51 protein-coding genes (1 of these 51 running past the window's edge) are annotated in these 57671 nt (G+C 33.0%); 34 read left to right on the plus strand and 17 right to left on the minus strand.

What is annotated here, in order from left to right; translation table 11 throughout:
- Positions 1 to 231: 231 nt before the first annotated feature.
- Entirely contained in the window at positions 232 to 564 is a 333-nt protein-coding gene (locus tag C6368_RS04695; protein ID WP_107038034.1) for a tRNA-binding protein, read from the plus strand.
- Positions 565 to 739: 175 nt separating this feature from the next.
- Positions 740 to 1849: a hypothetical protein gene (locus tag C6368_RS04700; protein WP_107038035.1), complete on the plus strand. Its 1110-nt coding sequence runs from the start codon at positions 740 to 742 to the stop codon at positions 1847 to 1849.
- A gap of 61 nt (positions 1850 to 1910) precedes the next feature.
- Here C6368_RS04700 and C6368_RS04705 read toward each other — a convergent pair whose 3' ends face one another.
- From C6368_RS04705 to C6368_RS04770, 14 genes are all read right to left on the minus strand, one after another.
- Positions 1911 to 3125 (minus strand): DUF1972 domain-containing protein, encoded by a 1215-nt coding sequence (locus C6368_RS04705; RefSeq protein WP_107038036.1) that lies wholly within the window; start codon positions 3123 to 3125, stop codon positions 1911 to 1913.
- A 207-nt stretch (positions 3126 to 3332) separates the two neighbouring features.
- Positions 3333 to 4418: a glycosyltransferase family 4 protein gene (locus tag C6368_RS04710; RefSeq protein ID WP_107038037.1), complete on the minus strand. Its 1086-nt coding sequence runs from the start codon at positions 4416 to 4418 to the stop codon at positions 3333 to 3335.
- Entirely contained in the window at positions 4415 to 5635 is a 1221-nt protein-coding gene (locus C6368_RS04715) for a glycosyltransferase (protein WP_159038436.1), read from the minus strand. The genes C6368_RS04710 and C6368_RS04715 overlap by 4 nt, the downstream gene beginning before the upstream one ends.
- Entirely contained in the window at positions 5632 to 6321 is a 690-nt protein-coding gene (locus tag C6368_RS04720) for an acyltransferase (RefSeq protein ID WP_107038039.1), read from the minus strand. Before C6368_RS04720 ends, C6368_RS04715 begins: the two co-directional genes overlap by 4 nt.
- A 2-nt stretch (positions 6322 to 6323) precedes the next feature.
- Positions 6324 to 8654: a hypothetical protein gene (locus C6368_RS04725; protein ID WP_107038040.1), complete on the minus strand. Its 2331-nt coding sequence runs from the start codon at positions 8652 to 8654 to the stop codon at positions 6324 to 6326.
- Positions 8655 to 8896: 242 nt separating this feature from the next.
- Positions 8897 to 10192: an O-antigen ligase family protein gene (locus tag C6368_RS04730; protein WP_234369086.1), complete on the minus strand. Its 1296-nt coding sequence runs from the start codon at positions 10190 to 10192 to the stop codon at positions 8897 to 8899.
- A gap of 6 nt (positions 10193 to 10198) precedes the next feature.
- Positions 10199 to 11296 (minus strand): glycosyltransferase family 4 protein, encoded by a 1098-nt coding sequence (locus C6368_RS04735; protein ID WP_107038042.1) that lies wholly within the window; start codon positions 11294 to 11296, stop codon positions 10199 to 10201.
- Entirely contained in the window at positions 11272 to 12543 is a 1272-nt protein-coding gene (locus C6368_RS04740) for a lipopolysaccharide biosynthesis protein (protein WP_107038043.1), read from the minus strand. Before C6368_RS04740 ends, C6368_RS04735 begins: the two co-directional genes overlap by 25 nt.
- Positions 12501 to 14690 (minus strand): GumC family protein, encoded by a 2190-nt coding sequence (locus C6368_RS04745; protein ID WP_107038044.1) that lies wholly within the window; start codon positions 14688 to 14690, stop codon positions 12501 to 12503. Before C6368_RS04745 ends, C6368_RS04740 begins: the two co-directional genes overlap by 43 nt.
- A 10-nt stretch (positions 14691 to 14700) precedes the next feature.
- The gene (locus C6368_RS04750) at positions 14701 to 15444 is read right to left on the minus strand and encodes a polysaccharide biosynthesis/export family protein (RefSeq protein WP_107038045.1); all 744 of its coding nucleotides are present in this window, start codon (positions 15442 to 15444) and stop codon (positions 14701 to 14703) included.
- 2 nt (positions 15445 to 15446) lie between these two features.
- Complete coding sequence (locus C6368_RS04755; RefSeq protein ID WP_234369087.1) at positions 15447 to 15878, minus strand: response regulator; 432 nt, start codon at positions 15876 to 15878, stop codon at positions 15447 to 15449.
- A 197-nt stretch (positions 15879 to 16075) separates the two neighbouring features.
- Positions 16076 to 19696: a PAS domain S-box protein gene (locus C6368_RS04760; protein ID WP_107038047.1), complete on the minus strand. Its 3621-nt coding sequence runs from the start codon at positions 19694 to 19696 to the stop codon at positions 16076 to 16078.
- A 102-nt stretch (positions 19697 to 19798) separates the two neighbouring features.
- On the minus strand, positions 19799 to 21154 hold the full coding sequence (locus tag C6368_RS04765) for a sigma-54-dependent transcriptional regulator (RefSeq protein ID WP_107038048.1): 1356 nt from the start codon (positions 21152 to 21154) through the stop codon (positions 19799 to 19801).
- 440 nt (positions 21155 to 21594) lie between these two features.
- Complete coding sequence (locus C6368_RS04770; RefSeq protein ID WP_107038049.1) at positions 21595 to 23184, minus strand: peptide chain release factor 3; 1590 nt, start codon at positions 23182 to 23184, stop codon at positions 21595 to 21597.
- Between the two features lie 212 nt (positions 23185 to 23396).
- On the opposite strand from C6368_RS04770, the gene C6368_RS04775 reads away from it, so the two are divergent.
- The 4 genes from C6368_RS04775 (at position 23397) to C6368_RS04790 (ending at position 26247) form a co-directional block, all read left to right on the plus strand.
- Complete coding sequence (locus C6368_RS04775; RefSeq protein WP_159038437.1) at positions 23397 to 24059, plus strand: murein L,D-transpeptidase catalytic domain family protein; 663 nt, start codon at positions 23397 to 23399, stop codon at positions 24057 to 24059.
- 296 nt (positions 24060 to 24355) lie between these two features.
- The gene (locus tag C6368_RS04780) at positions 24356 to 24547 is read left to right on the plus strand and encodes a cold-shock protein (RefSeq protein WP_107038051.1); all 192 of its coding nucleotides are present in this window, start codon (positions 24356 to 24358) and stop codon (positions 24545 to 24547) included.
- A 282-nt stretch (positions 24548 to 24829) separates the two neighbouring features.
- Entirely contained in the window at positions 24830 to 25504 is a 675-nt protein-coding gene (locus C6368_RS04785; protein ID WP_107038052.1) for a response regulator transcription factor, read from the plus strand.
- Positions 25505 to 25713: 209 nt separating this feature from the next.
- Positions 25714 to 26247 (plus strand): hypothetical protein, encoded by a 534-nt coding sequence (locus C6368_RS04790; RefSeq protein ID WP_107038053.1) that lies wholly within the window; start codon positions 25714 to 25716, stop codon positions 26245 to 26247.
- A gap of 486 nt (positions 26248 to 26733) precedes the next feature.
- Here the strand turns inward: C6368_RS04790 and C6368_RS04795 are convergent, their stop codons facing one another.
- A complete protein-coding gene (locus C6368_RS04795) occupies positions 26734 to 28071 on the minus strand; it encodes a UDP-N-acetylmuramate--L-alanine ligase (protein WP_107038054.1) in 1338 nt (445 codons plus the stop codon).
- 301 nt (positions 28072 to 28372) lie between these two features.
- Between C6368_RS04795 and C6368_RS04800 the strand changes: the two genes are divergently transcribed.
- From C6368_RS04800 to C6368_RS04815, 4 genes are all read left to right on the plus strand, one after another.
- Positions 28373 to 28915 (plus strand): hypothetical protein, encoded by a 543-nt coding sequence (locus C6368_RS04800; RefSeq protein ID WP_107038055.1) that lies wholly within the window; start codon positions 28373 to 28375, stop codon positions 28913 to 28915.
- Between the two features lie 112 nt (positions 28916 to 29027).
- Positions 29028 to 29771 (plus strand): tRNA pseudouridine(38-40) synthase TruA, encoded by a 744-nt coding sequence (gene truA, locus C6368_RS04805; protein WP_107038056.1) that lies wholly within the window; start codon positions 29028 to 29030, stop codon positions 29769 to 29771.
- A 240-nt stretch (positions 29772 to 30011) separates the two neighbouring features.
- Positions 30012 to 30836 (plus strand): PorV/PorQ family protein, encoded by an 825-nt coding sequence (locus tag C6368_RS04810; RefSeq protein WP_107038057.1) that lies wholly within the window; start codon positions 30012 to 30014, stop codon positions 30834 to 30836.
- Entirely contained in the window at positions 30836 to 32911 is a 2076-nt protein-coding gene (locus C6368_RS04815) for a hypothetical protein (RefSeq protein WP_107038058.1), read from the plus strand. The genes C6368_RS04810 and C6368_RS04815 overlap by 1 nt, the downstream gene beginning before the upstream one ends.
- 244 nt (positions 32912 to 33155) lie before the next feature.
- Here the strand turns inward: C6368_RS04815 and C6368_RS04820 are convergent, their stop codons facing one another.
- Positions 33156 to 33632, minus strand: coding sequence for a DUF2452 domain-containing protein (locus C6368_RS04820; RefSeq protein ID WP_107038059.1), 477 nt, complete (start codon positions 33630 to 33632; stop codon positions 33156 to 33158).
- Between the two features lie 146 nt (positions 33633 to 33778).
- Between C6368_RS04820 and C6368_RS04825 the strand changes: the two genes are divergently transcribed.
- The 3 genes from C6368_RS04825 to C6368_RS04835 all read left to right on the plus strand — a co-directional run bounded on the left by C6368_RS04825 (position 33779) and on the right by C6368_RS04835 (position 35918).
- Complete coding sequence (locus tag C6368_RS04825) at positions 33779 to 34594, plus strand: enoyl-ACP reductase FabI (protein WP_107038060.1); 816 nt, start codon at positions 33779 to 33781, stop codon at positions 34592 to 34594.
- A gap of 321 nt (positions 34595 to 34915) precedes the next feature.
- Complete coding sequence (locus C6368_RS04830; protein WP_107038061.1) at positions 34916 to 35407, plus strand: hypothetical protein; 492 nt, start codon at positions 34916 to 34918, stop codon at positions 35405 to 35407.
- 28 nt (positions 35408 to 35435) lie between these two features.
- The gene (locus C6368_RS04835; RefSeq protein WP_107038062.1) at positions 35436 to 35918 is read left to right on the plus strand and encodes a hypothetical protein; all 483 of its coding nucleotides are present in this window, start codon (positions 35436 to 35438) and stop codon (positions 35916 to 35918) included.
- Positions 35919 to 36006: 88 nt separating this feature from the next.
- On the opposite strand, the gene dnaA is transcribed toward C6368_RS04835, so the two are convergent.
- Positions 36007 to 37437: a chromosomal replication initiator protein DnaA gene (gene dnaA, locus C6368_RS04840; protein ID WP_107038063.1), complete on the minus strand. Its 1431-nt coding sequence runs from the start codon at positions 37435 to 37437 to the stop codon at positions 36007 to 36009.
- A 311-nt stretch (positions 37438 to 37748) separates the two neighbouring features.
- Here dnaA and C6368_RS04845 point away from each other — a divergent pair, with 311 nt between their 5' ends.
- The 21 genes from C6368_RS04845 to C6368_RS04945 form a co-directional block, all read left to right on the plus strand.
- Positions 37749 to 38192, plus strand: coding sequence for an acyl-CoA thioesterase (locus tag C6368_RS04845; protein ID WP_234369088.1), 444 nt, complete (start codon positions 37749 to 37751; stop codon positions 38190 to 38192).
- A complete protein-coding gene (locus tag C6368_RS04850; RefSeq protein WP_107038064.1) occupies positions 38182 to 39144 on the plus strand; it encodes a formimidoylglutamase in 963 nt (320 codons plus the stop codon). Before C6368_RS04845 ends, C6368_RS04850 begins: the two co-directional genes overlap by 11 nt.
- Before the next feature lie 38 nt (positions 39145 to 39182).
- Positions 39183 to 41468: a patatin-like phospholipase family protein gene (locus C6368_RS04855; protein ID WP_107038065.1), complete on the plus strand. Its 2286-nt coding sequence runs from the start codon at positions 39183 to 39185 to the stop codon at positions 41466 to 41468.
- 1 nt (position 41469) lies between these two features.
- A complete protein-coding gene (locus tag C6368_RS04860) occupies positions 41470 to 41814 on the plus strand; it encodes a translation initiation factor (protein ID WP_107038066.1) in 345 nt (114 codons plus the stop codon).
- A gap of 156 nt (positions 41815 to 41970) precedes the next feature.
- Positions 41971 to 42927 (plus strand): hypothetical protein, encoded by a 957-nt coding sequence (locus C6368_RS04865; protein WP_159038438.1) that lies wholly within the window; start codon positions 41971 to 41973, stop codon positions 42925 to 42927.
- Between the two features lie 159 nt (positions 42928 to 43086).
- Positions 43087 to 43836 carry an SDR family NAD(P)-dependent oxidoreductase gene (locus C6368_RS04870; RefSeq protein ID WP_107038068.1) on the plus strand — a complete coding sequence of 250 codons (750 nt, stop codon included), beginning with the start codon at positions 43087 to 43089 and terminating at the stop codon, positions 43834 to 43836.
- 88 nt (positions 43837 to 43924) lie between these two features.
- Positions 43925 to 44839, plus strand: a complete 915-nt coding sequence (locus tag C6368_RS04875) for a glutaminase (protein ID WP_107038069.1) — start codon at positions 43925 to 43927, stop codon at positions 44837 to 44839.
- 395 nt (positions 44840 to 45234) lie between these two features.
- Complete coding sequence (locus C6368_RS04880) at positions 45235 to 45756, plus strand: hypothetical protein (RefSeq protein ID WP_107038070.1); 522 nt, start codon at positions 45235 to 45237, stop codon at positions 45754 to 45756.
- Positions 45757 to 45826: 70 nt separating this feature from the next.
- A complete protein-coding gene (locus C6368_RS04885; RefSeq protein WP_107038071.1) occupies positions 45827 to 46354 on the plus strand; it encodes a hypothetical protein in 528 nt (175 codons plus the stop codon).
- 22 nt (positions 46355 to 46376) lie between these two features.
- On the plus strand, positions 46377 to 47288 hold the full coding sequence (locus tag C6368_RS04890; RefSeq protein WP_107038272.1) for a DUF5655 domain-containing protein: 912 nt from the start codon (positions 46377 to 46379) through the stop codon (positions 47286 to 47288).
- A gap of 473 nt (positions 47289 to 47761) precedes the next feature.
- A complete protein-coding gene (locus C6368_RS04895; protein WP_107038072.1) occupies positions 47762 to 49165 on the plus strand; it encodes an AAA family ATPase in 1404 nt (467 codons plus the stop codon).
- 2 nt (positions 49166 to 49167) lie between these two features.
- Entirely contained in the window at positions 49168 to 49674 is a 507-nt protein-coding gene (locus C6368_RS04900; protein WP_107038073.1) for a hypothetical protein, read from the plus strand.
- Between the two features lie 563 nt (positions 49675 to 50237).
- A complete protein-coding gene (locus tag C6368_RS04905) occupies positions 50238 to 52055 on the plus strand; it encodes a S41 family peptidase (protein WP_107038074.1) in 1818 nt (605 codons plus the stop codon).
- Positions 52056 to 52207: 152 nt separating this feature from the next.
- Complete coding sequence (locus C6368_RS04910) at positions 52208 to 52672, plus strand: hypothetical protein (protein ID WP_107038075.1); 465 nt, start codon at positions 52208 to 52210, stop codon at positions 52670 to 52672.
- On the plus strand, positions 52669 to 52974 hold the full coding sequence (locus C6368_RS04915) for a hypothetical protein (RefSeq protein WP_107038076.1): 306 nt from the start codon (positions 52669 to 52671) through the stop codon (positions 52972 to 52974). The genes C6368_RS04910 and C6368_RS04915 overlap by 4 nt, the downstream gene beginning before the upstream one ends.
- 395 nt (positions 52975 to 53369) lie before the next feature.
- Positions 53370 to 54296: a hypothetical protein gene (locus tag C6368_RS04920; protein WP_107038077.1), complete on the plus strand. Its 927-nt coding sequence runs from the start codon at positions 53370 to 53372 to the stop codon at positions 54294 to 54296.
- Between the two features lie 139 nt (positions 54297 to 54435).
- Positions 54436 to 54642 carry a hypothetical protein gene (locus C6368_RS04925; RefSeq protein ID WP_159038439.1) on the plus strand — a complete coding sequence of 69 codons (207 nt, stop codon included), beginning with the start codon at positions 54436 to 54438 and terminating at the stop codon, positions 54640 to 54642.
- Positions 54639 to 54914 (plus strand): hypothetical protein, encoded by a 276-nt coding sequence (locus tag C6368_RS04930; RefSeq protein WP_107038079.1) that lies wholly within the window; start codon positions 54639 to 54641, stop codon positions 54912 to 54914. The genes C6368_RS04925 and C6368_RS04930 overlap by 4 nt, the downstream gene beginning before the upstream one ends.
- Positions 54915 to 55147: 233 nt before the next feature.
- Positions 55148 to 55870, plus strand: coding sequence for a hypothetical protein (locus C6368_RS04935; RefSeq protein ID WP_107038080.1), 723 nt, complete (start codon positions 55148 to 55150; stop codon positions 55868 to 55870).
- Positions 55871 to 55910: 40 nt separating this feature from the next.
- The gene (locus C6368_RS04940; protein WP_107038081.1) at positions 55911 to 56135 is read left to right on the plus strand and encodes a hypothetical protein; all 225 of its coding nucleotides are present in this window, start codon (positions 55911 to 55913) and stop codon (positions 56133 to 56135) included.
- Between the two features lie 67 nt (positions 56136 to 56202).
- Positions 56203 to 57671 carry the 5' portion of a helix-turn-helix domain-containing protein gene (locus C6368_RS04945; RefSeq protein ID WP_234369089.1) on the plus strand. 310 nt of this gene lie beyond the right edge of the window, so only the first 1469 of its 1779 coding nucleotides appear in the window; it begins with the start codon at positions 56203 to 56205; the stop codon falls past the right edge of the window.

Genomic DNA, 57671 nt, shown 5'->3' on the forward strand with positions numbered 1-57671 from the left:
ATTGGCACGCGGATGACGCAGATCTACGACCGCAAATTTTTACGGATTTTTAACTGCCTATAATACATTGATATTGATACTTGTGGAACATCTCTGAAATGACTCATTAGTGATAGAAATTCTTCAAATGTGTCATTCTTGTGCCAATATCATTCACTCCAACTATATTTTGCTCTTCATTTTTCAATACTTATTATTAGATTAGCAATGTAGGAACATAAAGAATAGGAAATGGAGATTAATTGGGAGGACTTTACAAAGGTGGAAATGAGAATAGGGACGATTCTAACAGCTGAGATATTTGAAGAAGTTAGAAATCCTGCTTATAAGATGACCATCGATTTTGGTGTTTATGGAGTTCGTAAAACTTCGGCCCAAATCACAAAATTGTATCAATCCGAAGAACTTGTTGGAAAACAAATCGTTGCAGTTTTGAATTTTCCACCAAAGCAAATCGCAAATATGATGAGTGAATGTCTTGTACTAGGTGGTGTAGAAGGCGAAGGGAAGGTTATTCTAATAGAACCAGAAAGAGGAGTGAAAAACGGTACAAAAATTAGTTAAGAATACTGTATTCAATTTCTATTTTGAACAGTGGTTTTCAACGAACTAGAAATAGTTAATGGATTGGAGTATTCAATAAAAGTTGGGTAAAGTCTACTGTTTGATTATTTTTGAGAGTTATTGAAAAAATCAAACTTCTAAAGGAGGTTTTTAGCATGAACCATAATTGATTAGCATGAAAAATAAAGCAATACTATTTATAATTATTGGAGGATTTATAGGGTTTTCATCTTGTAAGAAAGGTCAACTAAAAAATATTGGTTCAGATGTTCCTGATCTACCAGTTGATGTCAATTATGAAAATGTGATTGGAAACTCCTGGGTTAAAATTCAAGAATCTTATTTCTTCGATAAACAAATCAAAGGAATTGGAACAGTAGGAGACAATATGATTCTTACTTTTTTAGATTATATTAATCAAGGCACATATTTTTTGTCTGGACATCTTTCTGGAGATACTAATATCGTTAAACATGGACTTCATTATTGGCCGAGTGGAGTAGGATTTGAAGATGTGAAAGTCATAGATGACAAAATATATACTTTAGGGTATTGGGATGGAATAGGGGTTTGGAAATTTGATATGGAAGTGTTTGATGATCCAGCATACAATAGTTGGGAATCAGTACCAGTTTCTTATCAGGTTCAACCAACTGCATTTACAATTTATGCATCCGAAAAAATTATGGGAGTAGCTTCATCACCTCACGTACGTTCTAATTCGGGAAATATAAATTTCCCTGATTTTGTTCATTCAGGAAATGTTAGAATTAATGCTCTTATAGAATACAAGGGAGATTTAATTTGTGCTGGACAATTCACTTCTTCAAATGGAACGGTATTGAATAATATAGCGAAATGGAATGGAAGTGAGTGGGTTGCACTAGGGAATGGTGTAAATGAGGAAGTGCGTGATCTTGCAGTACTTGACGGAAAACTGGTTGTTGGTGGTATGTTTACTCAAGTAGATGGGAACTCTAATTGTTCACGTATTGCAATTTGGAATGGATCAGGCTGGGAAGCAATGCAATCTGGCCTTGTTGGTGGTTCAAGTGGAGTACATAGACTTTTTGTGTATGGAGACCAATTGTTCGTTGGAGGAGATTTTACTGGAGCTCCATCAGTAAACTCAAAGAATATAATCAAATGGAAAAACGGTAACTGGATAGGATTGCCCAATACAATTTCTGAGAAAATTGGTGAAATTGGAGTTTATAACGGAAAACTGCATGTAGCAAATCTATTCCATAGCATGAACGGAAATTTCTTAATGAGACTAGAGTAAAATGAGTAAATTGGTTTCACCTTAGTGATAAGATGAAACCAATTCATAAGAAAATAACTTCCTAAAAATTATTGTTCGTTTTTAGATGAGCATGACCCATTTTTAACAAGTTTTTATAAGGAACATTTTTGGTTTTAGATTCAACTCCCATTTTATTAGAGGTTTCTAAAGCTTCTTGAATAAGCTTGTCATATTTAAACGCTATGTGTTTCCAAGTATATCTTCTGTGCGCAATTTCAGACATTTGTTGACCAATTCTGTTGATTTTATAAGTATTTACGTTGTTTATTTCAGAAACTAGTTCTTCTAGATTTTCGAAGTAAATTGCTTTATTTTCCGTGGTCACCCTATTGTAGGAGACTCCATAGGCAAGAATCGGTAAACCTAAATACATGGCTTCAACCAAAGATGGATTTGTTCCTCCAGCGGAATGGCCATGTACATAAAGTGTGGCATTTCCACGCATGATATCTAGCTTTTCTTGGTCATAAATTGGATCTAAAATATGAATGTTATCTAGTGATTGGTATTGTTCTTTTAAAGTTCTCCCATATTCGCTTTTATCCCAATTACCAACAATAACCAAAGGCAGTTTATTTGTTTGCTCAAATGCTTTTAAAATAACATGTACATTGTTTTCTGGTTCGATTCTACAAACTTTAAATGCATAGTCATTTTGTAAGAATGGGTAGTCCTCAATCGCTTTTTCTGTAATCGGAACTTTTAAAGTATGATCTGCACCATATTCGATGATTCTACTGAGTGAACCATATCTATCGGCAGTATAGTCTTGAATAGATTCATTATCCGAAATATCAATATGAGAATATTTTACAGCTAAACCTTCAGCCCAATACAAATATTTTTTGGCTAAAAAATTCCATTTATCTCTTTTCCACTCAATTCCGTCAATGGATATTATAATTTTCTTATTGGTGAAAAATCTAACAAATGGAAGAATCCAAGCACCAGCTACTCCAAGCACAAGAAGTACATCAGAAAAGAACAAAGAATATAGAATAGAAAGGGTGTCATAGGGTATACTTTGAATACCATTCGCCTCCAAAGGGATATATTTTAATTTAGCATTCTTGTAGGTAGCTTTTCTTTCTTCTTTTGGATATCTTTTTCCTGAACAAAAAACAGTGATGTCATAATCCTGACCCAAATCTTCGATTAAATGCTCTGCTAGTGTTTCAAATCCACCGTAGTTTGCAGGTACACCCACTGTTCCGATGATCGCTATTCTCTTCTTTCTATTCTTTTTCGTTTTCATGACTTTTTTATTTGAACTACCAATTACCAAAGAAGTGCCAATATTATAAATGCAATAAAATCAATGGTTTAAGGTTTTTTTGTTCGACAAGTGTTTCCATAAAATGGAATAATAATAGAGTTTTGGAAAAATTTTACTTCAATTTAATTCTTCAATAGTAGATAAGGTGGGTTAAATCACCTTCAAGTTTATGTATCATCATTGCTTTTAATACTCGCCAATCATTTGATTTATCGAATTAAGCATTTTTTGTTCTCTAAAAAGCTCTAACCGTTTGGTCGCCTCTTGAGAAAATTCCTTGTACACAAATTTATTCTCCATCAACATTTTAATCTTCGCATTCAGTTCTATACGATTTCTTGAATCTACTTTATATCCTGATTTTCTATCCTGAATAACTTCTAAAATACCACCAACAGGAGGAACTATAGAAGGAAGTCCGTAAGCCATTCCCTCAATAATGGTTAATCCGAAAGTTTCAATCCATCGATCAGGTCTAGATAGATTTACAATTAGATCAGCCCATTGGAAAAATGGATGTAGGTTTTTTTGTGTTGAATAAAGTGAAAGGTTTTCTGTTAAGGTATGGTCTTCAAAAAAAGAATCAATATCCGGTTGACTCGCATTAAGCACAAGTCTAAATTTAAACTGTGGATTATCTTTGGCTAAATTGATAAATTCAAATACTCCTTTATAGGCTTTCAATGAACAGACCATCAAAATGTTTTTAGGATTATCATTGATCACTTTTTCTTTCCTTTCTGCTAAAAATGATTCGTCTATTGCGTTATAAATAAGGTGGTTGTTGGTGCTTTTAATATTGTGTGCAGATTCTACATATTGAGATACGTTAATAATTTCAGTAGCCGTTAATGCAACTATTTTAAATAAAAACCATTTAAGAATTGCCGGATTTACAGTGCTTTCATGAACGTGATAAATAATTTTTGCTCCTTTTATCTTTCCTGCTAATGCTGCTCCGAAAGGCAATACTGTATTAACATAAACGATGTCTGATTTCTTGATCACAAATAATAGTCTTAAAAACAGAATAATTTGGCTCAAGCTATAATATACCAAACGAATCCAAGGATTTGAACTGAATTTGTACCAAGCGTTTTTTTGTTGAATGCCTTTAATGTCTGAAAGAAAACCATTTTCATGAGCACTAGTATAAAGGATAATTTCTTTGTTTTCATGTGCCCAAGCTTTAAGTATTTGACTTAAAACCTTTGGACTACCACTTCGGTCGTTCAATAAATGAAAGGCGAGTATTCTTTTGCTTTTAGTCATAATTCCCCGTAAATTTTCTGTAATTGTTCACCTCTTCTGTCCCAATGGAACATCATCTCAAACCTTTGTCGAGCAGAAATACTCATTTCAATTCTTTTTTCAGGATGCTGATGAAGTGTTTTTATAGAGCTAGAAAGTTGTGTAACTGTATTTTTGTAATCTTGATGAGAAATGGCAAATCCACAATCTTTATTTATGAATTGACCAGGTCCTTCATTGTCCAAGCAAATAACTGGAAGGCCAAAAGATAAGGCCTCTGCTACGACCATACCTGCGCCCTCATGTGAAGGAAAAAGAAATGCTGAAGATTTTTTATATAACTTCATAAGTTCATCCCTTTTAATCCAATTGATAAATTTAATGTGGTTTAACACATTTAGTTTACTAGCGAGATCTTTTAGAAATTGTTCTTCCGGACCACTTCCTACGATGAGTAACTGACACTTTTGTTGTTGCGATTCCTTGAGTTGATGAAAGAATTTTGCGTATGCTTCTATTGTTAAATCAAAACCTTTTAACGGAACTAATCTACCCGCAGAAATCAGAGTAAACTTCTCGTCTAAATCTTCAGCATCATTCCAACCAAAATCTTGTGTTGCCACAGAAGGTGCAACAGAATAGTTACCTTTAGGAGAAAGAACTTCAGGAACGGAGTGGTTCATACATAACATATGATTTGTATGTTTTACAGTCGATTTTAATGATAAGGAAATATTCCAAAAGTATTTTTTAACCCACCATGTTAATCGATCAACATATAAATATTTATTTGCATAAGGTGCTAAATATTGTTTTGGAATACTTGGGTGATGTCCGACTGGTCCCCAAACCATTGGTTTTTTGAGTTTCCATAAAAAGGAGGGAGTCCAATCGTTGTGGAAATTTAAATTATGTGCAATATCAAAGTTTAAGTTTTGCTTTTTTATGAATTGAACAATTCCACGTTGCCACATTATATAGTATAACATCGCACCGCGACCACCTTTTTTCCAAAAGCGCATCCAATAAGGTAAATCAAAATAGAGAAACTGTATGTTCTCGTAAAGCTCGTTTGGGTTTTCAGACATATACTTTTCAATATGTTCTTTATTGTTTTCTCTTGTGATCGCAATTACATTATTAAATCGTGCAATTTGCATTACAAAATTCCAACCCATTCCGTCTTCAGAACCTTTGTATGGGTTAATTGCATAAGCTGTAGCTAAAATATTTTTCATTTTCTTGTTTTTAAAATTCGTGCAGGTACTCCGCCAATTATTGAGTTTTTTGGAAATGACTTGTTGACAACTGCTCCGGCAGCAATTACGCATCCTTCTCCAATTTCAACGCCATCCAAAATGGTGACTTTACTTCCTATCCAACAGTTTTTTCCGATTTTTATCCCTTTTCGGGTTACGCCTTGATGTCTAATTGATAAATCAAGTGCAGAGGTGACATGATTTTCTGGGTGACAACTGAAATACTGCCCAATGATGCATTCGTCTCCGATTTCTAATCCACCAGCACCTCCCAGATATGCAAATTCACCTAATCCAACATTGTTCCCAATTTTGATATATTCACCTAAATGGTTGAACGAAGTAGAAATAATGATGCGGCTAAAAGCGCCAATACTTACATTGTTTCCAATCTTAACACCGTTTTTTCCTAAGGCGCTAATTTGAACATTGTTTCCCAACTTCATAAATTTCCCAAATGAGATTTTTCTGGAATTGAAGAAATGGACTTGTCTCCCTAAGGAAGCCATTTTCGGGTTTTTGAAATGAAACACTAATTTAAATGCTCTTAATATTCCCCAAGCTTGTGCCCATAAAAATGAAATTAAAGTAGCGTTATCTAAAGCTGGATCAAAGGAGAAATTAGGATTTCTTTTTCGAATTAATGTCTGGAGTAACTGCTTCATTATTATTGGATTTGTGGATTAGTTTTCGACGCAATAAATGTCATTGTCTCTTGCAAATGGAGGTTCTCAATTAAGAAATATCTCCCTTTCGATTTCTTATCTAACTCGGTAAATAAGTTAAAGTAATCTTTGGTTAAAGAAGTTATGGCTTTTTCATCTAATTCCTTTTTTCGTTTTAGTATTGTTGCAGCATCTGCATATAAAAAGAAGTTCAGATTTGGTTTTAATAACAATTTATACCCCGCTTTTGTTAACCATTTCGGTAAAAGAATATTACTTCTTAAACTGTCATTAATAAAATCAAAATAGTAACGATCATACAATACGATTTCTCCACGCATCACATGTTTTATATAAACATAAAACTGACCAATGAAATAATCTGTGTAGTAATATGAAAATCTAATCAATGAACTTAAGAAGCTGCTGTTTTTACCTTGACGAGGTAGCGTAGTCGCTGCAATTTGTTCCGCTTTTTCTTTACCTTGTGTATATGCACTTAAAATCGGTAGAAGTGAAGGTCTGTGACGAATTACAACGACCTTCTTACGGTGTTTCTTTTCAAGTTCATTTTTAGTATTTTCAATGATTGTTGATTTCCCTGCGCCATCAACTCCACTGAATGTGATAATTAAGCCTTTCTTGGACATAAATTGACCTAAGCTGTCTGAAAAGTAATTTACTTTATTAATCCATCTAGAAATTCCTTTGTTTTGAGGTAATGCTTTGGTTTTCTGTTTCAATTTTTGAGTATCTGTAACTACTTCTTGTCCGAAATCAAAATCAGATTGGTATTTTTCTGGAATAGTGCTGTTATTTAATCCATAAAAACAGTTGAGGTAATCTTGATGATCTTTAAGACAAAGTGTTTTTACACCGAAATTATTTGTTTGAGCATTATTAATTGCTTGATTTACATTCATAAATTCAAGCGCTTTTACTTTTAGTTTCCAAATAAGGTCCAATGCTAAAATTTGATCGTTTTGTAAAATGATTAACAAACGAGTCATATTGGATTGTGCCTTCTGATTCACTTTTTTTACAAGTGCATGCTCATTCAGGTATTGAACTAATTCTTGAGAGCTTCCTTTATGAACCAGTAAATCTATATCTGAATGCTCACTTAATGTTTTCGGTTGAATATTTGGAAATTTTACCGCCGCATAATTTTCATTTTGTAAAAAATCAAAAACATCACCAATCAATAAACTTCTCGAAGTTTTTTCATTTGGAATTAAATCATTTAAAGCTTCATTCCATGTGTTTAATAACCAGTAGATTTGTTGATGCCAATCCTCTTGACGACTATATAAATCTATGTGGTCAGCAATATTGATCAATAAATATGCTTTTAAATGATCTTCAAATTTTTCATTTCCATTCCCGACAACTGATTTTAATTGATGAAAAGCTGATTCAAGTTTTGGTTTCAAATTCTTCCAAGAAGTGCGATCTACCAATATTCCTTGTTGCATCACGAAATGAAAAGCATCAAATCCAAATGGCAAAGCTGAATGTGCTAATTCAAAATCGTAAATTTTGATTTGATTGTTTGCCACAAAGCAATTCCATGGTGTAAAATCTCGGTGCGTCCAATTAAATTTAAATTGTTTTGGAGCGACATCCTTTACCAAAATTATTAGTTTATCAATAATATTGTTCATCTCCTTTTTTTCAGGTTGTAACCTATATTTATGAAGTTGATTAATACTCTTTTTATAAATGTCAGTTTGATAAAGTAAATTCAAAGCTGTCGGATGTTGTGAGTATAATTCGTTGAGTCCAATCGCATGTTCTTTAGAAAATGTGCTGGTTCTTTCTCCATTTTTACCGATATCTGTTAAAGAAATAATTCCATCTGCGATTTTTTTACTTTTCGGTATTTCAATGGCTGAATTAGATTTAAAACTTTTGAGGTTAAACAATTCATTTTCTAGAGCCTGAATACTCGATTGAGATAAACCAACTTTGATAAATTGATTTTTGGAATAAAGCACTAATTTACGATTCGGTCCTGTTGTTCCTGTGAATAATGCAAAATCTCCTTTTGTAAATTCTGACAAGGAATGCGTCTCCTCTTTATTCACTTTTACAGTATTCTTACCGAATACAAGATGTTGAAGTTTCAAAAAGAAAATAAGTTTCATCATTGTACTGAAAACTTTGGACTTCATTGAAGATGCATTATAGAATCTCAAAAAATCAGGACGCTTATTTTGTGTATTCCAAATCCATCTTGGACTTCCATCAGGGTTATTGATAAAATATAAATCAATTGAACGCTTTGATGTTTTTTCAATGTGAAGACCAATTTTCGCTAAATCCTTTTTCATGCTTATTTATTTTGTAGTAGTATGCCAATAAATGTGCTACAATCGTAACCCATTGATAAATAAGGGATGTTGAGTTTTTTGTAGTGAGTAAAATTCCATAAAATGGAAAAAAGTTGATTTTTGGAATAAGAAAAGAGCTATACCCATTGGTGTGTAAGGTGACTGATTTATTTATTTTTGAAAAAAAAATCAGGCAAAAATGAAAGTAAATTCACTTGTATTAGTAAGAAGTAAATTGGGTTTTACTTTGATTTTGCGGCTAACCTTCCTGTTTTTATGAGGTGTATTTTCTGTTTAGGTCTTAAAATTTGTCCTGGTTTAAACGAGATATAAAGAATGACCAATTGATAAAACAAAATACCATAATTCGATTCACCAAAAATCCCAAATTCAGTAAAAGAATTGATTATTAAAGGAATCAAAAGACAAAAGAGCATTAGTTTTTTCTCCGAATCTTCTTTTAGAATTCCCCTGGCCGTAAAAATCAATTGGAAAAGCACAATGGTGATTCCAATAAAACCTAAATTCATTAGGACTTGCATAAAGGTATTGTGCGTCATTTTGCCAGGGTAGGTATGTGCACTTTGGAAATATTCTTTATAATCGATGCGCATAAAACCAAATCCCAAAAGAGGCTCTCTAGGTAGTCCTTCGGTGATTAATGCTTGCCAAAAGGGGAGACGTCCAGTTAAACTTAATACTTCTTCCATGCGTTCTGGATCTCCGTCTTTAAGTACAACTTTATATATCGCGATTGGGGCCACTAAAATCATAACCGCAATTGCCACTACAGCAAACTTTTTTTGTTCTGACTGTAAAACATGAAATCCGATAATCAATAAAGCACCAATTAAAGAGGATCGTGAACCTGTTGCATAAAGTCCATAAAATAGAATAAGCAATTTCAAGATTGTCCACCATTTATTGTGGTTTCTGCGAATGTCAAACATTAATCCAGCAATACCAACACCGGCTAACATTCCAAGTTCATTGGGATTCATTAAATATCCACCTAAACGTGCTTCTTCACCACCGTGTGTTAACCTGAAAAAGACATCAGGACTAACCCACATACCAATAACAAATACCAAAATCAAAATAAATGCTGCATTGCCTAAAAGATTGTACAATCGAATTTTGTGATCTGGAAAATAAACGTCGAGTAGATAAAGGCTTTTGATGAAGAAGTAACAAAAAACTAAGGTTTGAGACGTCATAAACCATTGTAAGGCACTATATCCCACGTTTGTACTCCACATAAAAGAAGCAAATCCGAGTAAAAGATAAATTCCATAAAAAGCAGAAGAGAGGATATTGTGGGTTTTTAGATTATCTGCCGCACCATATTTTAAAATACTTTTGTAGATATACCAAGAACCAGCCAGCATTCCCATTCTTCCAACTACCTTGATAATTCGTGTGATAATAATATTTTCACTCCACGTAAAAAAACACGCTGTCATCAAAAGCAATAACAACAATAATTGCCAATTGGTCTTTTTTATAAATGCGCTATGGTCTTTATCTAGAAAATTCAAAATTGCTTATTTATATAGTTCATCATATTGATTAACCAGAATTGACCATTTAAAATCTTCCTCTAGCATTTGTTTTGCTCCATTTTTAAATTGTTGGGCTTTCCCATTGTCGTATGATTTACAAATGTCTTTCATGGCCTTTACTAGTTCAGAGACATTATCATTTTCAATTGCTATGCCAGCTTCAAATTTTTCAACATATTCAGCCAGATTTGTCCCTTGAGAAACAATTGTTGGAACGCCTAGTGCAGCAGCTTCTAAAACAGATGAAGGAAGTCCTTCATTCCTTGATGGATGGGCAAAGGCATACATTTTACTTATTAATTCATCCTTTTCCTTACCGAATTTTTCACCCCAAAAAACTACATTTAGAATGCTATTTTCTTGAATGTAATTTTCTAAAAATGTTTTACCATCACCTTCACCAATTATCCATAATTTGGAATTTGGATTGTATTTTTGGAACTTTTCAAATGCTTTGATCAATAAATCTAACCCTTTCGTATACACATCTAGTCTTCCAACAAACCCAATGGTGAATTCTTGTGACTTTACTGTATTTGAAACAGATGTATTGGAGATAAAACCATAAGGCAATAAGAAAGATGATGCTTTTTTGGAAATTTTCCTTAGTCCAGTGATTTCGCTTTTTCCAATTGAATGAATTTTTGAGGCCTTGTTGATTAACGGTCTTTCAAATAATAATTTGTAAACTTTTTTCTGCAAACCACTACGTTTCATTGCTTCTTCATTATAAGCTCCATGCGGTGTAAGCACAAATTTAATCTTGTTATTAGCCAGAAAACGACCGATGGTATTGAAAACAGGAATCCAACCTCCATGTAAATGAAAAACTGCATTTTTATTTTCTATTATGGCTTGTTTTAAAGAAGAAGGCATAGCAAACGGAAAACGTTCTTTTTGAAAAAGAACAGTTTTAAAATTCCTTTCAGGATAATCATGTTTTGTGTTTGAGGAAATTCCCCAAACCTGAATATTTTTTCCGGCTTTAGTTTGCTCAGTAGCCATATTATAAACCACTTTATTTACGCCGTTTAGACGATTTGGATTCACTTTTCCTAAAACGATATGAATGATTTCCATAAGTGTATTTTTTTCTTTTGTAAAATGACTGACCAATAGCCAATCAATAATAATTGTGAAATTGAAAGACCAATAATTGCTCCTGTCAGACCATAAGTTGATAGAAGGGCATGGGCAAAAATTAACGAGAAACTTAAACTGATTAAATAGCCATAGAAAAAGTGATTATTTAGTAACATTGCACGAATAAATAGGCGAATAGGCTGACTCAAAAAGATGATGAAATATAAGATAGTCATGCCTTGTAGTGTAAAAGCATAAGTTGTATATTCAGGTCCTCCAGCAAAAACAATTAACTGTTCTGCAAAGATGAAAACAATTAGTAAAACTGGAATAAACAAGAGTCCAGCTTTACGACTAATGTCAACAACAAAACGAAGACCGTCATCGTGCTGATCGTTGAGCTTTTTAGCAGTGAGTGGCAAAATGTAATTTTCAAATGTTTGTAGAAGAATATTCAAAACTCCCATTAAAGACTGTGCTAACCTTAAGGCTCCAAGTGCAGCTGTTCCAAGATATACTCCAGAGGCAACAACAAACAAATTGCTAGACCACCATTGAGAAATTACAGTAAAAAAGTACCACTTTCCTTCTCGCCAATGATTTGATAATCCTTGCAATACTCTTTTTTTGGATAGCAAAGTAGGTCGAATTATTATGAACAATAGAATTAAAGAACTGAGGTAAGCAATGGAAAGAACAGCAAATAATGCATCGAGACTTTGGACCTTAAGTGAACTAAAAAAATATAGAGCTATTAGTGACAAGAAAGCAGTAATTGCATCGAATAGGAGCGTAGCCATCGGTTTGTCCAGTACAAGTAATAAGCGTCTTCCAAAATCATGAATTAGGAATCCTGCACCGTATCCAATAAGAAAGATAGGGAAGAATGAAGGGAAAAGAAAATGAAAAGCTAATGACAACAAAGCCACGATAATGATGGCTACTATTTGAAACCAAAATACGAATGAGGTATATTGTTGATGATTATTTTCCTTAGCAAAAAGAACTTGAAAAGGTTGAATAATAAAAGCACCAATCCCGCTTACCAAAAGGTGTATTCCCAATAGAAAAAGAGCAAATTGACCAAAATTTTCCATGTCAAGGGTTTTGGCCAATAGAATTGTCAAAACAAAGCTAGTTCCACTAAAAATAGCTTGATCAAGTAAAATGACAACTTTTGGATTTTTTAAGAGCTTCATCATTACTTTTTCAATTTGAATTGTTTGATTTTTCTCTTGATCCATTTTACACTTTCACGGATAAAACTCGGGTTATATCCAACACGATTCAATGCATAATACATGTTAGGCAGCTGATATTCTTGTTGTAAAATATCTACTTTACTGATGTGTTTCGCTGGGGTTAAACGTGTATCCAAGCAAATAATGTTTAAATCAGAAGTCGCCATTCCCGCCAAGGTGTGAGATTCACCAAAAACACTGTTAATCAAAAATGTAAAGTCATATTGTTGCGCCTTTTCTTTTAAGATTTCTTGCCATTTTTTTGTGGTTAAAGTTTTAATTTGATGATTCGAAACCTTAAGTATATCTGTTGAATCGTTGAATGACTGAACAGATAATTCACCGTTATTACCAATAGATGATTTGTTTTCAAATTCAATTATAAGCGTCTTCCGATTTTGAATAGACATTATATTGTTAATTTGATTGGCGATAAATCCTGTTCCATGATGATGATTAAAACCGGTTAGACAAAGTAACTTATTTTCTTTGATAAGTCCTTTTACTTCCCATTCACTCAATGTTTTGATAAAGAAATTCTCCTTTTCTGATAAGGATTTTAACTTTGGAATTGTTGTTAAAATAGGAATCATACTTTGTGATTCTATTGTAGAAACATTGTTCACTCTGCCTTTTATAGTATGTACAATAAAAATTAAAACTATGGCCCCCATCATTCCCAAAATAGCAGAAACAACTTTAATAATTATGCGATTTGGAGAAACGGGTTCCTTACTTATTGAAGCAGGAGTAATAATACGGTGAAAAGCTATTTTAGCGGCTTTTGCAATTTCAGCTTCAATCTTTTTTTGATTAAGGAAGTTGTATGATTGTTGGAAAATTTCAAATTCACGATTGAGTATCGTCATCATTCTTTCTTTCTCAGGAACATCGATAAATACTTTTTCTGCTTTTTCGATGTCAGCTTGCAACTTCTCATATTTAGTTTGTAAATTTTTACGTGTATTTGAAATACTTTCAATTAGATAAGAGGTTAAATCATTCAATTTTGCGTCGATCACCTTCACTTTTTCATCGTTTTCGGTATACTCTAACAAAAGGTCTTTTCTTTCTGCCTGAAGTTGCTTTATGTTTTTAATGATTTCTGTGGAAAGTAAATCTGTAAATGCTTCAAAGTTTGGAGCCAAATCTAGAAAATTGTCTTTGCCTGACTGGACATAATTTTCCAAATTGCGAATAGCTTCTAAACTCATCTCTAGATTAGTAAGCTGAATTTTTAACTGTGAAATTTTTCTTAATTCTGTTTCTGTTTCTTGTCTAATATTCGTGATGTTTTTTTGATCACGATATTTCAAAATCATTTGCTCTGATTTATTCAGCTTTTTACTGATTTCAGCTATACGCTCATTGAGAAAGTCAACCGTAATATTTGCTGCACCATATTTATTTTCGATGTAATCATCAATATAGGCTTCCGCCAACGCATTTGGAAATAATGCAGCTTTTCCTGGGTGACTAGATTTATAACTAATGCGAATAACAGGAACATCTTTATCAACTGCGATAATATCTATTTGACTATTGATTAGACTGATTTGTTTGGCTTTACTTAAAACAGAGAAAAGGTAATTATCTGTGATTTTAAGCTCTTTTTTTGTGGCGATAAAGGCTTCATTCAGTTCAAATAAGGTAAGGGCGTTTTCGATTAAAATAGTATCTCCTAAACTACCTTTAAAAATTTTTCCGTCTTGACTTTTTACCGTAAAGGTTTTATCCTCAAAAACTTGAAGCGAAAAAGTTTTATCCTTTAATTTTTCTGGCCAATTGATAGGTGAAATTAATACTGGTTTATCATCAAATAACTCTGTTTTTCGCAGACTCCCTTCGCGAAACATTTGTACATCAAAAGGAACTTTCTCAAGTGCTTTTGAAATCAGTGTATGAGATTTAAGCAATTCAATCTCAGCATTTATTTTTTGAGTTGTCGCAAATACATCTAAATCGCTAAATAAATTACTGTTTGGAACTCCTTCGTTCATGTCAGCAAGCCTTAATTTAGCTGTACTTTCATACATAGGAGTAACATAATTTAGGTATTTATTGGCGATCAAATAAGCAATAATCATTGCACCGATAATGATAGGCCAACCACGTAAATAAGGTCTTAGAAAATTCAAAGTATCAGACATAGTATTAGATTTAAAATGCTCCCATAAAAATGGCCGCCGCTGTAAGTGTTGTAGTGAATGGAATTATGGTAGAAATTCTTTTATCAAATTCCTTATATTTTTTCGAAGGTACAATCACAACATCCCCAGGATATAAGTTGATGTTTTTCATCAGGTGATTCTCATTTTCTTCAAGGTTAATATTGGCTACATATACGTCTTCATTTACTTGACGAAAAACTTTAATGTATTTTAGGTTGGCATAAGCGTCAAAACCTTTACATCTGGCCACCATATCCAACAAAGTATTACGTTCTTTATCAATGTTGATGACTTGTGGATCTATTACTTCACCTAAAACTGTTATTTCTCTGTTTAATACTTTAATGTCAATCACAGGATTTTTTATCCATTCTTTGTATCGTTCTTTCAAAGTATCTTTTAACGTTATAATTGTCATCTTTTCCACATTGAAGGTTCCTATTTTTGGAATTTCAACATTTCCATGGGCATCAACCAATAACCACTTTCCATAAACTTCATTGGAGTTGTAAATTCCATAAGTTGATCCAACACTCAATTCATCTTGTCCCCAAAGACTGATTGTGATTTTGTCGTCTTTACGTATGTGATATTCATATTTATTGTTTTTGTAAAAAACACTGTCTAAATCTTCAACTGAATTACTTGCTTTTTTATCGATAAAAAGATTAGATGTTCTACATGAAGTCAACATCAATAAACTGGTCAATATGAAAAGGATTAACTTTATCATGGTTATCTAATTTTTAATAAGGACTTTAATCCGAATGATTTTTTCTTCTTTAAAACTTGCTCGACTTCATTGATTTTTTGCATCACTTCAAGAACTTTTTGTTCTAAGTTCTCATCTTTTTGAAGGTAGTCAAATGCTCCGTATTTAAGGGCGTCAATTGCAGTTTGCATTTCCTCTTGTGCGGATACCATAACCACAAAAATGTTAGGATTATGTCTTTTGATTTTCTTTAATGTTTCAAACCCCGTGTAAATACCCATTTGGTGGTCTAGAAATACAATTTTTGGATTTTGGTGAATCTCTAACAAACATTCCACCCCATTTTCGAATGTGACTATTTCTTCATCACCATTTGAATTTAGTATTTGTTTCATTGCGCCTAAGTGGAATAGATCATCATCTACTGCGAAAATTTTGTTGTTCAATTTATTCATAATTATATTTTTTGATAATTACGAACAAACCAAAGCTGTGCCGTAACCTAAAACCCTTGTTTTATAGGGTTTTGAGTTTTTGGCCATTTTAAAATAATTCCAAAAATCAGTCTAATTCCAAAATATGGAAATAAAAAAGGGATAAAATATTTCATTTATCCCTTACTATTGATTCTCAATATTTTTTATCTGGAGAACTATTCATCGAGTTCATTCACAATTTTTGATAGTGTATCGGTAAGTTGATTCACCATCTTTTTAACCTCTTGTGGATTAGTTTCTAAGGATTCTATTTTTTCTAGTTTTCTCACTAAATCTTTCAACGAAGTAATTCCCATTTGATCTATACTTGGTTTTATTTTATGAGCCGTCTTTTCAATTGTAGTCATATCATTCTCATCAAGTGCTTTTTTCAGGATTTCAGTATTTTCTTTTGCAATTGAAATGAAAATTGAAATCATTTTCTGCACAAACTCTTGATTTCCACGACTCATCTTTTCTATAGTGCTCAAATCATATAATTGTGGAATAGATTCCCTAAAAGCACTTGTGTTATTTTCCAGGTTTTTACCATTATTTATTTTATTGGTAAACGCTAAGTTCAACACATGTTCAATTTTTACAAAGAAATCTTGTTCATCATAGGGTTTTGTAATGAAATCATTCATTCCTTTACTGAGGTACAAGTCGATGTCGTGTTTAAATGCATTCGCCGTTAATGCTATGATAGGAGTGTCAATTTTTAATTTTTCTCGTATATAAGTCGTGGCCTCAACACCATCCATTATCGGCATTTGTATATCCATCAAAACCAAATTAAAGTTTTCATTTTTAATTTTATCAATGGCAATTTTTCCGTTTTCAGCTTCTGTAGTTTCAAAACCAAGATAATCTAAACTTTGTATTGCAATAAAGCGATTCATTTCATTGTCTTCAACCAACAATGCTTTCATCCCTCTAAAGGATTGGGCTTCAATTCTTTTACTTTTTGAAACTAAAAGTTCTTGATCCCCAATAGGTAACGTAAGCGTAAAACTACATGTTGTTCCCACGCTCTTAGTGCTTTCAACATGCATTTTTCCACCCATTAATTTAATTAAATCGTTGGAAATTGCCATTCCTAACCCTGTACCTTCATATTGTCTTACTGCTGTATTTTGTTCCTGTGAAAATTTATCGAATATTCTTGTCACAAAATCCTCAGACATTCCAATTCCAGTATCTGTAATGTCAAATTTTAAACTTTGTGTATTTTCATTTTCTTCGATACAGTCCACAGAAAGAACAATACTTCCTTTGTCGGTAAACTTGATGGAATTCCCCAATAAGTTGATTAAAACTTGTCTAAGGCGTGTTTCATCACCCTCCAATACTGGTTTTATTTCCGAACTAATATTGATTTTAAAATCCAAGTTTTTTTCAATGGCTTGAGAATACATGATAGAGTGGACGTTGTATGCTAATGCACTTGGACTAAAAGGTTTGGTGACAATTTCCATGTCTCCCGATTCTATTTTTGCAATATCAAGTACGTTATTTAAAATTGTAAGTAAATGTTTTGCAGAACTTTCAGATTGTTTGACATAAAAAACTTGATCTATAGTTAAATTTTCTTTGGCTAATTGGCGAATCATTCCGATAATTACATTTAGGGGAGTCCTGATTTCATGGCTCATATTAGCTAAGAAAAGTTCTTTCGCTTTTGCTGCAGCTTCAGCAAAATTTTTAGCTTTTGCCAGTTCTTGTTCCAATATCTTTTGATCTGTAATATCAAGATGAACTCCTATATTACCAACCAATTGACCTTTATCGTTGTAATTTGGTGCTACAGTAACAAACCACCAATGTGGATTTCCTTTTTTAACCGTAACCTCAACTTCATAACTATCATATAAAGTAAGTCCTTTACTTTCCCTATTTGCTCGAAGAATCTCTTGTTGTTTTTCATTTAAGAAAACCGCTTCTGCATTTCTACCCTTTAACTCATCAACGCTGTAGCCAGACATTTCACAAAAACTTTGATTAGCAAAAATGATTACGTTATCTAAATCAACTTCCAACAATCCTAGATTCATATTAGAGGTGATGTTCCTATACTTTTCTTCTTGAATTGTAAGCTTATTCTCCCATTTTTGACGGTTACGAATATTGATTAGCATTTCTCCGAATAATTGGAGTAATCGTTGTTCTTTGTCACTGTATTTATGTAATTTTTTTACAGAATCAAAACCAACAAAGCCAAGGAGTTCTTGACCGTCAAACATAGGTATCGCTATTAGGCTTTTAATTCCTTGAGATGCTATAATTTCTTTCAAACCTTGATCTTTTTCCTCTGTCAGTTCCTCGACATTTGGCACATAAAAGGCTTCTCCTTGCTGGTGCTTTTCAACCCATTGAGGAAAAAATTCAATAGGCATGTCTTGTAAATTTTCAATTTCAGGATCTATTCCATCGTTACACCATTCATAGGTGTTTGAGGTCGTTTTCTTATTAAAATCATAATCAAAAATATAGGCTCTATCCGCAGAAACAAAAAGTCCCATTTTCTTCAGGGAATTGTTGATGGTATTTTCAACATCCTTTGGATCTAAATTAATGTAAGTTGAGGCAATATCAATCAAGGATTCCTGTAAGGCCAATTCCTGATCGAGCGTTTCCAATGTTAAACTTTGCTGTGTTATATCTATAATAACTCCATCTATTCGATTGGGATTATTGTTTTCATCCCTTATGATTTTTCCTTTGTTTCTTAAACACTTTTTTTCTCCGTTTGAGGTCGTAATTTTATAATTAACATTGAAACTTCCGGTTTTTTCAATTTGTTGTTTAATATTGTCAACGATTAGTTCATCTTCAGGAAGTATCACTTCTTTCCAATACTGTTCCTCCGATAGATTTGAATCAAAATTACTTTCGTATAAAGATTTAAAGGATGGTGTAATGAAAATTAAATTATAGTCTGGCAAACTAACCGACCAAACCACATCAGTCATTTTATTAAATATACTTTCTAATTTCTGGTTTGTATCAGTTAAAGCTTTCTCTTGCTTTATGTTTTTACTTATGTCGCGGATATTTGCAATAATAAAACCTTTTGAATTAACTTCAATATAATTCACGGTAGCTTCAACGGGAATTCTTTTACCATTAATTTGGTTAACGTTTTCCCCTCTAATTACCACTTGGCCATTGTTCTTTAAATCATCAACATGGCTTTTCCATTTTATCGGATCTTTTAAGGAGGCCTCAAAATCACTAACATAATAGTCCCTGACATTTCGAGGTTCAATTCCTAATCTATCACTCGCCACTTGATTGAGGTAATACATTCTACCATCTTCCTCTGCTATTTGAATGGCGTCTGAGTATTGGTCTATCATTTGTTGCTGTAACTGAAGGTGACTTTCTTCCTGAATGTGATGAATTTCCCTTCCCAGTTGATATACAACCTTGTTTAATTCAATAAACATCTCTCGGTTGAGTTGCTTCTTCCTTACTAATACTAACCATCCGTAATTATCTAATGAATAGCCATAGAAGTGCAAATCATCAATACATTTATATATTGGGTCATTTTTTTCAGGATCGATTGTATTGGAAAACGCATCAAAACTTGACAACCAATCTGACTTTGATTTTAGGTCTTGCGGAACAACAAAGGGCCATTCCTCATCTCGATAAATTGCAACTCCAAAACAGTTAAGCTTGCTTAGATACAAATTCAAAATAGAAGGTAAACTATTCTCTAAATTCTTCTCGACCCTTTGGTTAAGTGATATTTCTAATAATACCTTTATTTCTAATTTTTCTTTTTCCATTGTTCTACAACTAAAATTTTATTGATTGTTTTAAGAACTGAATCCTTTTGTATTAATTCTAAACCTTCAATAATTATATTTTTATCTGCTTAATATTGGTTTCTATTTACGACTGATTTCACCACCTTTAATAAGGTTATAAATTTTCGATTTTCCGATATCAAGTTTGTCAGCAACTACAAGTACGTTATCGTCATATTTCTCCAGATAATGTGATATAATCTCAACTTCGTAGGCTTTTAGTGTTTTTTCTTTATCTGAATAAGGATTGGAATTCGTGACTTCATAAAAAGTTAAATCTTTTGCTTCGATGGTATTATCGTCTGCCATAACGCAAGCCAAATCAATGGCTGCCTTCAATTCTCTCACATTCCCAGGCCAATCATATTTTTGCAATTTACTTTTCGCTTCACCATTTAATTTTAAAGGTTTTACCTTATTCAATTTTGAATATTCATCAATGAAATATTTACTCAAAATTATTATGTCCTGATCTCTTTTCCTCAGTGGAGGAAGTTCAATAGGTAGTCCAACAGTACGAAAAAACAAATCTTCTCTAAAATTTCCTTCTTTGATTTCTTCTGGCAAATTTCTATGTGTCGCTGAAATCAATCGAATATCAACTTTTATGGGTTTATTCCCACCTACACGAACAACTTCTCTTTCTTGTAAAACCCTTAGCAATTTACTCTGGAGAGTTAGGTCCATTTCACCAATTTCATCTAAGAATAGAGTACCGCCTTGCGCTTGTTCAAATTTTCCAATTTTAGTTCCTGTGGCTCCAGTAAATGCACCTTTTTCATGACCAAATAATTCCGATTCAGCGAGTTCTTTTGGAATAGCTCCCATATTCACTGCTACAAATGGCTTTTTTCTCCTGCCACTATTGAAATGAATTGCTTTAGCATATACTTCTTTTCCAGTTCCTGTTTCTCCTGAAATTGAAACATTTATATTTGAATTTATGGCTTTTTGTAGTAGTTTGAAAGTGTTTTTAATCGCTTGACTCTGTCCAATTATTGTGTTTTCAAAACTATATTTTTGACCTAATTGTTCTTTAAGTTCTTCTACTTCTTGGCGTAAATTTAAGTTCTCACGTATGTTAATGATGGACTTCCAAAGTTGGTCTTTGGTGTGGTCATCTTTAATTATGTAGTCTTTTGCTCCTGCTTTTAATAATTCTACCGCCACGCTAATTTTTTCCTGGGCACTAATTACGATTACAGGCAAATTGACATTAAACGACTTAATTTCTTTGAGCAACTCTTTACCGGTTAGATCGGGCAAGCCAAAATCCATACAAATCAAATCTGGTTTCTTATATAGATTACTTATAAGTTCCTTTCCTGATGTGAAAAGTTCAATTTCATAGTCTGGATTCATACTTAAATGGTGTTTAAGTATTTGACTATACCAGGGGTCATCTTCTACAATTTGTATTTTGAAATTTTGTTTCATTTAGTAGTACTATTCAAATTAATTAATTCAAAAAAGTATGCTTTAACTTCGCTAACTTAAAATAAATAAGTTATCCTTTTCAGGATAAAAATAACAAAAAATAATAGAGTTTTCAGTTTAAGAATTACGATTACTTAAAAGGAATTGAATAATGATTTGAAGATAATAGGATTATATACTAAAAAAATATTTCATCACCATTTAATACCAATTAACAGGTAAGACTGTATGTTCAATTAAAGTGGAAGTGAACCAATGTAAATAATTTGGCTATTAAATTGCAAAGTGGTGTTTTATATGTAACTTATCACAGTTTTAAATTTCAAATTAAATTTGGTAAGAGAACCAATAAGGTTGTATTATCTAAAGTTTTTCTACCATAATTTTTGTTTAGCTCACTTTAGGGCTAAACCAATTCGTAATTTGAAATTCTTAATTGATTACTTCACCTTAAACTCACTTGTCTTGTGGAATGTAATTTCTGGATAATCTCTTTCTGCCATTTCTAATAAGAAAGAAGTTTCAGCTAAAAATACTAAGTTTTCGTCTTTATCTTTTGCAATACTCCCAACTTTAGCTCTAGTGAATTTCTCAATTTCAGCTGGCTTGTCTGATGTTATCCAACAAGCTTTGTGGTAATTTAAAGGAGTGAAAGAACATTTTGCTCCATATTCATGCAATAAACGATATAAAATAACCTCAAACTGAAGTTGACCAACCGTACCAACGATCTTTCTACTACCTGGTTCTTGAATAAACATTTGAGCAACCCCTTCATCCATTAATTGACGAATTCCTTTCTCTAATTGCTTAGACTTCATTGGGTCATCATTTCTTAATTCTTGGAAGAATTCTGGTGAGAATGATGGAATACCTACAAAATTAAAGTCCTTTCCTTCTGTAAGTGTATCTCCAATCTTAAAATTACTAGAATCATAAAGTCCAATTACATCTCCTGGGTAGGCTTCGTCGACAATGCTTTTGTCTTGGGCCATAAATGAAGTTGGATTGGCAAATTTCATCTTTTTTGAATTCCTTACGTGCTTGTAAAAAGTGTTTCTTTCGAATTTCCCTGATACTATGCGCAAGAATGCAATTCTATCTCTGTGATTTGGATCTAAATTCGCGTGAATTTTAAATACAAATCCTGAAAATTTTGAATTTTCCGGCTCAATAAATCCTTCATCTGTATCTCTTCCACGTGGAGAAGGTGAAATTTCAACGAAAGCTTCAAGTAATTCACGAACACCAAAGTTGTTTACCGCACTTCCGAAGAATACAGGAGCAACTTTTCCGCTTAAATAATCTTCTTGATTAAATGGGTCATAAACACCATCTACCAATTCAACCTCGTCACGTAATTCTCCAGCAGCTTTTTCTCCTATTATTTCATCCAATTGAGGGTCTGTTAAATCACTGAACTTAATTAATTCCTCACTAATATTCGTTTTATTTCCATCAAATAAACTCAATTCATGCTTATACATGTTGTAAACACCTTTGAATTCATCTCCCATTCCAATTGGCCATGCTAATGGACGAACGTTGATGTCTAGTTTTTGTTCAATTTCATCCAAAACGTCAAATGCATCCTTACCATATCGATCCATTTTATTAATGAAAATGATCACAGGTGTATTCCTCATTCGACAAACTTCCATTAGTTTCTCGGTTTGACTTTCAACACCGCTGGCATTGTCAATCACTAAAATTACACTATCTACTGCTGTTAATGTGCGGTAGGTGTCTTCAGCGAAATCCTTGTGACCAGGAGTATCAAGAATATTTATGTGTTTGTTTCGATAGTCAAAAGCCATTACGGAAGTAGCAACAGAGATTCCACGCTGCTTCTCAATTTCCATGAAATCGGAAGTCGCTGTTTTCTTAATTTTGTTACTTTTTACCGCTCCTGCAGTTTGAATTGCCCCACCAAAAAGTAAGAGTTTTTCAGTTAATGTCGTTTTACCGGCATCAGGATGGGCAATAATTCCAAACGTACGTCTTTTTTCTATCTCTTTTTGATTCGTCATAAATATCAGGACATTAGTCGAATACGTGAAAATAGTATTCTAATTCGTGCGCAAATGTAGTGACAATTTATTATTTTTGCTGCGCTATGTTAAATAAAAAACCCCTTCAAACATTTGCATTTCTTGGTGTGATGGTATTTTTTTTAGGTTTTACAAGAGAAAAAACCAGTCAAAATTATTATGTCCCTTTTCATAATATAGATAGTCTTGAAATGGAAAAAACAAAAATGAAATCTTCAGTTTCTAATAACTGGGACCAATTTGTAATTTCAAGCTATGATTGTTTAGCTGACACTTCATTGTCATTTGATGCTTTTAGCAATGGATTAAAAGGTTATTATGTTTTAAAAGAGAAAGGATCCCTTAAGCAGGAAAACGTATTGACAATTGTGGATTTTACTCAACATTCCTCAAAGGAGAGAATGTACCTTATAGATATGAACTCATTTAAAGTGATCAAAAGGTCATTGTGTTCACATGGGAAAAATACTGGGTCAGCTATGGCAACTCAATTCTCTAATACGAATGGAAGTTTACAAAGTAGTTTAGGTTTTTTCCTTACTGCTGAAACTTATTCTGGAAAGTTTGACTATGCGATGCGCTTGGATGGATTAGAAAATGTAAATTCTCGTGCTCGTGAACGCGGAATAGTAGTTCACGGTGCAAATTATGCAACAACATCATTTTTGGAAAGAAATGGGGGAGTGCTGGGGAGAAGTTATGGTTGTCCAGCTTTACCAAAGGAGGAAGCATCTGAAATTATTGATGAAATCAAAGAAGGGAGTTGTTTCTTTATTTACTCCAATGACCTAAACTATTTAGAAAGTTCACAAATTATCAACGGAAAGATTTATTTGTCGGTTGTTGAAGCATAAAAAAATCATTTAGCTGCCTTTTAATGCCATGAACAAGAGGTGAGGTAGCGTATGAATATTTGAAAAACATCAAAATACTGAAGAATTTCAATAATGGGTAAGGCTGTTAAGCTTTATTCTGAATAGACGTTTTTTTGTTTAAGCACTTGTTTGTGTGGTGTTTATAGGGTGTTGTTAGATTTTTGAATATGAACAGATTGTTAATTTTAAAAATAATTCAAAGAATTATTGTTTTTAACTTGGATACTGCGAAGTGAAGAACTACATTTGTGCTTTATATTTTTAATTATTTTATTATGCCACAAGGAACAGTTAAGTTTTTTAACACAGAGAAAGGATTCGGTTTTATCGTACCGGAAGATGGAAATGATGTATTCGTTCACGCGAATGGATTAATCGACGAAATTCGTGAAGACGATAAAGTTGAGTTCGACATCGAAGAGGGAAGAAAAGGATTAAACGCTGTTAACGTTAAAGTTATCGGTTAATTATAATTTGCTTTAAGTACTCTAAAGGGTTATCGTTTTACGATAGCCCTTTATTTTTGCGTCAACTTTTTTGTTAGAATGGGATTAGTAATTGTCTGAATAGTGCTCTTATCAATATTTTGAGTATTTCTGAATCAACTGCTATCAATAGTTGTAGTCGTTATAACCGTTAATTATTTTGTGATTTTAGTGCGTTTATTAATTTGTATGTCCGCATAATCTTTTTCTATCTTTTATTTAAAACCATTCTAATTAAGAAGATAAAAATCTTATCTTTGTCACATGAAAGTTATCATAGCAGACAGTAATGATATTGTACGAGTAGGTTTACGATCTATCTTGGCTAACGATTCTAATATAGAAGTCGTATGTGAAGTAGTTTCAAGTGAGCAATTCCTTGAACAATTGAAATCCACTGAAGCAGATGTTGCTTTGCTGGATTATACTGCTCCAGGTTTTACAATTGATGTTATTCCTAAGGCATTAAATGTGAATAAAAGGTTGAAAATCGTAGCTATTACCCCCGAGCAAAATGCTTCTGTTATATTGGATGCGTTGAAATCAGGAGTTATGAGTTACATTAAGAAGGATTGCGATATCCCAGAAATTTTAGCTTCTGTAAAGGAAACCGCTGGAGGAAATAAGTTTTTCTGTGGTCAAATTTTGGACAGCATAAGAAAATCCTCTATTGATGTTGAACACTTAGAGAGTGAAAACTTCTCTTGTGAACCGGTTTTGCTTTCTGAAAGAGAGTTGGAAATCATAAAATACATTGCAGAAGGAAATACAAATGCTCAAATTGCCGATGTACTTTGTTTAAGTCCACATACTATTACAACACATAGAAAAAATATTATGGCAAAGTTAGGAACGAAAAACACCGCTGGAATTGTGATGTATGCAGTGAAATCGAATTTGGTGAGTCCAAATAAGTTTTTGTTTAGCAGGGAAAGCTGAAAGATAATTGATGATTCAACATTTGTATCCTACAAGTAGAGGGGTGATTCATTAGTGTTTAAATGTTTTGATTATCAAAATGTTCTGTACTTGTATTCAAGTGTTTGTTTAAGTTTTTACCGCTGACTTTTGATTCAAAATTGAAATTTCAAAATATGTATTGTCGTTTTAAATTATTATTCGTTTTACCAATATTTACTTTGTTTAATATGAGCATTTTATCACAGTCGAATGATTCACTTCCTTATCGAGAAATTCCAAATCATCCAGAAAACTTCAGTGCTGGAGGAGTGGCCGCTAGGATCATGGACGGACTTGGATTTAGGTTTTATTGGGCCACTGATGGTTTGAGAAATGAAGATTTAATTTATAAACCCAGTGGAGATTCTCGCAGCGTAGATGAAACGATCGATCATATTTTATCTATGACCAACATGGTTGTTTTTTCGGTTTGTAAAATTAAGAATGAAAGAAATGTTGAATCGACTTTTGAAGAAAAAAGAGCGCAAATTTTGAATAATATTAAGTCTGTTAGTGATGTTTTGTTAACGAGCAGCTCAGAAGATTTTGAAAATTACAATATTGTTTTACGAAATGGTGATACTCTTCCATTTTGGTATTTTATCAACGGTCAAATTTCAGATTGTATTTGGCATTGTGGTCAAATTTCATCTTTTAGAAGAATAACTGGAAACCCTTTAAATGCTAATGCGAGTATGTTTAAAGGAGAGGTTAGGGATTAAATCATTTCTGGAACTTCATATTGTGTGTAAACACAATGTTTTTTTTCAAGAATTGTGTGAATTCAATCACGTCAACTCTAATGCTGTCCAAAACGTAGATATTTTGAACAAGTAAATCACGTCAGTTCGAGTGCCGGAGCAAAGCGGAGGTGTATCGAGAACAAGTGAAAATCTAGTAGGGATTACTCTTGTTCTCGATACAAATTCTTACGCCCGAATGTTATCGGTAGTAAGAATTCACTCGAACTGACGATGGCTGATACAAATTCCTTACTTTCTATTATTTTAATTTGTGTAGGTCGTTTGTTTAAGCCCCGACGGAGCTGAATAGCCTAATGAACTCTTTTGCTAATTTTTACTGAATGTTTGTAGAGCGACCAATGGAATGCTCTTATACCATTTTAGTAAAAAAGTAACAGAGGAGTTAGCTTGGAAGTGAAGACGGATAAAGGCTCCCTAACCTAACTTAACTTAAGGCTAATTTTATTATAACTTATTGTAATCTACTCCATCAAAATTTCCTGAGCTCATCATTAAAAGCACCATATTGTCTGTACTCTCGTCTTCGATAAAGTCCAACACTTTTTGAGTTTCGGTTTCTACTTGCACATTTTTGCCAAACGCTTCGTATACATCTTCTCTAGTGATAGGGTCCAGTTTTTTGTGCTCTACAACCTTCGGACTAAAATAAACCAGTGCTTTGTCGGCAGCTTTCATGGCGTCTTTGTATTGAGGTAGAAACTCTTTCTTTAATGACGAAAAAGTATGCAATTCCATACAAGCGACAAGTTTTCTGTCAGTATATTGTTCTTTTACTGCCGAAGTGGTAGCTTTTAGTTTACTTGGAGAATGAGCGAAATCTTTATAAACAATTCTTTCAGGTGTTTCATTTATTTTTTCCAATCTTTTTCCTGCCCCAGTAAAGTCTTTCATTGCTTCTAAGAAGTCTGTCGGAGCAATGCCTAAAGCTGCCACTACGTTTAAAGCACCATATAAATTCTGTAAATTATGGGCACCAAATATTTTTAGCGGGAACTTTTTGCCTACATAATGAAATACAGTACCTTCTTCATTTACATCATATTGAGGAGTAGTGTATGGCACAATTTTCAGTCTATCGATCTGTTTTTCAGCAACTTTTTCAGTGTCAGCGTCTTGTTCATTGTAAACCAAAATCCCATCGTCTTCAATAACATCACAGAATTGATCAAATTGGTCAACGTAATTGTCATAAGTTGGAAAAACGTTGATATGATCCCAAGCAATACCGCTAATTAAGGCAACATGTGGTTTGTATAAATGAAATTTTGGTCTTCTGTCAATAGGAGAACTCAAATATTCATCACCTTCCAAAATGATGACATCGTTTTCTTCCGTGAGTTTCACCATGCAGTCGTAACTCTCTAATTGAGCTCCAACCATGTAATCTACAGGGAAATCTAAAACTTGCAACGCATGTAAAATCATTGATGTAATTGTTGTTTTCCCATGCGAACCGCCTATTACCACACGTTTCTTGTTTTTCGATTGCTCATAAATATACTCAGGATATGAAAATATTTGCAAACCTAATTCTTTTGCTTTGGCTAGTTCTGGATTGTCTGATCTGGCATGCATTCCTAAAATTACAGCATCTAAATCGGTAGTAATATTTTCTTCATTCCATCCTATTTGATCAGGAAGAATCCCATCTTTTTTCAATCGACTTTTTGAAGGTTCAAAAATTTCATCATCAGAACCCGTCACAGCGAATCCTTTTCTTGATAATGCGATAGCTAAATTGTGCATAGCACTTCCTCCAATGGCGATAAAATGAACTTTCATAAAATATATTTTTGTAGCATAAAATTAATCATCTTTTAGTGCGACTTTGCTGTGAAATTACTTTTCTATTAACTTTTTGGTGTTGATAGAGGAGGTGTAATTTGAGACAATTTTTTAATTCTGTTTATAAAGCCTTTTTAATAATTAAAAATATTCATTTGACTTTATTCCTTAGCGATGTATATATTCCGATTGAGTTAATGTTTATTAGAAAGTAAAATATGAAAATATACGTCAGTTGTCGTATTGATTAAAAGTGGGGATGTCATGACCTTTGTAGTGAACATTAAAAATTACAATTATGAAAAATTTTATTTTATCAATCGTTATCGCATTTGGGTTAGGATCAGTAGCTTCGGCACAAACTTATAATGAAGGAGACAATATATTAAATATTGGTATCGGGATAGGTTCTGCATTTAGAACTGGAACTTCTACATTGCCACCAATTTCTGCATCTTTTGAACATGGTTTTACGGATAAAATAAGTGCAGGTGGTATACTGGCTTATATGGGGTCGAAAGAAGAGTCTCAATTTGGTTCAACAAAATACATTTATAAATATTCCTATATTATTTTGGGTTTAAGAGGTAGTTACCACTTTTACAATACTGATAAAATTGACGCTTATGGAGGAGCAACATTAGGTTATGTAATTGGTAACTCAAGGGTTGAAATTGAAGGGCCAAATTCATTTTTCACACCACAACCAACTTCTGTAAGTGGAGTAGCTTATGGAATTCATGTCGGAGGGAAATATTACTTTAATGAAAAAGTTGGTGCTTTTGCAGAGTTGGGTTATGGAATGGCTATTTTAAATTTAGGTATAACCGTGAAACTTTAAAATTCACAAAAATGATTTTAATTAAAGAGAGTTCATATTATATGGCTCTCTTTTTTGTTTATTAGAATTAAATCTTGCTTTAAATTTTCTGATAAATCCTTACTTTCACGGCATGAAGAAACGACTCTTTTTTCAATGCGCATATGACGGTACAGAATATTCTGGTTGGCAGAAACAACCGGTGGTGAAAACAATTCAAGGCGCAATTGAAGAAAAATTATCTATGTTATTTGGAAATCAGCCTATAGATATTGTGGGTTGTGGAAGAACAGATGCAGGAGTTCATGCCTTGCAATCTTATTTTCATGCGGATTTGGATCCTGTATTCACGAATGATCAATTAAAATATAAATTAAACAACATGCTTCCATTAGCAATCGCAATAAATGAAATTGTAGATGTTGATGATGAAGCACACGCACGATTCGATGCTACCAAGAGGACGTATCATTATTTTCTACACCAAAAGAAATTGCCCTTTCATCAAAATGATAGTTGGTTTTATCCATCAGAAATTTCAATCGGGAAAATGAATGAAGCGGCGGCTTATTTAATAGGAAGACAAGATTTTACTTCATTTTCAAAGTTACACACGGACGTTAACAATAACTTTTGTGAGGTTTATAGTGCAAAATGGGAAGTTATCGGTGATCAATTGCGTTTTGAGGTAAGTGCCAACCGATTTTTAAGGAATATGGTTCGTGCTATTGTTGGGACTTTATTGGAAGTAGGAAAAGGTAAAATTCCACCTAAAGAAGTCAAAGCAATCATAGCGGCTGAAAATAGAGGAGAAGCTGGGTGTTCTGTCCCAGCCAAAGGTTTGTTTTTGCAGAATATTGAGTATCCTTATTTATAGATGTAGTCCTGATTGATTACTCTTGTTCTCGATACTAATTCTTACGCCGATTGTTATCGGCAGTAAGAATTCACTCGAACTGACGAGAGTCGATACAAAATATCGGTAGCAAGAATTCACTCCAACTGCCAGAAAGCTTCAAATTCAATTTTGATTGATGTTTTTTCATTTCAAAGGGGGAATTCTAACTTGAACTTTTTATATTCGTTCAATATTAGTCCTTATTCATAAACTGAATTGATGAAAACACTACTTATAACAGGTTTTACATTGTTTTTTGCTGTGGCCATAAATGCGCAAGGATGGTTATCACAAGGGGCTCGTGTTGCAGCAATGGCAAATAATGGTGTGACTTTGATTGATGCTTTTTCTTATCATCATAATCCTGGAGCGTTGGGTTTTATTGAAGAAGGTAGTGCAGGAATTTCCTATGAAAGTCGATATGCGCTTAAAGAGTTACAAACACAAAGTGTTGCCGCAGCAGTTCCTTTAAAGGTTGGCGTTATTTCGGTAGGTGGACAATTTTACGGATACGATACATACAGAACAAACAGAGCTGGGTTGGGTTATAGTATGAGATTATCAGATAAAATTGCCGCTGGTATTCAAATCAATTATTTAAGTACACGATTAGATCCGGCCTATGGAATTAAGCATGGTGTGAGTGCGGAATTTGGAGCTTTAGCAAAATTAACTGATAGGGTTAATTTAGGTTTTTCTGTTGTGAATATTGGAAGGACGGAACTATCAGAATACAAAAACGATAGATACGGAACTATTTTAAGATTAGGTATTTCGTATCAGTTACTTGAAGAATTAATTTTAGTTTCAGAAATAGAACAAGAGATTAATTTTGATACAAGATTGAGAGCAGGAATAGAATATCATCCAATCGATTTATTGTACATCCGAGCAGGAGTCCAAGGAGCACCGATGGACTTCGCATTTGGCTTTGGTTTGAATTATGAAAGGTTCAAATTGGATTTATCAACGCAGTACAATCAAATTCTTGGTTGGACTCCTGCAGCTTCATTTGTATTGGACTTTTATACACCTAAAAAATAATGAGGTTTCTTTTAGTCATATCGCTTACTTTAATCTTCTCCTCTGTATTTGGTCAATCCAAGAATGAAGTTATCCAACAAAGAATTGAGTTTATTGCTCAGGATTTAGAAGCTGAAGAAATTTCCTTAGAAGATGTTTTTGATGTGTTGAATAACTATTACGACAATCCATTGAATTTAAATGTTGCGACAAAAGAAGAGCTTCAACAATTATTACTTGTAAATGACTTTCAAATTAATTCACTTTTAAAAGCTAGAGATGAAAAAGGTGCTTTTAATACAATTTTCGAAATTAATGAAATTGAGTTTTGGGATCTAATCACGTTGGAAAATATTCTACCATTTGTCATGGTCTCCAAAGTTGAAGAAAAAGAGAGTGGAAGTCTAAAAAAATACTTGAAAGAAGGAAAAGTTGAAGCGTTTTTTAGGTATCAACGAAATATCGAAGACAAAGCTGGATACGCTGATGTTACTGATGAAGAGAGAGAGGAAAGTAGCAAATATTATTGGGGTGATCCAAATAAATTGTATTCTAGAATAAGATATACTCACAGCACCGATTTCAGTATTGGAGTTACCATGGAAAAGGATCCTGGTGAACAACTTTTTGGTAAAACTCAACCTAAGGGATTCGATTTCTATAGTGCCCATGCCTATTATAGCGGAAGTAAATTTCTACGAAAAGCTGTAATTGGAGATTATCAAGTGCAATTTGGTCAAGGGTTAGCTATGTGGACGGGTTATGGATTCAGTAAAACAGCAGATGCAACTTCAGCAAGAAAAAATGCCAGAGGAATAAGACCGTATACTTCAACGGATGAAGTGAGATTTATGCGTGGAGCTGCTGTAGAATTGGGTGTGAAGAATTTTTCATTTACAACATGGGTTTCATACAAAGGCGCGGATGGTTCTGTTGAAATGTTAGATACCTTAGATTCTGAGGAGGCGAGGTTGGCTTCTTCCATCAACTTGACTGGAACTCACCGAACAACTTCAGAACTTGAAAGACAAAACAGTTTACAGGAATTGATTTATGGCGGAAATATTAAATATGAAAACCGAAATTTTCAAGTGGGATTAACAGCTGTACAACAAGCGTATGACGCCTTTTATCAAAGAGCTGATAGATTAGTCAATAAATATCAATTCGCGGGTAAAGAATTATTGAATTTAAGTGCAGACTATTCATATATCTACAGAAATTTAAGTGTTTACGGAGAAGTTTCCCAAAGTAGAAGTTCTAACGCTGTTGCTATATTACAAGGTGTTTCTGTGGCCATGGGGAAACGTGCTTCATTAACCGCTTTGTATAGAAACTATCCAAAAGATTATCATACATTTTATGCCCAAGGATTTGGAGATGGGAGCAATACCAATAACGAATCTGGAATTTACTTGGGTGGTTCATTCAAATTGAATAAAGAATGGAGTTTAAATTCATATGTTGACTTTTTTAAGTCTCCGTGGTTGAAATTTAGAGTGGATAGTCCGAGTGAAGGACATGAAGTTTTGGGCCAACTTAGCTATAGACCAAGTCCGCGATTTGAAACTTATTTAAGGGTTCGTGAAAAGGATAAGATGATTAACGCCAGTATTTATGAAGGAAATATTCGTCCAATTGAGCGCTATAAACAAAGGAAATATCAATTTGGATTAACAACAGACTTGGGTTCTGGTTGGAAATGGAGATCAAGAATTGATTATGTAACAGATCAGCGTGAAAGCACAGGAAAACAAGATGGATTTGCTTTAACACAAGATTTACTTTACAGAAGTAAGAAATTCCCACTTGAACTTTCTTTGCGTTATGCAATTTTCAATACAGATAGCTACGAAACAAGGGTTTATTCTTATGAATACAATTTAGAAAACGTGTTCAGTATTCCAGCATATTTCAACAAGGGAAGTAGGTCTTACGTAATGCTCAGATATACGTTCTTTAATGAGAAATGTGATTTATGGTTGCGTTATGCGGCTTTTGTTTACAATCAAGAAGAAACTTTGAGCAGCGGAACTGAAGAAATTACTGGTAATGTAAAAAGTGAAGTTGGAGTTCAGTTGAGGGTGAGATTGTAATGATGTACGATGAATGTTGAGTGTTGTAATTTGTACTTCCCTAGGACAATACCCGTAAATAGCGTTGACCGTTTTTGTTAAAATCCTCAACTTACTATTTCCATCCCAATCGGAGAATTTTGATCCAGAGGTTTTTCTCTTGGACCTTCACAAAATCTCTGCTGCTTCCCGCGACTCTGCGAAATTATTATTTTCATTTTTCTATGAGACCTTTGCGAAACCTCCTTTCGTTTGCGGTTCATCCCTAAATCTCTAGGTCGCTCTTCTCCAAAACATCCCAAGTGTGATCGGCAAGCAATTGAACGGTTGCAACGAATTCAAAAGTCTTTTTAGATCTTCCCCATTGGTCGGGAGCAATAAGAGAAAGTAAATATGTTTTATCGTCCTTTTGATAAAGGTGATAGATATGGTTAATCAAAGGTTCGAAGCGCATTTGAGCTCCATAAATTTTCTCTGATATCGTTTTTCTATCTTGCAATCCTTTCGCTTGATTAGCCAAAAAGTTCATTTGCTCATAAAGCTGCTTTAGTTGCATATCTGTTTGATGTTCCATAGCATTCAAGGCACGACTTTTCAATTTACCTTCATCTTCGGGTTTTACCAATGCGCTTCCTGGAGTATGCGGGTAAGGAAGATTATGAGGATTTTCCGTAATATGGTCTGGATCTATCGGGTTAATAAATTCGGGATTCTTGTTTTCGTCTTCCTTGTTTTTGGACATGATTTTTATCTTTTTGCGCTTTGAAGGTATAACACGAAGATACCATTTTGGTTCAGAAGTTTAATGTGTTTTTCTAATTGTTTTATATTGGAACTTTATTAATTAAGTTTTCTATTTTTGCAGGTGAATGAAATTTAAATTATAACATGGCGAATAATATACTAAAAGGTAAGCGTGGAATTATTTTTGGCGCATTGAATGAGAAGTCAATAGCTTGGAAAGTGGCCGAACTAGCTCATGCAGAAGGAGCGGAGTTTGTTTTGACAAATGCACCTATCGCAATGCGAATGGGAGAAATCAACAATTTGGCTGAGAAAACAAATAGTCAAATTATTCCGGCAGATGCAACTAGCGATGAAGATTTAGAAAACTTGATTGAAAAATCAATGGAAATTCTTGGTGGTAAAATAGACTTTATCTTACACTCAATTGGAATGTCACCAAATGTAAGAAAAGGTAAGCATTACACCGAAATAAACTATAAATTTTACAGTCAAAGTTTAGATGTTTCAGCAACTTCTTTACACAAAGTATTGGCTATTTCCATGAAAAAAGAGGCAATTAGCGAATGGGGTTCTGTTTTAGCTTTGACATATATCGGTGCACAACGAATTTTCCCTGATTATAATGATATGGCAGATGCAAAATCTTTATTAGAATCAATTTCTCGTAGTTTCGGATATCATTATGGAATCAAAAACAAAGTGAGGGTAAATACAATTTCTCAATCACCAACTGCAACAACTGCAGGTGAAGGAATTAAAGGATTTAATGAATTTATTACATTCAGTGATAAAATGAGTCCATTAGGAAATGCAACGGCAGAAGCATGTGCAGAATACTGTGTGTCTATGTTCTCTGATTACACAAGATATGTTACGATGCAAAATCTTTTCCATGATGGAGGATTTAGCTCAACTGGAGTAACTCAAGAAGTAGTAGATAAATTTGCAGAAGAGTAAATTTCCGAAATATTATTATTATGAAAGGATGCTGAAAGGTGTCCTTTTTTTTTGTTTGCTATTTATTGAGTTATTAATCTAAGATCAGAAAAATATAAAGAGAATAATTCCTATTTTATTCAAATAAGTGGTTGAAACCACTATTGGATATCTCAGCATTTCAATTAGTGAGGGATGAATCCCTCATCAATTGGTTTTTATCGTAAAATGAGAGTTCTTAAAAATAAGAGATCAAGGATTTGAGTTTTAAACACGATTGTTGAGGGTTTAGAGAATAATAATAATCTATTTACTATTTTAGAGAAAATTATTTTATTAACTATGAAAGCAACCAAAGCAATAAAAACTAAATTTCTATTGATTTTAATTTCCTTAACATTTTGTTTATCAGGTTGTAATGGTGAGAGTTTTCAAAAGAAAGAAATTGAAGATTTCATTGGAACATGGGAATTACAAGGACGCTCAATGTTCGATGGAATAAAAATTAAAATAATCAAGAACAAACAGGGTGAGTTGAAGGGAGAGATCTTATCGCTCAACAATAATAAATTCGTAAAAATGTTTGCCGAGTCAAATGATTCATGGGTGAGTTCAATTACTAGAAAATCCAATTATGAATTTAAATTAGTTGAAAAGAAATTAGGAAGTGCTCTATTCTCAGTATATGGATTGGACACATCCACAGAATTTAAGGCTCAATTTATTGATGAAAACACAATTGGCTTGAGCTCTGAAAGCGGAAACCCTCAGAATTCTTCTGTAAAATACATTAGAATTACTTTAAGTGAAAAAACAAGTGTAACAAAACCTTAATGTCATGTTATATTTTTAAATCTACGCTATGAAAAAAATAATTTTATCCTTGAGCATTTTGCTATTTGTTGGAGTTTCCTATTCTCAGTGTCCTGTTAAGTACCCCAATGAGATAACTATTAATTTGATTGGAGGAGGGGCCAATTATGGTGGTTATAGTCTCAAAATGTTTGGTAAAGACGCAGAAAAACTCAAAGATGCTTTAATTACAGAATATCCAAAATACAAGCTTAGAGGTTCAAGGTATGTAATTAAGGATGTTATTATTCCCGGTATTGAGGAATCGATAACTCTTCAAATATATCAAGGAAAGCATGAGATTAATGACAGTACAACAACCTTTAGTTCATTTAAGAACATTGAGGAGAAAAAAAAGTATTTGTTGAAGCTAGAGCAAAATCAAAGTTTGGGAGTTTATGTCTATTTCAAAAAGAAGAGGAAAAACGCATTCAAAGAAATTGAAGAAGCTAAAATAGCCAAGGCATACTTTGAATCGCTTTACAAAGCATAGGGATTTAATTTCTTTCTAATTTAATTCTAAAAAACAAAAATGCCGAATGAAAATCTCATTCGGCATTTTTATATCTTAAGCAGACATTTTACTGCATTGATAATTTCTTTTCTAAATCATTTAAGTAAGCCTTAAATTGTTTGTCTGTTTCCGACAAGTTGGTGACTGTTCTACAAGCATGAAGAACTGTCGCGTGATCTTTTCCTCCACAATGAGCTCCAATATTAGCCAAAGAAGATTTTGTCATTTTCTTAGAGAAGAACATAGCGATTTGACGTGCTTGAACGATTTCTCTTTTTCTAGTTTTAGATTTTAAAATCTCAATTTCAATATCAAAATAGTCACAAACCACTTTTTGAATGTATTCGATAGAAACTTCACGGGTGATGTTCTTCACGAATTTGTCAATCATTTGTTTTGCTAAATCTAAAGTGATCGCTTTCTTGTTTAAAGATGCTTGTGCAATTAAAGAATTCAATGCCCCTTCGATTTCACGAACGTTTGTATTTATGCTGTAAGCAAGGTATTCCACAACTTCCTTCGAAAGTTCGATTCCATTGCTGTACATTTTCTTTTCAAGGATTGCGATACGCGTTTCTAATTCTGGCGCTTGCAAATCTGCTGATAATCCCCATTTCATTCTACTCAATAACCTTTGTTCCATTCCTTGAATGTCAACAGGAGATTTGTCAGAAGTTAAAATGATTTGTTTACCGTTTTGGTGCAAGTGATTAAAGATATGGAAAAATACATCTTGTGTTTTTTCTTTACCAGAGAAGAATTGAACATCATCGATAATCAATACATCCATCATTTGATAGAAGTGTACAAAATCATTCGAAGTGTTGTTCTTAATAGAATCAATAAATTGGTGAACGAATTTCTCAGAACTAACATATAAAACTGTTTTGTTCGGAAATTGCTCTTTAATTCCAATTCCAATTGCGTTTGCTAAATGTGTTTTACCAAGACCAACACCACCATAAATCAATAAAGGATTGAAAGCTGTACCACCGGGTTTGTTTGCTACTGCATAACCAGCAGATCTTGCTAAACGATTACAATCTCCTTCAACGAAATTTTCGAAAGTATAAGAAGCATTTAAATTAGATTCAACTTCGATTTTCTTTAATCCTGGAATAACAAAAGGATTACGGATTTGATCTTCACCAACTTTTAGAGGGACAGTGACAGGAGAGTTTCTTAAGGAGCTTCCGCCCGACGTAGGAATTTTAACTGTGTATGGAGTAGAGTTAGGAGTGTTGCGTTCCATGATAATACTGTATTCTAGTCTACCATTAGCACCCAATTCCTTTTTGATTACCTTCTTAAGTAATCCAATGTAATGCTCTTCTAACCATTCGTAAAAGAAGTGTGACGGAACTTGAATAGTTAAAACATCTCCATCTAACTTCACGGGAACAATCGGTGAAAACCAAGTTTTAAAAGCTTGTAATGGAATGATGTCTTTTATAACTTTTAGACAGGCGTCCCATTTTTGTTCATGCAATTGGCTCATTTAATCAGTTTAACGCGTTTATAGCAAATAAATATATAATTTGTGATTTTCAAAGTCACTTTTTGTCTCTCAATTGAAGGGCAAATATTTGGATAAAAAAGTTTAAAAAAAAATCAAAAGGGTATTGACTTTTAAAAAACTTTTACATCTAAAATAAATATTAAAATAACTTCTTTTTAATCGTTTTCGTCGTAAAAATATGTTATATTATCGACAAATTTGTAAAAAAAAAACAGTTCTAGATTTCCAATAAAATTGTTCTACAATGTACGCAACTTTTTTAGAATAGAAACTTAAAAATGTAAAAAATAATGAGTAAAAACAAGGATTGTTTGCATCAAGGGGAAACTCAAATTCGTGTACGTTATGGTGAGACTGACCAGATGGGATATTGCTACTATGGAAACTACGCACAGTACTTCGAAGTTGGCCGTGTTGAAGCAATGAGAGAACTAGGAATGTCTTATAAAGATATTGAAAATAAAGGGTTTATGCTTCCTGTTTCAACATTTAGTGTAAATTATAAAGCGCCAGCTTTGTATGATGATTTACTTACGATAACTACTAGAATTACTGATCTAAAAGGTGTGCGTTTATGTTTCGAATATGAAATAAAAAATGAAGAAAATAGACTGTTAGCCACCGCTGAAACGGTTTTGGTTTTCGTTGATAAAAATACCATGAGACCAGTGCTACCACCTGATGATTTTGTAACAATTTTGTACTCAAATAAACCTGAATTAAATGCGGAGTAATTTTCAAACTTTTGAGCTGTTAAAATTTACTAAAACAGACATAAAAAAATGCATTTCTCCGAGGGAGGGAGAAACTAAGTTGGGGCAAGTTATTAACAATTCTGAAAATGCAAAGTATGTAATTTTGGGAATTGAAGAGAGCATTGGTCCAAAAGCAAATAACGGTCGAGATGGAGCAGAAAATGGCTTTAAATCGTTTTTAAATGCATTTTTAAATATGCAATCAAATGAATCTTTAGAAGGTGGAGAAATTTCGGTTTTGGGAAGAGTTGTTCAACGTATTGAAATCGGTGAGGAACTTTCGAAAGCTGTTGAAGAACTCGATGAATTTGTATTCGACATCTTAAATGAGTTTTTAGCCGCAGGACAAATTCCAATTGTAATTGGAGGAGGACACAATAATGCTTTCCCTTTGATTAAGTTTTCGGCGCATCGTTTTTCTAGCGCAGTCAACGTTGTGAATCTTGACGCACATGCCGATTATCGATTATTGGAAGGAAGGCACTCTGGAAATCCGTTTTCTTATGCTTTTAATCAAAAGGCTTTAAATAAATATCATGTTTTTGGTTTGCATCAACGTTACAATAGTCAAAGAATTCTTGATGATTTAAGACATGATGGCCATACTTTTACTTTTAATGAAGATTATTTATTGATTAATCGAAATTATCTACAAGATTTTAAAGATGTTCAAACTAAAATGCAGCATCAAAAAGAATATTTAGGAATTGAGCTTGATTTGGATGTGATTGAAAGAATGCCAACAAGTGCTTTTTCTCCTGTTGGAATTTCAATTCAAACGTGCAGACAATATATTCGTGTTTTCGCAGAAAGTGACCATGTTGCATATTTGCATTTACCTGAAGGTGCACCGAAAAATGAAGAGGAGGAAAGGATTGTAGGGAAAACTTTGGCTTATTTTGTTAGCGATTTCATTATTGCGCATGGTTAATCAAATTCTTTACACTATATTGTTCTATACTTTAAACCATGATTAAACTGTTGCTCAAATTTCTTGAAGGTGTTAGAACATTTTTTCCAATTAATTTACTGTTCTCACATGTAAAGTATAACCTTGTTGTTTTATTTTATTGGATTTTTCTGTTTGGAATTATCAACAGTTCCATTGGTTTAGGTATTGGTTTACCTTATTTATTTCTTTCACCTGAATACCTTGGGCTTTCTAGTTATTTGGCATTTTTTATTCTTGGAATAAGCATAGGTGGGTTCATTATGGCATTTCATATTTATAGTTATATTCAAATTGGACCTAAATATGCTTTTATCGCTACCTTGTCTCGTCCATTTTATAAATTCTCTCTGAATAATAGTCTACTGCCACTTATTTTTATTTCCAATCTTTGCTATTGTATTTATCACTTTCAAAAAAGTCAAGAATATGCTGGGGAATATGAAGTGCTAGGCTTAATTGTTGCATTAATTTTAGGAATTACTACTTTCATATTATTGGCATTATTGTATTTCTTTCCAACGAATAAAGATTTATATAAAATTACTGGAATTAGGTCAGAAGATCATCAAAATAATTCGAGCAACATTAACGCAACTTTACATCGAAAGCAGTCTTGGTATGAGCCTTTCAGAACCAAAAATGTTGACCGCTATTTCTATATAGGTTCTCGATTTAAAATCAAAAGATCGAGAAGTAGTTCCCATTATGATATTGATGTTTTAAATAAAGTATTCTCTCAAAATCATATCAATGCCTCTGTTTTTGAGGTATTACTGCTGCTTTCGTATATTTCAATTGGCTTTTTTAGAGATTACGAGTTTTTCCAAGTTCCGGCAAGTGTAAGCGTTATGATGATTTTAACCATAATTCTTATGTTGGTCAGCGCAATGTTTTCATGGTTTAAATCTTGGACATACTTTGTAGTTGTGGCTTCTTTTATATTGGTGAATTATTTAAGTACTGTAACGGATTTCTTTCAATTTAAAAGCTATGCTTTTGGTTTATCCTATGAAAAAGAGGATTTGGTACAATTCACCAAAACTTCATTGAGTGATTTGAGTTACACGGACTCCGTGATCGCAGAAGATTATACCAATTATATACAAACTTTAGAAAATTGGAAAAAACAAACAGGCAAAAGTAAGCCAAAACTGATTTTATTGAATACCAGTGGTGGTGGGCTAAGAAGTGCCATGTGGACATTCCGTGTTTTACAGGAATTAGACAGTTTGACGGGAAAGGAATTCACAAAAAATATTCAGATGATCACTGGTGCTTCTGGGGGAATGGTTGGTGCCTCCTATTACCGTGATTTGATGATCATGGAAAAAGAAAACGAAATTGAGTCTCGTTCTAGTGGGAAATATCTGTCCAATATATCAAAAGATTTATTGAATCGCTTGTCGTTTTCTATTTCTACCAATGATATGTTTTTCCGCTTTCAAAAAGTGGAGATTAACGATTACGAATATAGTATTGATCGTGGCTATGCTTTTGAGCAAGCGCTGGTTTCAAACTTGGACGGAGCTTTAAATAGAACACTGGGTGAATATGAGGAATATGAGCGTTCGGGTGAATTTCCAACGATGATTTTTACCCCTACAATAGTAAACGACGGAAGAAGATTATTGGTGAGTTCTCAACATCACGGATATTTGCAAGCATCCGATGAATTGGATGAACGTGTTGGACTGGATCCGCAGTTTGAAAATATTGAATACTTAAAATATTTTGCGAAAAACAACCCCAAAGATGTCAGGTTTACCTCGGTATTGCGAATGAGTGCTACCTTTCCTTATATAATGCCAATGATTACGATGCCATCTGATCCAGGAATGCAATTAATGGATGCAGGAATTAGAGATAATTATGGCTCTAAAATTACGGTTAGATACTTGATTGCGTTAAGAAAATGGATTCAAGAAAACACCAGCGGAGTAATAGTATTGAAAGTGAGAGATACTAAAAAGACTTTAGTGGGCGAAACATTTAAAAACATTGGACTTTTCGATAGGTTATTGTTGCCTTTTGGAAATATGTATGGGAATTTTCCTCGGGTACAAGATTTCAACCAAGATGAATTGTTTTCTACAGCGATTCGTTCGATGAAATATCCAATTGAAGTGGTAACATTTAATCTTCGTGAGAATTTTAATGATAAGATTTCATTGTCATGGCATTTAACCAAGAAAGAAAAAGAGAAAATCATTAATGCAGTGTATTCTGAGGAAAACAGTGCATCATTACAACGCTTACTAACCATTTTGAAAATGGAAGTGATTACAAAAGAAACAAAAGAATAGAATGGCAAAAAAGAGTAAAAAACGCGAAAATGTAGTTTACAGCACAAATCCAAACTTCGGTTACAACGATGAGGATGAAATGGAAGAGGAAACCCTGGAAAATAACCAACAATTACTGTATGTTTCGATCGACCGTAAACAAAGAAAAGGTAAAGATGTAACCCTAATTGAAGGATTCATTGGAACGGAAGACGATTTGAAAGATTTAGGAAAAAGACTAAAATCTTCCTGCGGTGGAGGCGGAACTGTAAAAGACGGAGAAATTCTGATTCAAGGGAATCACAGAGATAAAGTGATTGAGCTTTTGGAGAAAGATGGTTATAAAACGAAGCGGAAAGGAGGTTAGACCGATAAATCGTTATGGAGAGAGATACCGATAAATCGGTGGGGAGAGTTTTGAGGGAGAGGAATATTTAAGATCCCAAAACTTTCGGTTTCAATTCATCGGTAAAAAAGAATTTTTAACGCTTGATCCAACTTAAAACACTATAAAAACACTACAATGAAGAGAATTATAAATCTGATTATACTTTTAAGTATTTCAACACATTTATTGAGTCAAATCGATAGTACCAAAGTTCCTTTTGTTTCCTATTGGTCAATTGGTGATAGTTATGATTTTAAAATTTCAAAAATCAGACAACAATGGAAAGAAGGAAAACAAACAAAGGACGAAAAACAAGAATACATTGCCAACTTTACAGTTATTGACTCAACTGAGAGTTCGTATACTATTATTTGGAGCTATGAAAATGATTTGATCAACTCCTATGATATCCCAGAAAACTTAATGGATCGATTCTCAAAATATGAGACCGTAGCCATAAAATACAAAACTTCAGAAGTTGGTGATATCATAGAAGTCATAAACTGGAAAGAGGTTTCAGATATTATGATCAGTATGTTTGATGATATGATTGAAATTTTGGGAGAAAATGATGAAGTGAAAAAAGAAGCTTTAAGATCAGCGTTGGATCCCTTTAAGCAAGCATATAGTTCAAAGGACGGAGTTGAGCAATTAGCCTTGAAAGAATTACAATATTTTCATTTTCCATTAGGTGTAGAGTTTGATATTACAGAACCACTATTTTATGAGGAAGAATTACCAAATATGTTTGGTGGAAAGCCAATAAAGGCAAAGTCTAAAATTTATTTTGAAAATGTTGATTTTGAAAACGATTTTTGTGTGCTTAAACAAGAAATGAATTTAGATCCCAAGGACACCAAACAGATAATTCAACAGGTTTTCAAACAGATGAATCTTAATGACAAGGAGATGAAAAACGCCTTGAAAACTTCAGTTTTGGAAATTAATGATAGAAACATTTATGAATATTATTTCTATCCAGGAGTTCCACACAGAATTGAAACAAAAAGAGAGTCGGTTATTAATATTGATAAAGAAAAAGCAAGAAGAATTGATAAAATTATTATTGAATTGATTTACGACGAAGAATAGAGTGGAAAGTACGACCGATAATTTATTCTGTTCTAATTGATCAAGTTGTTGCTAAAGGAAGTTTTGTTTGGGTAAATTTCGTTTTTTGCGTTACAAACAAGACCACTAATCATTCTCATAAATGTATATTTAAGCTTTATACATCACGAATTGAAAATAATGACTAAAAATATTTTAATTACAGGAGCAACTTCAGGAATAGGAAAAGCTACAGCCATAAGACTTGCAGAAGAAGGAAATAACCTGATTTTATGTGGTCGAAGAGCCGAAAAGTTGGAAGAACTTAAAACTTCCCTTTCAAAAAAGGTAAAAGTAGAAACTTTGATTTTTGATGTTCGCGATAGAAACGATGTTGAAAAACATATTAATTCACTTTCTCCTGAATTTAAAGAAATTGATGTACTCATTAATAATGCTGGAAATGCACATGGTTTTTCACCAATTAATGAAGGAGAACTAGACGATTGGGACGCTATGATTGACGGGAACGTAAAAGGATTACTGTATGTTTCCAAGGCTATAATTCCACAAATGGTGAAAAGAAGAACTGGTCATATCATAAATATTAGTTCTGTTGCTGGAAAACAAACCTATGAAAATGGAGCAGTATATTGTGCTTCTAAAAAAGCCGTTGAAGCAATCAGTGAAGGGATGCGTTTAGACCTGACAAAGCATAAAATTAAGGTGACCAATATTGCCCCAGGAGCAGTAGAAACTGAATTTTCCGAAGTTAGATTTAAAGGAGATAAGGACAAAGCAAAGATGGTTTACGATGGTTATGAACCTTTGATCGCTGAGGATTTAGCCGATTTAATTCATTATGTTGTCCATCTTCCTGAGCGGGTAACACTTGCGGATGTAACTTTGTATGCTAGTGCTCAATCTTCACCAACAACAATTCACAGATAGATTCACTTTTGCGAATAACAATTGATGATTTATAAAGATTAATGTGATTTCGTTATTTTAAGGGATACTCACGATTAAAAACAGAAATGTGGATATAAAAGAAATAGTTCAAGATTTATACCTTAAAATCAAAGATATAGAGGATAAAGGAAATTTAGCGTCCTATATTCCTGAGCTCGAAAATGTAGACTCAACTTCTTTTGGAGTACATATTTCAACATTAGACAATTTGAATTTTGGAGCTGGAAATTATCAGGATAAGTTTTCAATTCAAAGTATTGTGAAAGTACTTTCCCTAGTTATGGCCTATCGTACACTTGGAGAAGAGCTGTGGAAGAGAGTCGGAGTGGAAGCTTCCGGATTTTCCTTTAACTCTCTCATTCAACTTGAAGTAGAAAATGGAATTCCAAGAAATCCATTCATTAATGCCGGAGCGATTGTAGTTGCGGATATTCTGCTGAGCAATTTGAAAGACCCTAAAAAGGATTTTTTAGATTTTGTAAAAAACCTTTCAAATAATAAAAACATTGGTTATTCGAATAAAATCGCGGCTTCGGAAAAAGAAGTGGGCTATCGAAATGCAGCGCTTTGTAATTTGATAAAATCATTTGGGAACATTGAAAACAAATCTGCAGATGTTCTTGACTTCTATTTTACGCTTTGTTCGCTTGAAATGAATTGTGAAGACCTCTCCAACTTATTTCTGTTTTTGGCCAATGACGGCTACACTGTAGATGATCGTAAACAAATTCTTACACGAAGTCAGACCAAAAGAATCAATGCCCTCATGCAAAGTTGTGGCTTTTATGATGAATCAGGAGAGTTTACCTTCAAGGTTGGACTTCCGGGAAAAAGTGGAGTAGGAGGTGGAATTGTAGCGGTTCATCCCAGCCAATTTGCCATTGCTGTTTGGAGTCCTAAATTAAATAAAAAAGGAAACTCCTACAGAGGTATGAGGTTTCTTGAAGAATTTACAACTAAATCCGAATCATCTATCTTTTAAAAAATGGGTAGAAAACCCAAACGATTCATCTTGGTAAATTGCAAAGCATTCACGAGTACAAAATTTATATTTTAGGAATAATGAGTAATCCCTAATGCGAAATAGCGATGTTTCAATCAATTCCATGTGAAATCCATATCAGTATTAGTGCTAAATTTCGTCAGGGTGTAGCATACGGCCTCGGTTTTGAGTTTTACGGGTAGAGTTATGCGTATATTATTCGTATAATTATACGACTATGAGATTGATGCATGTTTAAGAAAAATAACCTGTAAAAGTCTGGAATAGTGGGCGTATTTGATGATGTCACATGAAATTAATGTTATATTTGAGAGATGAAAAATAGGGGGGATATGCGTAATACGAATAGCCGCCTGTTATATGCCATTTGAAAAATGAACCGAACTGAACTATTTGATAAGATTTTAAAACAGATTTACGATAATCCAGATTCTTTTTGGATAATTCCGACTTGGTGCGAACGTGAATTTGGAATAACTGACAGAAATCTAATCGAATCAATTGTTGACGAAATGCTTGAACGTGATTGGGTTTTACCAAAAAATCGCAGCAAATATTCCGTAATGATAAAATATGACGGACAACAAGTTTATGAAAAATACGGTTCTTATTCATCATTTGAAAAATCTGTTAATAAGGCAAATAGCAGAACTAAAGCCGAAAAAAATGTTAAAATAATATTCTCAATCATTGGTGGAATTGGTGTTATTTATGGTAGTGTGTTTACTTATTTAAATTATAAAAAAGAAAGAGAAATTGACAAGCAACAAACTGAAATAAACGCGTTGAAAAAAACGATTGACTCATTACAAACCGAATTAAAAAAACGGCATACAATAAAGGCTAAAATTCATCGTGGCGATAGTACTAAAACAAAGAACATTAATAATAATTAGCTTGATTTCTACTGTGGAATTATCCGCAGGATAATTCCACGCCGAAATCATAGCCGAACCGTTGGCATTCATGAAACAGAACTTGAAAGAACGAATCGAAAAATATAAATCTGAGCTGAATAATGTTACTGAAAACATTAAGAATGACTTAATAGATTATTTTAAGAACTTTGATTACGAATGTGACCATAAAGATATTGAAGTCACTTCGATTAAATCAGAAGAGGACATTAATCAAATTTATGCCAGCCCAGGATTTTACATAATTCTGGCTGATACTAAATTTAACGATAATGAGTGCAGTTTTAAACATAAGAACCAGACAGCTATTTACCGTGGTCACTCCTATTCAACGAGAAAAAGAATTTCAAGCCATTTAGCTAATGACACCTATAACCAAAATAGAAAATCGAGAGAACCTAATTACACCGTATGCTTGAAAATAGAAGATGGTGTAAACGGAATCAACATAAATGACCCACGATACAGAGATTGGAGTTGGACTGTCATTGTACATAATATGAGAAATAGCAATGAACTTATAAGAGAACAAGCTGAACTTGCCTTTGCTGGTGCTTTCGGTAAACCATGCAAATAAAGAGAATCAGAAAAATAATATAATGGCATTATTCAAAATAAAACAACAACTGGAATATATAAAAGAAAAGCCTTTCAGATTAGAGAAAGAGATTCAAGACTTAACAGAGTATAACTTGAAAGCAGTTTTCGGACTTGACTTTGTAAAATCTGAATTTGCACTCAATAATTTCAGAATTGACACATTGGCATTCGATAAAGAAGCAAACGCTTTTGTAATCATAGAATATAAACGAGACAAAAACTTTAGCGTAATCGACCAAGGATATGCCTACTTGTCTTTAATGCTAAACAACAAGGCAGATTTCATTCTTGAATTCAACGAAAATTTGGAAAAGACATTAAAACGAAATGACGTTGATTGGTCACAATCCAGAGTTTTATTCGTTTCCCCGGCATTTACCAATTACCAAAGAGAAGCCATAAACTTCAAAGACTTACCAATCGAATTATGGGAAGTAAAACGGTTTGAAAACGATACAGTTTCTTTTGACCAAATTCAAAGGGCAGGTGCCCAAGAAAGCATAAAGACTATATCCAAGACAGATAACACAATTGACAATGTTGCCAAAGAAATAAAGGTTTATTCTGAGCAAGAACATTTAGACAATGTATCAGAAGAAATCAAGGAACTTTATGAAAAACTCAAAAGTGCAATTCTGAATTTCGACAATATTGAAGTAAAACCTAAAAAGAAATATATAGCCTTTGTTTCAGGTCGTAATGTAATAGACATTCACCCGCAACGAAAAGCATTAAAAATGTGGCTGAATATGAATATTGGCGAACTTGATGACCCGAAAAACTTAATGAGAGACGTTTCGACAACGGGACACTGGGGTAATGGAGATTACGAACTACAAATCAACTCGGATGATGATTTGGAATATATTTTAAGTCTTGTGAAACAGTCAATTAAAAAGAATAAAAAATAACGAAATGCCAACAATTAAGCATCAATGAGGTCAAGTAAGGCTTGAGTTCTTTGTGCTTGGTTTTGAACTCTGCCTTTGGTGGCGGGTTTGAAGCCTAAAAAAAACCATAGAGATTCAATACCAAAAGGTATGATTGAATTTCTAAAAATTTGCCTTTCTGTTTTTAGAAATTTGCTGATTGATCAAATTACCTTTTTCACTATGGCAACCAAGTTACCAAGCTTAATTCTATAATGAAATAAAATAGTTAGTCTTGTATATTTCCGAGAATTCTACTCCGTAAATGAATTTACTTCCGATAACACCCGCTAAGTATCATCGCCAATAAAACTTTTAAAATGAACATTTTGATTAAAATAAAATGACTACTTTAGACTATATTAAAAATATAAATAGCGACAATACGTAGCTTGGACAGTTGGCAAACATTAAAAAAAACCTGTAGTTAAAATGAATATTACTATATTTGAATTATGGAAATAGATATAAAAAATCTAGGCGCTATTAAGAGTGCTCATTTTGATTTAAGTAAAAGACTTACCGTTTTTTGTGGTCCAAATAATTCAGGGAAAACCTATGCTGCTTATATGGCATATGCTCTAACAAAATCAGGAATGAAATATTTCAAAAGTCAAGAAAGTATTTTTGTTCAAGACTTAATTAAAAATCAAGAAGCCAATTTTGAATTAATAACGGATTCAATATGGAATTATAGAAAAGAAGAAATAAAAAGTCTCAATAATTCTCTAGGGAGTATTTATGGAATCTCAGAAGATATTGCTAGTAATTTATTTAAAGACTTTTCAATTTCTGTATCTGAAACCAAGAAAGAATTTGATATCAATATTCTTAAAATGAATTTTAGCAATGAACTTAAGATAAATGATATTAATATAGAAATTTTAAAAGAAGTAAACAGTAGAGTAATAAATTTAAAATTAAAGGACACTGTAGTGTCTAAAAATAGTATTGAAATTCTTGAATTATTTTTAACATCGAAGCTTTTTTCACTTATTGCGTTTTACCCATTTACATCTAGTTATATATTACCAGTAGAACGAAATTCTATTTATACTTTTAGCAAAGAATTATCAATTCAAAAACAAGAGTTTCTAGAAAGAGCTCAGGCATTAGGTTCAAAAAAAAATAACAGAGACCCTTTCCATTGGTTTCTAAAAAAATCTACTCGTTATCCAATGCCAATTAGGGATGGTTTAGAAGTTGCAGAAGACCTTAATAATTATTCCAAAACAAAATCAGAGTTTTATTCTTTTGCAGAAGAAATAGAAAATGAATTATTAAATGGTAAAGTCATAATAACAAAAGATGGAGATGTCCAATTCTCTTCCAATAAAGCGAAAAGAAAAAAAATCCCAATTCATTTAACGGCATCAATAGTTAAGACTTTATCAAGTCTTATATTTTATCTAAAATATATCGCAACAAAAAATGAACTAATAATTATTGATGAACCTGAATTAAATTTACACCCAAATAATCAAGTTTATTTAGCTCGAGTATTCGCAAGACTCATAAATCAAGGATTTAGGTTAATTATTAGTACTCATAGTGATTATATAATTAGAGAATTAAATAACCTAATTATGGCTTCATCACTAAAAAGAACAGAACCAATAACAATTAATTCTTTCACATATTCCAAAGAATATTTCTTAGACTTTAATACAGTAGGAGCTTATCTTTTCAATTTCAAAAATTCCACATCAAGAAATGTAACTGTGTCAAAAATTCCAATATCTAAATCTGGATTCGATGTTGAGACAATAGACAATACAATTGATGAGTTAAATGAAATTTCGGAAGAATTATTTTATGCTCTTCAAAATGAAAATCGAAAGACTTTAGAGAATTCCTAAGAATGAGTAACCTTGCTTTAATTGATAATGTCTTAAATTCGGATTTCAAGAGTAAATACAATACTCTTGAGGAAACTAGTGCAAATATGTCAATTGATTGTGTAACTGATAATTGTCAATCGTTTATTTATAATTTTGACATTCAATTGGATAAAACATTTAATGGTGGTTTCTTTCCATTTTTCAGTAATACCAAGGGAGTAAAAAAAAGATGTGATTATATTATCTTTTCTGAATTAAATGGTCAATTGTTTGCTCTAATAATTGAATTAAAAGCTGGTCAACAAGGTGCAATGCCTCAGTTAAATGCTGGAGAATGTTTTGTGGATTATATCATCGATACAGTTAATCGTGTTAATAAAACATCTTTGACCATAGAAAAACGAAAAATAAGTATTCGAGAATTTGAAAGAAAAAAGAAAACGAAATTAAAAGAAATTGAATACGACCAAGAAAATCATCATTTTTTTGAACAGAAAAAGTTCAGAATTGTATCTTACTTAAAATAACGTTTGCCAACAATTAAGCATCAATGAGGTCAAGTAAGCTTGAGCTCATTGTGCTTGGTGTTGAACTCTGCCATAGGTGGCTGGTTCGAAGCTTAAAAAAACTATGGGGATTCAATAAGAAAACTTGTGATTGTATTTCTAAAAATTTGACTTTCAGTTTTTAGAAATATGCTGATTGATCAAATTACCTTTTTCCAGCTACTACCTTATATTCCAAAATTCCTTATTCGAGTAAAACCTTTGGGTAGAATTTGCAAAAATGAAGGAAATATCCAATCAAAGCGATATTATATTTTACCCATAGTGGGGCATAGTCGAACTCCATTTTATCAATTATTTTCTGCTCGTCAATTAATCGACTGTCGGGTTGACTATTGACTTTTTACGATTATCTTTAACTATTGAAAAAAAACAACTGATAAAACGCTATTAAGTTATAAGCAATAGTAATTAACTCAGATTAACATAAACTCATAATGTATTTAGTTAATTTTGGTTTTATCAAATGGGAAAAACTTACAATTCTCAAGTTATGATTCTAACTCCATATAAAAGTTACCTTGATGAAAAATATACTACTTGCCCAGTTTTGTCTGTTATTCGTTATTAATTTAAATGCTCAGAGTCCAAATTTACTAACTAATCCAGGATTCGAAGCTGAGGAGACATGGAATTTAAACTTAGCTGTTCGGCAAAAAAAAGTAGTTCACTCTGGACAATTTGCAATGAAATTACATTCAAATAATTTTGAGTGGTCAGTATTCAATTCAGATGATATATACATTCCCAAAGCAGCGCATACCATAAAGTTTAAGGGATGGGTGAAAAATGAAAATTTGGTTGGAATGGAGGGGGAAGAAATAATGAGTATTCTGGGTTTTAAATGTATGGATGAATTCGATCGACATATTGGGAGGGATCAAATGACATCAGACTCCACAAGAAACTCACGCTGGACAATGCACACAATAGACTATTTAGTTCCTTTAGGAGCGATTAAATTAACTGCTTTGGCTGGTGTTTGGAAAACCAAAGGAACAGTGTATTTTGATGATTTTTCAATTCAATTTTTAGATATTAACGGCAAAATTCTTTCAAAAGGAGAGAAACCCATTTATACCAATGATTATTCAAAAGTCTATTCAAGAGAAGAATTAGTTTCAGATTTAAAACAACTCGTTGACAATTTAAAAACTCATCCTCAATTGTATGAATTCGTTTCAGAAGAATCATTTATTAATTTGATAGAAATTCAAGAATCAAAAATTACGGATTCAATGAAAACAACTGATTTCCATCGATTAGCACAACCAATAGTTGCGAAAGTTGGATGTGTTCATACAACACTTTATGATAATCGACCGGATTCTTTGCCAGACCATTTATTTAAACTCCCTCTTGATTTATCTTTTTTTGAAAACGACTTATTCGTGATGGAAAATTATAAAGGAAACAACACCATTTCTGTTGGCTCAAGGATTCTAAAAATAAACGATGTTCCAGTTGAAACAATCAAAGAAACATTGTGGAATGGCGTTTCTGCAGATGGGAATAATGCTTCACGTAAAAAAAGAAAATTAATGGCAAACTTTGATTATGGGTATTTAGGGGCTTATGGAGTCGCTAACAAATATGCCATCCAATATATGGCTCCGGATGACGACTCTGTAATAACAACAGTATTAAATGTTGAAGATCAGTATTCTTCTGAAGAAAAATTGGCAGCAAAGCATAAAGAAAATCAGCTGCAATTTTCTATTAATCGGGATTTAAATACAGCAATAATAACAATCAAATCATTTCATTTTTATAATAATGAGCTTCAATATTTCAAAAATTTTGTAGATAGTTGCTTTCAACAAATTAATACTCAAAAAATCGAAAATCTAATAATAGATGTCAGAGACAACGGTGGCGGTGATCCTCATTGTGCATCCTATTTAATTAATCACATTTCCGAAAAACCGATCAATTATTATTCAGAAAGTTATTCATGGTTTAGAAGCCAACCTCGTCCAGATTCAGTTAAATTTTCAAGTTTTTCAAATGCCCCCTACATTTTAATCAATGGGGGGGATGCTTCAACAACAGGGCACTTCTGCGCATTGATTGATTATCATAGACTTGGGGTCTTCGTTGGTGAAGAATCGGGCTCAACGTATACCTGTAATGGCGCACAAAAAAGGTTTCGACTGAAACATACGGAATTAGTATTGGTTGTAGCTCAAGACACATATCAAGTTGATGTTGAGAATATGGAAAAGGAGATAGGTATAATTCCTCAATATATGGTAACACCAACCAAAGAAGAGTTTCTATTAAAGAAAGATGTAATTTTGGATTTTGTATTGGATAAAATACGTAATGAAACTAAACGATAAATACCTATAACATGCGCTTAAAACCATACGGGTTCTCGGCTTCGACTGATAATTTAAAAGTAGAAAAACAATTTTATCTTAGAGAACGAAGTTGGGTAAATGGTCCGTACGGTTCCAAGCGCCGAATGTTCTAGGGCATTTGAAAAAAGACAATGAAGTACAAGAATTATAAATCGGCAATTCACAATTTCACTCACTCTTTCATTAGCATAGACTATATGAAAAGTGGACGTCTAGCTGTTAATGTTTTGATTGACTTGTACAACCTCGGACTTGAAACTAAGACAACATTTGACTTTATAAATAAGACTATTCAACCAGAAAAAGTTGACTCCAAAGAGAGCAGACAGTTATTAAATGACTACTTGGATTGGCTACCAGACCACTTTAATAATCAAAACTGCGACTTGACCAAATTGGAGAAATTAGAAACAACTATTTGGACTGACTTCGAGAAAGCTTTTTCGCCACCAAGAATGAATGATACTCTTGAATTTACAGTCAACGCTGTGACACATTGGAAGGCTGACGGACGAGAAGAACAAACTATTGAGATTTCGCAGACTGAGTTGATGAAGAAGAATTTTTTGAAATTGAAAATTCCAGAAATGAAATGAAAAATGAAGTCATTAATAAAATAGTCGTCAATGACCAAAATGAGCTACTCTTAAAATTAATTGGTCAAGGTAGTCCAACTTACCAATACGTTTATCGAGAAGCGGCAGGAGTATATTGGGATGAAAATCAAATAGCCTTTAAGTCCACGCCATTTAGAGAATGGAATGTATCTGATTGGTTCTTTCATATAAAGGACATTGTTAAATCAGGATTGAACTTAGAATTGTTGATTGATGAAAAAGTAACATGGGAAAACATAACTAACGAAGAGAAAAACAAAATAAAAAACGCCCTACAATAACTAAGTCTTCGGCGTGCCGATTACGCCCTGCGGTTGTGAGATCGCTTCGCTAAGTTGGCCAATATTTCGACAAGCTCAATAGAACTATTTCGACAAGCTCAATGGAGCCCGCTGAACACCATGTTATATAGTCTGAAATTTTCGTCGAGATGGAGAATAGGGCCTCGGTTTTGAGTTTAACGGGTAGAGTTATGCGATTATTATACGTGTAATTTTACGGCTATTGGATTGATTAAAATTGTGTACTCCTTCTATGATCAATTGCAAATGCTTGTTGTAGTTGCTTTTTCAAATGAAATTAATGTTATATTTGGTGGAAAAGATATAGGCGTTATATGTGTAGTGTTTATAGGCAGTTGTTGTAGGTAACCAAAAAAAAACTCAAAATAAAAAATATGGGATTAATGATTTCTAGCATTGCTAAAATTGGAAATGAAAATTTACCTAAAAATTTGTTTAATTCATCTTCTAACTATTATCTATATATTTTGGAATATGCTGATTTTGATTTTAATGAACCTCATAATTATTCTTCGGATTATCACGAAAGCGGAATGTCACGAATACTAAATAGTTATAGTTATAATTTCCGTAATCAAGATGTTGATGTGTTAACAAGTGAAACTTTTCATAGTGACTCTAATTTGATGAGTTTGGGTAATATTTTTGGTGTTGAAAACCTTGGTTTTAGTGAATCAAGACCAGCTTTAATTACGCCAGCATTTTTGATTTCAACAGTAGAGACTTCCATGTTGAATAAAATTGAATTATTGAATATCTCAAATGAAACTTTTATTTTTTTGAGATTTGAAATGCAAAATAGAGATGCAAATACAATTCCACAACTGATAAATAAAATTTTGGATAATCCAGGTGTTGCTATTTCAAAATGTGAGAAACTTAATTTTAAAGGTATCTACGAAAATACATTCTTTTTTAAATACGATTTTAGTCTAAATGTTGATAATTCTGAAATCAAAGAATTGTTAGTAGATATTAAATCTGACACTTCTGAAATCATAAAACATCAAACCGAACTAGAAAAGGTAATTCGAGAGACAACCGATAAACAAAGTTCATTAATTATAAAAGAGTTAATGGAATGGGTTGGAACTACAACAATTGAACAAAACAATGACTTAACTGAAAAGTTAAACGAAATACAAAATACTGATGATGTTCAAATGAAACTGAAACTATCTATTCCATTTATTAAACTATTAGGAGTTGATTTTGAAACAGAATTTGACGTTAAGAACTGGACAAAAAAGATGTACGATAAATATGAATTTGAAATATTTAAATTATTTGGAAACCTATAAATGGATAAAAAATAGGCAACCTACAACAATGTATATGAAATCATAGCAGCCTAAAGGGATACTGCTCTTATACTAAACGTTGGGTGTAATTGCAATGAAAAAATTCAATCTCATATTTCTACGGAGCGACAAAATACTATTGAGTCGTAAGCAATACTCGGACTGGAGAGAAATTCAAGATGAATATGATGATTATATGGCTTCTGTCGGTTTTGAGACTCTTTTAGATGTTCAAAATTATATCAAGATGGACTACAAGCTGACTGCGGACAAAGCTCAAAAGGAAATAAATAAGTTAAATGAATCATCAAATGACATTGTCGAAATTGATACGAAAATAATATGAAATACCTAAAAATACAATGGGACGAAATTACATTTGATGAAGACTGGGGAAAGTCAACTTGGTACTTAGAAATAGGAGAAGACAATTACATTAAACGTCAGTTAGAAGTATTTGAAAATTCGAATAGAATCAAATTTGATGAAGCTCATTGGTGTGATTCATATGGAAGTCTTGGCGATCAACCAGTCAATATTGATCAATTAAACGGAATTTTAATAAGTGTTGCTGAATTTGAAAATGAATGGGGCATAAAATCAATAAATATGGATTGATATCAAAATGAAAACTACCGCCAACAATCAAGCATCAATAAACTCAATTAAACCCTGATTTTATTGTGCTTATATTGAACTCTGTCTCTAGTGGTGGATTTCAAGCCTAAAAAAAACTAAGGGGAATCTTCTGCAATCCTCATTAATGTTTCAAACAAGTGATTTAGAAAATTATTAATTTAGGATAAAATTAAATAACCAGAAAGCTTCCCAACCTTAGCAAACATTTGAAAATGACGCAAAAGATACTGATCACAATACTGTTTGGACTTTTTTTATCTTCTTGTGAGGAGAAAGAAAAACTCAATTCACTTGATAAGAATAGTGAAGTAAATGAATGGAATATTGAAAAATTAAGTATTAGAGCCAATGAACATCTCGACAGTACCAAATGGGATTTGGTGTTATTGAGTCAAGACATTGAAACATATAATACCTATTCTGAAATTTTTCAGAGTTATCCTTTAAACAAATCGCCATTCCCAGTAGCTGAATATGATTATGCTGTTTCCAGTATTCCGTTTTCCATAGCAATAGACACTGCAGTTTTTAAAGGTGTTAGAATTGGAGAATATGAAACTCCCGAAAGTGAAAAGATAATCGATAAACTGACTTTGATGATTTTAACAAATGACAAAGATGCAGTAGAAAATACGATGGTTGATTCTCGAAATTATCCCTATTTAACAGCTCAAGGAATGTTTAAAGTGTCAAACAATGAATTTGACTGGGTGTTTTCCGCAAGTCCAGATGGTTTTTCTACTTTGCTAATTAATATGAAACTTTTTGATTTAAGGTTTGGCGAAACGATTATAATTTATCCCCAAACAGACAAGTCATTCCTTTATGAACAAATTAAAGATTCACCGAATAATTATAAGGATTTTGAAGATTTCCAGCAATCTATAATTGCGAACCCAAAAGTGAAGAAAAGACTGATTGCCCAGAGGACCTAAGGCAACAAGCTATGCATGTTTTTTTGCAGCGGTATCACAAATGAAAATCCTAACAAGCAAGCTTATTTTTTTTGAAAAATATTTCATAGGGTGTAATAATATCACAACTTCTGCCACTAACATTATAGGTGCTCCTATTTTATTTATTGGCGCTTGTTTTGCAGGAGCTCTTTTAGCCGGCGGTTTTGTCTTGATAATGATGTTCTACGTTGCCTATACCGCTTATAATGAACTCAAGACCATAGAAAAAATAGATATTGGTTAAAGCAGTTATTTATTTTTACAGTCTTTTATTTCGGAACATAGATATTTAGATTAACTTTGGGTACGTTTTGTCAAAAAATATTTCCATAGCAGTATTACCTTTTAAGAATATGAGTTCTGATGTTGAGAACGAGTATTTTTGTGATGGAATAACCGAGGAGATTATTAATGCACTGGCTAAGATCGGCAAGCTTAAAGTTACCTCCAGAACATCTTCTTTCCATTTTAAAAACAAAGAAATTCCTATTGCTGAAATAGCAAACAAATTGAATGTTTCCATAGTTTTGGAAGGAAGTGTAAGACTCGCCGGTAAAATGATACGCATAACAGCTCAGCTAATTCAGGCTGAGGGAGATTTTCATTTCTGGTCAGAAACATGGGATAGAGAGCTACAAAATATCTTTGAAATTCAAGATGAAATCAGCTTGCTGATTGCCGATAAAATAAGAGAGAATTTTGGCCACTTTGAGTTAGAAGATCATCTGGTAAAGAAGCAAACGAATGACATCAATGCCTATGAGTATTCCTTAATGGCGAAGTTCCATAAGGGGAAATGGAATCCTGACGATGTAAAAATTGCAGAGGATTATTACCTAAAAGCTCTTCACTTGGACCCAAAACATGTCGAGTCAATTATTGGATTGAGTGACGTTTATAGTTTTATGGCAATGACAGGACTCATGCCATTCATGGAAGCTTGGGGTAAAACCAGTAAACTGGTTGATCAAGCATTTGCACTAGATCCAAACAATCCTGAGATTTATTACCAAAAGGCAAATAGTGCGTTTTTTACAGACTGCAGTTTTGAAGAATCTTTCTTGCATGCAAGCAAATCGATTCAGCTGAAGCCCAATTATGTCGAAGCCCAACAATTCTTGTCGTTCTTGCATGTTTTAGCTGGAAATAAGGAAAAGGCAAAAGAACATTTAGACATTGCATTAGGAATTGATCCGTTGTCTCAAGAAACCTTGTTTTTTAGTGCTTACTTCGATTACATGACGGAGAATTATTCTAGCGCTCTGAAAAAATTGAATGAGACTTTAGAGGTGAATCCAAAAAACCTTCCATCACATGCTGTCAAATGTACGTGCTTATTAAAAATGGGGCAATATGATGAAGTTATTCAATACTTTGACGATTTGGAAGTAGAGGTGGCAGAAGGGGAGAGATTAGGTGCTATTGGTCTTGGATATGCGATGAAGGGGGATGCAGAGAATAGATCAAAGTACATCGATATTCTAAGGGAAAAGGCGAAATCTGCTGATGGATTTACCGCCGATTCATTTTTGTTTATGATATACGCTGCCACAGGTGATATGGAAAATGCATTCGATTGGATAAGCTCTGGAATAAAGACAAAAGCATCACTTTTGCTATTAAGATATTCTGATCCAATCATCAATCCGATAAAGTCTGACCCTCGCTATAAAGACTTTCATAAGGTGCTTTTCCCAACAGGGGGCAATAGAGTGGTTAAGACACGAAAGAAACCTTTGTTAGATCAAGAGACTTCCAACAAGTACAAAGTGAATTTACT

The sequence above is a fragment of the Brumimicrobium mesophilum genome, assembly GCF_003025005.1.
Lineage (GTDB): Bacteria > Bacteroidota > Bacteroidia > Flavobacteriales_D > Crocinitomicaceae > Brumimicrobium > Brumimicrobium mesophilum.

Coding starts and splice junctions, on each gene's coding strand:
- C6368_RS04695 (WP_107038034.1), top strand. CDS start 232: ATGGAGATTAATTGGGAGGACTTTACAAAGGTGGAAATGAGAATAGGG.
- C6368_RS04700 (WP_107038035.1), top strand. CDS start 740: ATGAAAAATAAAGCAATACTATTTATAATTATTGGAGGATTTATAGGG.
- C6368_RS04705 (WP_107038036.1), bottom strand. CDS start 3,125: ATGAAAACGAAAAAGAATAGAAAGAAGAGAATAGCGATCATCGGAACA.
- C6368_RS04710 (WP_107038037.1), bottom strand. CDS start 4,418: ATGACTAAAAGCAAAAGAATACTCGCCTTTCATTTATTGAACGACCGA.
- C6368_RS04715 (WP_159038436.1), bottom strand. CDS start 5,635: ATGAAAAATATTTTAGCTACAGCTTATGCAATTAACCCATACAAAGGT.
- C6368_RS04720 (WP_107038039.1), bottom strand. CDS start 6,321: ATGAAGCAGTTACTCCAGACATTAATTCGAAAAAGAAATCCTAATTTC.
- C6368_RS04725 (WP_107038040.1), bottom strand. CDS start 8,654: ATGAAAAAGGATTTAGCGAAAATTGGTCTTCACATTGAAAAAACATCA.
- C6368_RS04735 (WP_107038042.1), bottom strand. CDS start 11,296: ATGGAAATCATTCATATCGTTTTAGGAAAAGTGAATCCAAATCGTCTA.
- C6368_RS04740 (WP_107038043.1), bottom strand. CDS start 12,543: ATGGATCAAGAGAAAAATCAAACAATTCAAATTGAAAAAGTAATGATG.
- C6368_RS04745 (WP_107038044.1), bottom strand. CDS start 14,690: ATGTCTGATACTTTGAATTTTCTAAGACCTTATTTACGTGGTTGGCCT.
- C6368_RS04750 (WP_107038045.1), bottom strand. CDS start 15,444: ATGATAAAGTTAATCCTTTTCATATTGACCAGTTTATTGATGTTGACT.
- C6368_RS04755 (WP_234369087.1), bottom strand. CDS start 15,878: ATGAATAAATTGAACAACAAAATTTTCGCAGTAGATGATGATCTATTC.
- C6368_RS04760 (WP_107038047.1), bottom strand. CDS start 19,696: ATGGAAAAAGAAAAATTAGAAATAAAGGTATTATTAGAAATATCACTT.
- C6368_RS04765 (WP_107038048.1), bottom strand. CDS start 21,154: ATGAAACAAAATTTCAAAATACAAATTGTAGAAGATGACCCCTGGTAT.
- C6368_RS04770 (WP_107038049.1), bottom strand. CDS start 23,184: ATGACGAATCAAAAAGAGATAGAAAAAAGACGTACGTTTGGAATTATT.
- C6368_RS04775 (WP_159038437.1), top strand. CDS start 23,397: ATGGAAAAAACAAAAATGAAATCTTCAGTTTCTAATAACTGGGACCAA.
- C6368_RS04780 (WP_107038051.1), top strand. CDS start 24,356: ATGCCACAAGGAACAGTTAAGTTTTTTAACACAGAGAAAGGATTCGGT.
- C6368_RS04785 (WP_107038052.1), top strand. CDS start 24,830: ATGAAAGTTATCATAGCAGACAGTAATGATATTGTACGAGTAGGTTTA.
- C6368_RS04790 (WP_107038053.1), top strand. CDS start 25,714: ATGAGCATTTTATCACAGTCGAATGATTCACTTCCTTATCGAGAAATT.
- C6368_RS04795 (WP_107038054.1), bottom strand. CDS start 28,071: ATGAAAGTTCATTTTATCGCCATTGGAGGAAGTGCTATGCACAATTTA.
- C6368_RS04800 (WP_107038055.1), top strand. CDS start 28,373: ATGAAAAATTTTATTTTATCAATCGTTATCGCATTTGGGTTAGGATCA.
- truA (WP_107038056.1), top strand. CDS start 29,028: ATGAAGAAACGACTCTTTTTTCAATGCGCATATGACGGTACAGAATAT.
- C6368_RS04810 (WP_107038057.1), top strand. CDS start 30,012: ATGAAAACACTACTTATAACAGGTTTTACATTGTTTTTTGCTGTGGCC.
- C6368_RS04815 (WP_107038058.1), top strand. CDS start 30,836: ATGAGGTTTCTTTTAGTCATATCGCTTACTTTAATCTTCTCCTCTGTA.
- C6368_RS04820 (WP_107038059.1), bottom strand. CDS start 33,632: ATGTCCAAAAACAAGGAAGACGAAAACAAGAATCCCGAATTTATTAAC.
- C6368_RS04825 (WP_107038060.1), top strand. CDS start 33,779: ATGGCGAATAATATACTAAAAGGTAAGCGTGGAATTATTTTTGGCGCA.
- C6368_RS04830 (WP_107038061.1), top strand. CDS start 34,916: ATGAAAGCAACCAAAGCAATAAAAACTAAATTTCTATTGATTTTAATT.
- C6368_RS04835 (WP_107038062.1), top strand. CDS start 35,436: ATGAAAAAAATAATTTTATCCTTGAGCATTTTGCTATTTGTTGGAGTT.
- dnaA (WP_107038063.1), bottom strand. CDS start 37,437: ATGAGCCAATTGCATGAACAAAAATGGGACGCCTGTCTAAAAGTTATA.
- C6368_RS04845 (WP_234369088.1), top strand. CDS start 37,749: ATGAGTAAAAACAAGGATTGTTTGCATCAAGGGGAAACTCAAATTCGT.
- C6368_RS04850 (WP_107038064.1), top strand. CDS start 38,182: ATGCGGAGTAATTTTCAAACTTTTGAGCTGTTAAAATTTACTAAAACA.
- C6368_RS04855 (WP_107038065.1), top strand. CDS start 39,183: ATGATTAAACTGTTGCTCAAATTTCTTGAAGGTGTTAGAACATTTTTT.
- C6368_RS04860 (WP_107038066.1), top strand. CDS start 41,470: ATGGCAAAAAAGAGTAAAAAACGCGAAAATGTAGTTTACAGCACAAAT.
- C6368_RS04865 (WP_159038438.1), top strand. CDS start 41,971: ATGAAGAGAATTATAAATCTGATTATACTTTTAAGTATTTCAACACAT.
- C6368_RS04870 (WP_107038068.1), top strand. CDS start 43,087: ATGACTAAAAATATTTTAATTACAGGAGCAACTTCAGGAATAGGAAAA.
- C6368_RS04880 (WP_107038070.1), top strand. CDS start 45,235: ATGAACCGAACTGAACTATTTGATAAGATTTTAAAACAGATTTACGAT.
- C6368_RS04885 (WP_107038071.1), top strand. CDS start 45,827: ATGAAACAGAACTTGAAAGAACGAATCGAAAAATATAAATCTGAGCTG.
- C6368_RS04890 (WP_107038272.1), top strand. CDS start 46,377: ATGGCATTATTCAAAATAAAACAACAACTGGAATATATAAAAGAAAAG.
- C6368_RS04895 (WP_107038072.1), top strand. CDS start 47,762: ATGGAAATAGATATAAAAAATCTAGGCGCTATTAAGAGTGCTCATTTT.
- C6368_RS04900 (WP_107038073.1), top strand. CDS start 49,168: ATGAGTAACCTTGCTTTAATTGATAATGTCTTAAATTCGGATTTCAAG.
- C6368_RS04905 (WP_107038074.1), top strand. CDS start 50,238: ATGAAAAATATACTACTTGCCCAGTTTTGTCTGTTATTCGTTATTAAT.
- C6368_RS04910 (WP_107038075.1), top strand. CDS start 52,208: ATGAAGTACAAGAATTATAAATCGGCAATTCACAATTTCACTCACTCT.
- C6368_RS04915 (WP_107038076.1), top strand. CDS start 52,669: ATGAAAAATGAAGTCATTAATAAAATAGTCGTCAATGACCAAAATGAG.
- C6368_RS04920 (WP_107038077.1), top strand. CDS start 53,370: ATGGGATTAATGATTTCTAGCATTGCTAAAATTGGAAATGAAAATTTA.
- C6368_RS04930 (WP_107038079.1), top strand. CDS start 54,639: ATGAAATACCTAAAAATACAATGGGACGAAATTACATTTGATGAAGAC.
- C6368_RS04935 (WP_107038080.1), top strand. CDS start 55,148: ATGACGCAAAAGATACTGATCACAATACTGTTTGGACTTTTTTTATCT.
- C6368_RS04940 (WP_107038081.1), top strand. CDS start 55,911: ATGAAAATCCTAACAAGCAAGCTTATTTTTTTTGAAAAATATTTCATA.